Raw genomic sequence first — 56,277 nt, forward strand, 5'->3', positions numbered from 1 at the left:
GATTCGAACCTCCGACCGCTCGGTTCGTAGCCGAGTACTCTATCCAGCTGAGCTACGGATGCAAAATGGCGGTGAGGCGGGGATTCGAACCCCGGATGCAGCTTTTGACCGCATACTCCCTTAGCAGGGGAGCGCCTTCAGCCTCTCGGCCACCTCACCACACAACGCCTCTTTCGAGTGCTTCGAATAACTCGTTAAGAGCTTCTCGTCGCTGCGTGGCGCATATATTACTTTCTGGGACTTATAAGTCAAACAATTTTCCAAAAGCTTTTATCGTTTGCACAAATCACACGCAATTCGCATGCAAAAGCTGCAAAGAGGGTGTTTTATAAGCGGATTTTGCAGGCATCTTCTCAGAAAACTGATGACAGAATAGTGATGTTGAGGCGAGTTAAGGGTAAGAGTGTGGTTAAAAACAGAGCGATTGAAATTAAACGGTAACTTTAAGCAGGAAAAATGGCGGGAGAGGTTGCGTCTCGCCCGACAGCGAGACGCGACAATATCAGTAACTGGACTGCTGGGATTTTTCAGCCTGGATACGCTGGTAGATCTCTTCACGGTGGACAGATACTTCTTTAGGAGCGTTTACACCAATACGTACCTGGTTACCCTTTACCCCTAAAACTGTCACGGTGACCTCATCCCCAATCATGAGGGTCTCACCAACTCGACGAGTCAGAATCAGCATTCTTTGCTCCTTGAAAGATTAAAAGAGTCGGGTCTCTTGTATCCCGGCATTATCCATCATATAACGCCAAAAAGTAAGCGATGACAAACACGTAAAGTGTAAGCAGTCACGGCATCACATTCTGTTAAACGTAAGTTTAGCCGATATACACAAACTCAACCTGACTTTATCGTTATCGATAGCGCAGTGAACAAGACGCCATAACGTTACCGCTATGGCGTCTGCTTGTGCTTTGTAGTTATTACAGTTTCGCGCTCACCCAGCTTTCAACACTGGCCAATGCCACAGGAAGTGCCGCCGCATCCGTACCACCGGCTTGCGCCATGTCCGGACGACCGCCACCCTTACCGCCCACCTGCTGGGCGACCATACCAATCAGTTCCCCTGCTTTTACGCGGTCGGTCACATCCTTAGAGACGCCCGCAATCAGAGAAACCTTACCTTCTGCCACTGTCGCCAGCACGATAACTGTGGAACCGAGCTGGTTCTTCAGATCGTCGACCATAGTACGCAGCATCTTAGGCTCAACGCCCGCCAGATCGCTGACCAGCAGTTTGACACCCTTAATGTCTACAGCTTTGCTGGAGAGGTTTGCACTCTCCTGCGCCGCAGCCTGCTCTTTCAGCTGCTGCAGCTCTTTTTCCAGCTGACGCGTACGATCCAGCGCAACGCGCACTTTCTCGCCCAGGTTCTGGCTATCACCTTTCAACAACTGCGCGATGTCGTGCAGCTGATCGCTCTGCGCATGCAGGCTGGCAATCGCGCCTTCACCGGTAACCGCTTCAATACGACGCACGCCCGCCGCCGTTCCTGATTCGGAAACAATGCGGAACAGACCAATGTCGCCGGTACGGGAGGCATGCGTCCCGCCGCAGAGCTCAGTCGAGAAGTCGCCCATGCTCAGCACGCGAACGCGGTCGTCGTATTTCTCGCCGAACAGTGCCATCGCGCCTTTCTTCTTCGCCGCCTCGAGATCCATGATATGGGTTTCGATTGGCAGGTTACGACGGATCTGCGCATTCACCAGATCTTCCACCGCGCGGATTTCTGACGGCTTCATCGCTTCAAAATGAGAGAAGTCGAAGCGCAGAACTTTATCGTTAACCAGAGAACCTTTCTGTGCAACGTGCGTTCCCAGAACTTCACGCAGGGCAGCGTGCATCAGGTGCGTAGCTGAGTGGTTCAGACGAATGCGCGCACGACGAGCTTCATCAACGTTCGCCTGGACACCCTCGCCCACTTTCAGAGAACCGGCAATCAGTTTGCCCTGATGGCCAATCGCCTGACCGTATTTCTGCGTGTCGCTTACGCTGAAGCTGAAACCGTTGCCTTTCAGTTCGCCTTTATCGCCAACCTGGCCGCCGGATTCCGCGTAGAACGGCGTTTTGTCCAGAATGACAACCGCATCCTGACCCGCGTTGATGCTGTCTACGGCTTTACCGTCAACAAACAGGGCGGTCACTTTGCCAGTCAGTTCCAGATTTTCGTAGCCTTTGAATTCTGATGCGCCATCAACGCGGATCATCGCGTTATAGTCAGCACCAAAACCGCTGGACTCGCGCGCACGGCGGCGCTGCTCTTCCATTGCGGCTTCAAAGCCTGCTTCGTCCACTTTAATGTTGCGCTCACGGCAAACGTCCGCCGTCAGGTCAACCGGGAAACCGTAGGTGTCATACAGGCGGAAAGCGGTTTCGCCGTCCAGCGTATCGCCCTTAAGTTTCGCCAGCTCTTCATCCAGCAGCGCCAGTCCGCGCTCCAGAGTACGAGCAAACTGCTCTTCTTCCGTTTTCAGAACCTGCTCAACCTGCGCCTGCTGACGTTTCAGCTCATCACCGGCTTCGCCCATCACGCCAATCAGTGGCCCAACGAGTTTATAGAAGAAGGTGTCCTTCGCGCCCAGCATGTTGCCGTGACGGATAGCACGACGAATGATACGACGCAGCACATAGCCACGGTTTTCATTCGACGGGATCACGCCGTCGGCAATCAGGAACGCGCAGGAACGGATATGGTCTGCAATAACGCGCAGCGATTTGTTGTTCAGATCGGTTGCACCCGTCACTTGCGCAACGGCTTTAATCAGGGTGCTGAACAGGTCAATTTCGTAGTTGGAGTTAACGTGCTGCAGAACAGCCGCGATACGCTCCAGACCCATACCGGTATCAACGGACGGTTTCGGCAGCGGCTCCATCGTACCGTCAGCCTGACGGTTGAACTGCATGAAGACGATATTCCAGATCTCAATGTAGCGATCGCCGTCTTCTTCCGGGCTGCCTGGAGGACCACCCCAGATGTGGTCGCCGTGATCGTAGAAGATCTCGGTGCACGGACCGCAAGGACCGGTATCGCCCATCTGCCAGAAGTTGTCAGACGCATAAGGTGCGCCTTTGTTATCACCGATGCGAATAATACGCTCGCGCGGGATACCAACCTCTTTTTCCCAGATTTCGTAGGCTTCGTCATCGGTTTCATAGACGGTAACCCACAGACGATCTTTCGGCAGGTTGAACCAGTTTTCACCGGTCAGCAGTTCCCACGCATATTGAATGGCATCGTGTTTGAAATAGTCGCCGAAGCTGAAGTTACCCAGCATTTCGAAGAACGTGTGGTGACGCGCGGTGTAACCGACGTTTTCCAGGTCGTTGTGTTTACCGCCCGCACGCACGCAACGCTGTGAGGTTGTGGCGCGGGAATAATTACGTTTGTCGAGACCAAGGAACACATCCTTGAACTGGTTCATCCCGGCGTTGGTAAACAGCAGAGTCGGATCGTTGTTCGGTACCAGGGAGCTGCTGGCAACTACCTGATGTCCCTTACTATGGAAAAAATCGAGAAACGCCTGACGGATCTCAGCGGTGCTCTTGCTCATAATTATCCTGAAATCAAGCTAACGAAATGTCGTAGCAAGCCTGTATCGGTAAAACGTTGGACAGACCAGCTACTGGAAAAAGTGGGAATAAGATAAGTTTTCTTTAGTGGGAAGTAAAATCCCGCATGCGTTCAATCCGCAAAATTACGCCAGATATCCTGAATATCTTCCATCAGAAAGCCGCGGTAGAGCAAAAAGCGCTGGATTTTAACTTTTTCTGAAAATTCACGTGGCAAGGGTTCGCCGTACTTGCGAATGGCCTGTTCTTTTGCCAGCGCGCACCAGTCTGTGTCGCATTCGCGCATGGCCTTTTCAATGGTTTCACGGGCGACCCCTTTCTGGTTCAGCTCCTGGCGGATACGCGCGGGGCCATATCCTTTGCGGCCACGGCTGGCAAGAAACCGGGAAGCGAAACGCTCGTCATCCAGATAGCGGTGCTCATAGCACCAGGCAATGACGCGGTCGTAATCTTCCGCGGTCGCATCAATCTCTTCCGGCCCGTTTTTACTCATGACGGGGGCCGACAGTTTTCGCCGCAACTCCTGTTCGCTGTGGTCACGGACGGCAAGAATGCGCACCGCACGGTCCAGTAAGCGTGCATAGGCAGGGCGGCGTGAAGTCGATTCACTCATAAAAAACCTGCTGATTCAGAAATGCAAAAAGGGCCGCATTAGCAGCCCTTCATCTTTAAACGAGAGAATTAGAAATCTTCGTTGGTTTCTTCAGCACCCGCGTTATCCACCACGAAATCAGGCGTACCGTCCTGGTTGTTCAGCAGAAGCTCACGCACTTTCTTCTCAATTTCTTTCGCCGCAGCCGGGTTCTCTTTCAGCCAGGAGATTGCATTTGCTTTACCCTGACCAATCTTGTCGCCGTTGTAGCTGTACCATGCGCCCGCTTTTTCAATCAGCTTCTCTTTCACGCCCAGGTCAACCAGTTCGCCGTAGAAGTTGATACCTTCACCGTAGAGGATCTGGAATTCAGCTTGTTTGAACGGCGCTGCGATTTTGTTCTTCACAACCTTCACGCGGGTTTCGCTACCCACTACGTTTTCACCCTCTTTCACCGCGCCGATACGGCGGATATCCAGACGGACAGAAGCGTAGAATTTCAGCGCGTTACCACCGGTAGTGGTTTCCGGGTTACCGAACATCACACCAATTTTCATACGGATCTGGTTGATGAAGATCAGCAGCGTGTTGGACTGCTTCAAGTTACCGGCCAGCTTACGCATTGCCTGGCTCATCATACGTGCCGCGAGGCCCATGTGAGAGTCACCAATTTCGCCTTCGATTTCAGCTTTTGGCGTCAGAGCGGCAACGGAGTCGACCACGATAACGTCAACCGCACCGGAACGGGCCAGCGCGTCACAAATTTCCAGCGCCTGCTCACCGGTGTCCGGCTGAGAACACAGCAGGTTGTCAATATCAACGCCCAGCTTACGAGCATAAACAGGGTCCAGCGCGTGCTCGGCATCGATAAACGCACAGGTTTTACCTTCACGCTGTGCCGCAGCGATAACCTGCAGCGTCAGGGTTGTTTTACCTGAGGACTCAGGCCCGTAGATTTCTACGATACGGCCCATTGGCAGGCCGCCAGCGCCCAGCGCGATATCCAGAGAAAGCGAACCGGTGGAGATAGTTTCCACATCCATGGAACGGTCTTCACCCAGGCGCATGATGGAGCCTTTACCGAATTGCTTTTCGATCTGGCCCAGTGCTGCCGCCAACGCTTTCTGTTTGTTTTCGTCGATAGCCATTATTACTCCTGTCATGCCGGGAGAAGCGACTGTGCTTCACCGTGGATTTCTGTTCTGTTGGTGCAATTATACTGTATGGTCATACAGTATCAAGTATTTTGTAGAAATTGTTGCCAGAGCGTTTTTAACGCATAAACGGTTGCCTGACGACGCACGCTTTCGCGATCGCCGCTAAAGCACTCCCGGCGGGTGATCCCTTCTCCTCTGGCGGTAGCAAAACCAAACCAGACGGTGCCGACAGGCTTCACGTCACTGCCCCCGTCCGGGCCCGCGATGCCGCTAATCGATATTGCATAATCCGCGCGCGCCTCTTTGAGCGCACCAATAGCCATCTCAATCACCACCGGCTCGCTGACTGCGCCATGCTGTTCGAGCGTAGATTCCCGCACGCCGATCATTTGCGCTTTAGCTTCATTACTGTAGGTCACAAAACCACGTTCAAACCAGGCGGAACTGCCGGCAATATCGGTAATCGCTTTCGCCACCCAGCCGCCGGTGCAGGACTCCGCGGTGGTGAGGGTCGCCCCGCGTTGCTTAAGCGCCAGCCCTACCACCTCGCTAAGCTGCATCAATTCATGGTCAGTCATTCTCGCTCCAGGCCTTAGAAAAACATGCAGCACAAGATAGCACTTTCTCGTCAGATATGGGGATGCGCTGCAGGATTTACGAGGGGGCTTCAGAAAAAAGCCGATGCGAGCGCACCGGCGGTGGCGAAGATTATTTCATGCTGTCAGCGAGGGTATCCACATTGTGGCGGAACGCCTTAATGTAGGTCTCTGCCACGCCCCCTTTTGCCGAGAGCGCTTCCGGGTAAAGCTCGCCTCCTGGCTGCGCGCCGGTGGCTGTAGCAATCTGTTTAACCAGCCGCGGATCGAGCTGGTTTTCCATAAACCAGGTTTTCACGCCGTCCGCTTTAATCTGATTAATGATCTCAGCGACCTGTGCCGCGCTGGCCTCGCTCTCTGACGACAACCCCTGGGGCGCCATAAACGTCACCCCGTAGGCGCGGCTGAAATAGCCGAACGCGTCATGGCTGGTCAACACTTTACGTTTCACCAGCGGGATCTGGCTAAAACGCGTTTTGGCCCAGCTATCCAGCTGCTTAAGCTGCGCGATGTACGGTTTTCCGGTCGCTTCCAGCGCGGTTTTATCTTCTGGGTCGGCTTTCACCAGCCCGTTGAGAATATTTTGCGCGTACAGCGCCCCGTTCGCCGCGCTGTTCCAGGCGTGCGGGTCAGTGACGGTTTTGCCCTCTTCTTCGAGGGTATGCGTCTGCACACCACGCGACGCCACCACCAGCTGGCCTTTGAACCCGGAGGCTTTCACCAGGCGATCCAGCCACCCTTCCAGTCCCAGACCATTGACCACCACAACATCTGCCTTGCTTAGCGCCGCGCTATCTTTTGGCGAGGGCTCGAAGGTATGCGGATCGCCGTCCGGCCCCACCAGCGTCGTGACGTTCACATGGTCACCGCCCACCTCCCGGGTCATATCCCCCAGAATGGAAAAGCTGGTCACCACATTGAGCGTTTTCGCCATCACCGTTTGCGACATCATCCCCAGCGCGAGCGCCACTACGAATCCCGTACGTTTCATCGTTTCCCCTTGCGTTAAAAAAGCGCACGCAGGCTGCCAGCCAGCCTGCTGCGCGTGCCAAATAAAATGGAAATAAAGAACAGCGCGCTGGCGGTAAGCACGATGGACGGCCCCGCGGGCAGGCTGGCGGCCCAGGAGAGACTGAGTCCGAGCCACGCGCAGAAAATACCGCTGATACCCGCCATCAATAGCAGTCCGGGTAAGGTGCGTGCCCAGCAGCGTGCCGCTACCGCAGGGAGCATCATCAGCCCGACCGCCATCAACGTGCCAAGCACCTGAAAACCGGCAACGAGGTTAAGCACCAGCAGCGCCAGAAACAGACCGTGTAATAAGCCGGGAACATGGCGGGCGTTTACCTGCAGCCAGGCGGTGTCAAAGGCCTCGGTCACCAGCCCACGGTAGAAAATCGCCAGCGTGATAAGGGTGAACATGCAAACGCCTGCCACAAACAGCGCGGCATCGTTATCCACCGCCAGGATGGAGCCAAACAACAGGTGCAGAAGATCGACGTTCGAACCGCGCAGTGATACCAGCGTGACGCCCAGCGCCAGCGAGCCAAGATAGAACCCGGCAAAACTGGCGTCCTCTTTAAGCGGCGTTCGACGGCTGACCAGCCCGGCCACCAGCGCCACGGTAATACCGGCAATAAAGCCTCCCACGCTCATGGCCAGCAGCGACATACCGCTGAGCAAATACCCCACCGCGACGCCGGGCAAAATGGCGTGAGAGAGGGCATCGCCCATCAGACTCATCCGGCGCAGCTGAAGGAAAACGCCCAGAGCAGTGGTACTGACGGACAACGCCAGGCAAACCACCAGCGCGCGGCGCATAAAGCCATACTCAATAAAAGGCTGAAAAAAGATATGCCAGATCATGCCACCCTCACCCGCTCGGTTTTCCACTGGGGAATGTCAGCGTCCAGCCGTAACGTCTGCGGGAAGTGGCGCGATACACGCTCGCTGTCGTGCAGCACCGCAAGCACCGTTTGCCCCTGCATATACATTTCCAGCATCAGGTCCATCAGCACATTACAGGTAGCTTCATCAACGCCGGTAAAGGGCTCATCGAGCATGACCAGCGGCGCCTGCTGCACTAATACCCGCGCGAACAGCATGCGCTGAAACTGACCGCCGGAGAGTTCATCAATGGTCGTTAGCGCCATCGTTCCAAGCCCCACCCGCTCAAGCGCACCGGCAATGCGCAGCCGCATTTCACGGCGAAGGCCAGAAAAAAGCGATGCTTCAGGCCAGCAGCCCATGCTGACCACATCCTGCACGGTTAGCGGAAATTGCGCCTCCAGGGCATGACGCTGTGCCAGCCAGCCCATTACCGGGCGTTTTTTCTGCCAGTGAAAACTGCCGCTTACCGGCGGGATAAACCCGGCGAGGGTTTTCAGAAGCGTTGATTTACCGCAGCCGTTGGCCCCGAGGATGGCGGTCATGCTCCCGCATTCAATCACCCCGGACAGAGGGCGCGTGACCGGCTCGCGGTCGTAACCCGCCGTGAGTTGATTCATCACAATCATGGCAATGCCACCGCCCAGCACACGGCCAGTCCGATAAAGACAATCAGCGCCAGCGCCATCAGAAGCCGGACCGGCGCAGACAGAGAAAAAAAGGAAGTAGACATCTCATCACCACATCATATGTTATAACATAACAATAATGAAAGATAATGCGGATGTAAATGAGCGGAGATTAACGGGAGTGTGGCGAAATGTTTCTGGATATCAACCCAACCCTCTCCCGGCGGAAGAGGGTCGAACATCAAGCGTTACTGACTGAACGGCGACGCGGCAGGCACGCGCGCCTGTGACACCGCCAGCCCCAGCTGCCATACGGCCATCGCATAGTGGGTGCTGTGGTTATAGCGGGTGATGGTGTAGAAGTTAGGCAGCCCGTACCAGTACTGATAACCCGTACCGACATCCAGACGCAGCAGGCTCGCCTGTTGCGTATTTCCCAGCGGCTGCGTTGGCGTTAAGCCTGCAGCGGCCAGCTGCGAAACGCTGTAGTTGGTTTTAAAGCCGTTCTCAAGCCCTGGTGCCTGGCCGTTAGCCTGCACCGCCACCTGACCGCCCGGCACCCAGCCGTGCGCTTTAAAGTAGTTCGCCACGCTGCCGATGGCATCCACCGGATCCCACAGGTTGATATGACCATCTCCGTTAAAGTCGACGGCATATTGCTTATAGGAGGACGGCATAAACTGGCCGTAGCCCATCGCACCGGCAAACGAACCTTTGAGATCTAACGGGTCATCTTGTTCATTGCGCGCCATCAGCAGGAAGGTTTCCAGTTCAGACGAGAAATATTCAGCACGACGCGGGTAGTTAAAGGAGAGCGTCGCCAGCGCATCGAGGATACGGGTTTTGCCCATCACGCGGCCCCAGCGGGTTTCCACGCCGATAATCCCGACGATGATTTCAGGCGGTACGCCATACACCTGCCACGCACGGTTCAGCGCATCTTCATATTGGTTCCAGAAGACCACGCCATTTTGCACGTTATCCGGCGTAATGAACTGTTTGCGATAACGCAGCCATGCGCCATTTGGCCCGGTCGGTACCTGAGCCGTCGGTGCCTGGCGATCCATCAAACGCAGAACATAATCCAGTCGCTTCGCCTGCGACAGAATTTCATGCAGTTGCTGGCGGTCAAAACCGTGTTTGCTCACCATTTTATCGATGAACTGCTCGGCCGCCGGGTTATTCGCAAAGTCGCCGCCCATTTGCATCATATTATGCTGCGGCTCCAGCAGGAATCCTCCGGAAGGCGCGCCAGCCGTTTGCTGCACGGCTTCGGTCTTGGGTTTGCTACTACAGGCAGACAGCAGAATAAGCGCAGGTAACAACGCTGCATAACGACGCTTGAACATGTGACATCCATTTAACGGGTTCGATAAGAACCCAGTATGGTAAAGCATCCGCAACACCTCAAGGAAGTGGTACGCACCTCCCCCACCAAATCTTTACGCTCCCCATCGCAAATCTGTGCAATTTTCATCCACACAAGACTCTCATTGGCAATTAACTTTCAAAATAATCCATTTTTCTTTCATTGTGAGATCTAATTAACACTTTAAAACCTTTCAAAGTGATTATTATTAGCCTCAGTTATACAAAAACAAAAAAGCCCCACAGGAGAGAAGAATGATAGAAACCATCACCCACGGCGCCGAGTGGTTCATCGGGCTGTTTCAGAAAGGCGGAGAAGTGTTCACCGGCATGGTGACCGGGATCCTGCCCCTGCTGATTAGCCTGCTGGTCATCATGAACGCGCTGATTAACTTTATCGGCCAGCAACGCATTGAACGCTTTGCCCAGCGCTGCGCCGGCAATCCGCTGTCCCGTTACCTGGTTCTGCCCTTCATCGGCACGTTTGTTTTTTGCAACCCGATGACGCTGAGCCTCGGCCGCTTTATGCCTGAAAAATACAAACCCAGCTATTACGCCGCAGCCTCCTACAGCTGCCACTCCATGAATGGCCTGTTCCCGCATATCAACCCCGGCGAGCTGTTTGTCTATCTGGGCATTGCCAGCGGCCTGACCACGCTTGGCCTGCCGCTCGGTCCGCTGGCGGTGAGTTATCTGCTGGTCGGTCTGGTCACCAACTTTTTCCGCGGCTGGGTCACGGACCTCACCACCGCCATTTTCGAGAAGAAAATGGGTATCCAGCTTGAACAGAAAGTCCATCTTTCAGGAGCCGCAGCATGAGCCGTATTCGTATTGAAAAAGGAACGGGCGGCTGGGGCGGCCCGCTGGAATTCGACGCCACTGAAGGCAAAAAAATCGTCTATATCACCGCAGGCACACGTCCGGCCATTGTCGACAAACTGCGTGAGCTGACCGGCTGGGAAGCGGTCGACGGCTTCAAAGAGGGCGAACCGCCTGAAGCGGAAATTGGCGTGGCGGTGATTGACTGCGGCGGCACGCTGCGCTGCGGCATCTACCCCAAGCGGCGTATTCCTACCGTGAATATCCATTCCACCGGTAAATCAGGTCCGCTGGCGCAGTACATCCTGGAGGACATTTATGTCTCCGGCGTGAAAGAGGAAAACATTCACCTGGCACAGGGGTCTGCTGCCCCTCAGAAAGCGGCCCCGCGTGATTACGACACGAGTAAAAAAATCACCGAACAGAGTGACGGCCTGCTGGCAAAAGTCGGAATGGGGATGGGCTCTGCCGTGGCCGTGCTGTTCCAGTCCGGGCGCGACACCATCGACACGGTGCTGAAAACCATTCTGCCGTTTATGGCATTCGTTTCGGCGCTGATCGGCATCATCATGGCCTCGGGTCTTGGCGACTGGATTGCCCACGGCCTCGCCCCGCTGGCGAGCCACCCGCTCGGGCTGGTGACGCTGGCGCTGATCTGCTCCTTCCCGCTGCTGTCGCCGTTTCTCGGCCCGGGCGCGGTCATTGCGCAGGTTATCGGCGTGCTGATTGGCGTGCAGATTGGCCTTGGCAACATTCCCCCGCATCTGGCTCTGCCCGCCCTGTTTGCCATTAATGCCCAGGCGGCGTGTGATTTCATTCCTGTCGGGCTGTCGCTGGCGGAAGCGCGCCAGGACACCGTGCGCGTTGGCGTGCCCTCTGTACTGGTCAGCCGTTTCCTGACCGGCGCACCGACGGTGCTGATTGCCTGGTTTGTCTCCGGCTTTATTTACCAATAAGAGGTTCCTGTGATGACCGTAATTTACCAGACCACCATCACCCGCATTGGCCAGAGCGCGGCCGATGCGCTCAGCGACAAGATGCTGATTACCTTCCGCGAAGGTGCGCCCGCGGATATCGAAGAGTTTTGCTTTATCCACTGTCACGGCGAGATGAACGGTGAGCTGAAGGCCGGGAGCCAGCTGGAGTTGGGCGACGCGCGCTACGCCGTGACCGCCGTCGGCGACGTGGCCGAACAAAACCTGCGGGAGCTCGGCCATATCACCCTGCGTTTTGATGGCCAGCCGCAGGCGGAATATCCCGGTACGGTTCATGTGGATGGCCCGGTTCCGCAGGCTGTCACCCCAGGCTGCACGTTGAAGTTTGTTGCGTAATTTAAGGAGAAAGATATGAGTCAGGTTGCCGTTGTCATTGGTGGGGGACAAACCTTAGGCGAGTTCCTCTGCCGTGGGCTTGCTGCAGAGGGTTACCGCGTGGCGGTAGTGGATATTCAGAGTGAAAAAGCCGCACGCGTGGCGGACACCATCAACACCGAATTGGGTGAAGGGATGGCCTACGGATTTGGTGCTGATGCCACCAGCGAGCAGAGCGTGATGGCGCTGGCCCGCGGCGTGGACGAGATTTTTGGCCGTACCGACCTGCTGGTATACAGCGCAGGAATAGCCAAAGCGGCCTTTATCAGCGATTTCGAACTGGGGGACTTCGACCGCTCCCTGCAGGTTAACCTGGTGGGCTATTTCCTCTGCGCACGCGAGTTTTCCCGTCTGATGATCCGCGATGGCATTCAGGGGCGCATCATCCAGATCAACTCGAAATCGGGCAAAGTGGGCAGCAAACACAACTCCGGTTACAGCGCGGCGAAATTTGGCGGCGTAGGGCTGACGCAATCTCTGGCCCTCGATCTGGCCGAATATGGCATTACCGTTCACTCGCTGATGCTGGGCAACCTGCTGAAATCGCCGATGTTCCAGTCCCTGCTGCCGCAATATGCCACCAAGCTCGGGTTGAAAGAGGAGGAAGTGGAGCAGTATTACATCGACAAAGTGCCGCTGAAGCGCGGCTGCGATTATCAGGACGTGCTGAACATGCTGCTGTTTTATGCCAGCCCCAAAGCCTCTTACTGCACCGGGCAGTCCATTAATGTCACCGGCGGGCAGGTGATGTTCTGATCGAACACGCTGATGCCCGTATTCCCCTCTCCTTCGGGAGAGGGAACAACAAGGAGCTCGTATGGTTACCGCACTCATTACCGTTGCCGCCATCGCCTGGATGTGCCAGCTGATCTTTGGCGGCTGGCAAATCCGCCAGTTTAACCGCGCGTTTGATGCCCTGTGTCAGAAAGGGCGCGTGGGTGTCGGGCGTTCCGGCGGGCGTTTCAAACCGCGCGTGGTGGTTGCCATTGCGCTGGACGAACACAATAGGGTCTGCGATTCCCTCATCATGCGCGGGATGACCGTTTTTGCCCGCCCGGCGAAAATCCAGGCGATTAACGGGATATCGCTGCAGGAATTACAACCCGATGTGATCTTTCCCCATGATTCGCTCTGTCAGAATGCTCTATCATTAGCGCTTAATCTGAAACATGGATAATTTCGTTGTGAACGCGATAAGCTTGCGAAATTATCATTTCGCAACCTAAGGAATTGAGCGCCTATGAAACCACGTCAGCGTCAGGCGGCCATTCTGGAGCATCTGCAAAAGCAGGGAAAATGCTCGGTAGAAGAACTGGCCCACTACTTTGACACCACCGGCACGACAATACGAAAGGATCTGGTATTGCTCGAAAACTCTGGTGCAGTCATCCGAACCTACGGCGGCGTGATGCTCAACAAAGATGAAGCCGACCCGCCTATCGATCACAAAACGCTGATCAATACTCACCAGAAAGCGCTGATTGCCGAGGCCGCCGTAAAATTTATCCATGATGGCGACTCCATTATCCTTGATGCAGGCAGCACCGTGCTGCAAATGATCCCGATGCTCAGCCGCTTCAACAACATCACGGTGATGACCAACAGTCTGCATATCGTCAACGCCCTGTCGGAATTCGACAGCGAGCAAACCATTCTGATGCCCGGCGGGACGTTCCGTAAAAAATCTGCGTCGTTTCACGGTCAACTGGCGGAAAACGCCTTTGAACACTTCAGCTTTGATAAACTCTTTATGGGCACGGACGGTATCGATTTGAACGCCGGCGTGACGACCTTTAACGAGGTGTTCAGCGTCAGCAAAGCGATGTGCAACGCCGCGCGCGAAGTGATTTTGATGGCAGACTCGTCGAAGTTTGGCCGTAAAAGTCCCAACATTGTCTGCAGCCTTGAAAGCGTCGATAAGCTCATTACCGACGCAGGTATCGACCCGGCGTTCAAAAAAGCGCTGGAAGAGAAAGGGATCGACGTGATTGTAACCGGAGAGAGAGATGAGTGATTTTCTGTTAAACGCAGGCCGCCAGACCCTGATGCTGGAGCTGCAGGAAGCCAGCCGCCTGCCGGAACGTCTGGGCGAAGATTTTGTGCGCGCGGCAAACACCATTATCCAGTGCGAAGGTAAAGTGGTGGTCTCCGGGATCGGCAAGTCCGGTCATATCGGCAAAAAGATTGCCGCTACACTTGCCAGCACCGGCACACCGGCGTTCTTCGTGCATCCGGCCGAAGCGCTGCACGGCGATCTGGGGATGATTGAAAGCCGCGACGTGATGCTGTTTATCTCCTACTCCGGTTCGGCCAAAGAGCTGGATCTCATCATCCCGCGTCTGCAGGAAAAATCGGTCGCGCTGCTGGCGATGACCGGTAAATCCCGCTCACCGCTGGCACTGGCGGCCAAGGCCACGCTTGATATCTCCGTTGAGCGCGAAGCCTGCCCGATGCACCTCGCCCCCACCTCCAGCACCGTAAATACGCTGATGATGGGCGACGCGCTGGCAATGGCGGTAATGCAGGCACGCGGCTTTAACGAAGAAGATTTTGCCCGCTCGCACCCGGCGGGCGCGCTCGGTGCGCGACTGCTCAATAAAGTTCATCATCTGATGCGGACCGACGAGGCCATTCCGCAGGTCAAACTCAACACCAGCGTAATGGATGCGATGCTGGAACTGAGCCGCACCGGGCTGGGTCTGGTAGCGGTGTGCGATGAAACCGGTAGCGTTAAAGGCGTGTTTACCGACGGCGACCTGCGCCGCTGGCTGGTGGGTGGCGGCAAGCTGGAATCACAGGTTTCGCAAGCGATGACCCGGGGCGGGCTGACCCTGAACGCCGAGAGCCGCGCCATCGAAGCCAAAGAGGTGCTGATGAAACGCAAAATCACCGCCGCGCCGGTGGTGGATGAGCACGGCACGCTGTGCGGCGCCATCAACCTGCAGGATTTCTACCAGGCCGGGATTATTTAACCTTTGAGTCCCAGACGTTTCGCCAGCCGGTGCAGGTTGGCGACGTCCATTTCCAGCGCTCGCGCGCACGCCGCCCAGCTGCGGTTATTCTGCTCCAGCGCGCGGGCGATCGTCTGACGCTGAAACGCTTCTGTTGCTTCCCGCAGGTTCTCATGGGCCATTTCCGGCGCGGCAGGCGTAACGAACGAAGCGGTGTCATCGTGCAATGCGAAATGCCGCGCGTGGATCACCACCTCATCTCCCGAACGTGTCGCCCGCGCCAGCACCACGGCGCGGTGAATCGCATGTTCCAGTTCGCGTACGTTACCCGGCCAGCCGTAGCGCATCAGATGGGCTCGCGCGCCGGGGCTTAATACCACGCGGGAAAGGCCCATTCGTAACCGACATTGCTCGCAGAAAAACCCCGCCAGCAGCACCACATCGTCGCCGCGCTCGCGTAGCGGCGGCACGGTAAGCGGAAACACGCTCAGACGATGGTACAGGTCAGCGCGGAAATTCCCGGCCAACACCTCTTCGCGCAGGTCACGGTTGGTTGCCGCCAGCACACGCACGTTGACTCTTAGGCTGCGATCGTCGCCGACGCGCTGAATATCGCCGTACTGCAGGACGCGCAGCAGTTTGGCCTGAAGCGACAGCGACAGTTCGCCAATTTCATCGAGGAACAACGTGCCGTTATCCGCCATTTCGAATTTGCCGCTGCGGTTGCTGATCGCCCCGGTAAACGCCCCTTTGACGTGACCAAACAGTTCACTTTCCGCCACGCTTTCCGGCAGCGCGGCGCAATTGAGGTACACCAGCGGGTTGACCGCGCGCGGCGAGGCTTCGTGGATGCCCTTCGCCACCAGCTCTTTACCGGTGCCGGTTTCCCCGAAAATCAGCACGTTTAAATCCGAGGCCGCCACGATATCGATCTCTTTTTTTAGCTGCACCATCCCCGGTGACAGCCCAATCATCTCCGTGTGTGCCACCGGTTCAAACGCCGACGGGCTGCCGGGAAGGATGTTCTGGCTCTCCAGCTGTTCGATCAGCAGCGCGTTATTCAGCGCACCGGCGGCCAGCGCGGCAATCAGCCGCAGCTCTTCATCGCTAAAGGTGTCGAACTGATCCGGTGACAGGCCGTCGAGGGTTAATGCCCCAATCAGGTTTTGTCCGGCAAACAGCGGCAGACCGATACAGGCATGAACTTTCAGGCTCTCCTGCCCCGGGATCAGCCCGTCGTAAGGGTCGGGCAAATCACTGTCCGCCGGAAAGCGCACCACGTCACCGGCCCGCGCGATGGTTTCCAGACGCGGATGGCCTTCCAGGGAGAAGCGTCGCCCAAGAACGTCCTGCGCCAGCCCGTCGATAGCCAGCGGAATAAACTGCCGGGCGTCGTAGCGCAGCAGTGCCGACGCATCGCACGCCAGCACCTGGCGCAGCGTCGAAATCAGCCGCTGAAAACGGTCCTGATGACCGATACCGGTTTGCAGTTCAATGGCAATTTTTGCCAGTACGTCCACGGAAAAGCTCATCTGCGCCTCACTGTCATTTTGACCATTCATATTGTCACAATGACCATAAATCAGATAGTCATATTGACTACCCATTACGGATGATAAAATTAAAAAACCATAAAAAACAGCAATATGAAAACTGGCACGCAACTTGATAAAGGCTAGACATCTTATTTGAAAAACGCCGTATTAATTGAGGTTGCTATGTCTATTCTGGTTAAAAATAACATTCATTGGGTTGGTCAACGTGACTGGGAAGTGCGTGACTTCCACGGAACGGAGTACAAAACGCTGCGCGGCAGCAGCTACAACAGCTATCTCATCCGTGAAGGCAAAAACGTGCTCATCGATACCGTCGATCACAAATTCAGCCGGGAGTTCGTGCAAAATCTGCGCAGCGAAATCGATCTTGCGGATATCGACTACATCATCATTAACCATGCGGAAGAGGATCATGCCGGGGCGCTGACCGAGTTAATGTCCTGCATTCCCGACACCCCGATTTACTGCACCACCAACGCCATCGACTCGATTAACGGCCATCACCACCACCCGGAGTGGAATTTCCACACCGTCAAAACCGGCGACACGCTGGATATCGGCAACGGCAAACAGCTGATCTTCGTTGAAACCCCGATGCTGCACTGGCCCGACAGTATGATGACCTACATGACCGGCGATGCGGTGCTGTTCAGCAACGATGCCTTCGGCCAGCACTATTGTGACGAGCGCCTGTTCAACGATGAAGTGGATCAAACCGAGCTATTCGAACAATGTCAGCGCTACTACGCCAATATCCTGACGCCGTTCAGCCGTCTGGTGACGCCAAAAATCACCGAAATCCTCGGCTTTAACCTGCCCGTGGATATGATTGCCACCTCTCACGGCGTGGTGTGGCGCGAAAACCCCACCCAGATCGTGGAGCTGTACCTCAAATGGGCCGCGGATTATCAGGAAGACCGTATCACGCTTTTCTACGACACCATGTCTAATAACACCCGCATGATGGCGGACGCCATTGCGCAGGGTATTAACGAAGTCGATCCGAACGTGGCGGTGAAAATCTTCAACGTGGCGCGTAGCGATAAAAACGAGATCCTGACCAACGTCTTCCGCTCCAAGGGCGTGCTGGTGGGCACCTCCACGATGAACAACGTGATGATGCCGAAAATTGCGGGCCTTGTGGAAGAGATGACCGGCCTGCGCTTTCGTAATAAACGGGCCAGCGCATTTGGCTCCCACGGCTGGAGCGGCGGCGCAGTAGACCGGCTCTCCACGCGTTTGCAGGATGCCGGTTTTGAGATGTCCATGAGCCTGAAGGCGAAATGGCGTCCGGACATCGACGCGCTTGAATTGTGCCGCCAGCATGGCCGTGACATTGCGCGTCAGTGGGCGCTCGCGCCGCTCCCCGACATGAACGCCAAAAACCCCGTGCCGCAACAAGCCTGCGACGCAGCCGTCGCTGACGGTGGCCCTCGCATGCAGTGCAGCGTCTGCCAGTGGATTTACGACCCGGCACAGGGCGAGCCGCTGCAGGATGTTGCCCCCGGTACCCCCTGGTGCGACGTGCCGGACAATTTCCTCTGCCCGGAATGTTCCCTGGGAAAAGAGGTCTTTGACGAACTGGCGACGGAGGCACAATGAACCACGGTATCGTTATCATCGGCTCGGGCTTTGCCGCCCGCCAGCTGGTGAAAAACATTCGCAAGCAAGACGCCAGCGTGCCGTTGACGCTCATTGCCGCCGACAGCATGGACGAGTACAACAAGCCTGATTTAAGCCACGTTATCAGCCAGAATCAGCGAGCCGAAGACCTCACCCGCCAGACCGCGGGGGCGTTCGCGGAACAGTTTAGTCTGCGGTTATTTCCGCACACCTGGATAACCGACATCGACGCCGCCGGCCATGTGGTGAAAGCAAAAGACAAAACCTGGCAATACGACAAGCTGGTACTGGCGACAGGGGCGTCAGCTTTTGTACCTCCGGTGGAAGGCCGGGAACTGATGATCACCCTCAACAGCCAGCAGGCGTATCAGGCCAGTGAAACCCTGCTGCGTGACGCGAAGCGGGTGATGATTGTCGGCGCAGGGTTGATTGGCACAGAGCTGGCGATGGATTTTAGCCGGGCGGGTAAATCCGTCACTCTGGTCGACCATGCGGCAAGCATTTTGTCGGCGCTGATGCCCGCAGAAGTAAGTAGTCGCTTACAGCATCGTCTGACCGATATGGGCGTACATCTGCTGCTGAAATCCCAGCTGCAAAGCCTGAAGAAAACCGGGAGTGGGATTCATGCAACGCTCGACCGCAGCCGCAGCGTTGAGGTGGATGTGGTGGTTGCCGCCACGGGCCTGCGTCCGGAAACGGCGCTGGCGCATCGCGCCGGCGCGGAAACAGGCCGTGGCGTGAAGGTAGACAGCTACCTGCAAACCACGCAGCCCGATATTTACGCCCTGGGTGACTGCGCTGAAATTAACGGACAGGTCCTGCCCTTCCTGCAGCCCATTCAACTGAGCGCCATGTACCTGGCGAAAAACCTGTCGGGCGGCAGTGCGCCACTGAAATTACCCGCGATGCTGGTAAAAGTAAAAACGCCGGCGCTCCCGCTGCACCTGGCAGGCGAAACCGAGCGTCCGGATCTGCACTGGCAACTCACCATTGAACCTCAGGGAATGGTGGCTCGTGGGTGCGACAGCGAAGGGCAGATGCGTGCCTTTGTGGTGAGCGAAGACCGGATGAAAGAGGCTTTCGCTCTGCTGAAATCATTACCCGCTTAACGCTGATTCGCCTGCCACGCTAACGTAACCTTTGGATTTTATGGTCCACAGCCCCGATGTCCCGGGGCTTTTTTTTCAACGTCGTTTAGCCAGATAACGACAATGATGTTCAGACGCCGCGTCAGGAACGCACGACAAGCGTATCGTAGCCGCGCCAGCGATAGTTGATCATGGAAATCAGCCAGCAGGCAACGAACAGCCCGACCACCACGAACCCGGCGTTACCGAGGTTGTCATTAACTGCGCCAATGCGATCCCAGAGGCCTCCGCTGAGGGCAAATTTATCCATCAACAGACCCAGAGCTTCCAGCCCGCCGATAAACAGCGCCACCACCACGGAGGTGCCGGTGATGGTCATGTTGTAGTAAAGCTTGCGCTGCGGCTTGTTAAACGCCCAGCCGTAAGCGCCGACCATCAGCAGATTGTCGAGGGTATCGACCAGCGCCATACCGCTGGCAAACAGCGCCGGGAAGATCATGATGGACCAGACTGACATCCCGTTTGACGCGCTGGCGGCTGAAATCCCAAGCACACCGATTTCCGTCGCGGTATCAAACCCCAGACCAAACAGGAAACCGACCAGGTACATCTGCCAGCTCTTGTTCACCAGGCGGAACGTTGCGCCAAACAGCCAGTTCATGACTCCGCCTGATGCCGGAAGCGGGATGTCGTCACGCGTGACCTGACCGTTCTTCAGCGCCTGAAAATTACGCCACACGCCGCGCAAAATCACCAGATTGACCAGCGCCATCGCCAGCAGAAACGTTGCAGAAACGGCGGTGCCAATCAGGCTGCCGGTTTCATGAAACCATGCCATATTCTTCTGAAACGCCGTGGCGGTGGCCGCAATGGCAATGGAGGCCAGCACCACAATGGTGGAGTGTCCCAGAGAGAACCACGCCCCCACGCCGGAAGGGCGTTTACCCTGCTGCATCATCTTACGCGTGACGGTATCAATGGCCGCGATGTGGTCGGCATCCACCGCATGACGGAGTCCATAACACCAGGCCAGCAGGCTGGCGGCCATCAGCGCCGTACTGCCGCTGAAGGTTTGCCATGCCCAGCCCCATGCCAGAAGATTAGCCATTACCAGAGCCAGCAGCAGAAACGCCGCGCGGGGTTCATTGCGTAAGAGTCGTAACATTTTACATCCTTTGTGAACATGACCGGGCGGCAGCAACCACCGCCTGCCCGAAGGAGATAGCGCCGTCACCTGACGGCAGATGATGAGGAAAAAGCAGCGTGAAGTCTGAGAGGTAATGGCGCAGTCGCGCGCGCAGCAGACGGTTATGTAACACGCCGCCGCTGAAGCATACGGTGGAAAGCCCCAGTCGCCGGGCATGGGAGGTGACAAGCTCCGCCAGCCCTTTCGCCAGCGCATCGTGAAACGCCCATGCCCGCTCGCAGGGTTCCGCCTGCCAGTTCAGCCACTGTTGCCAGAAGCGCGTAAGGTTTTCGGCCTGAAGCGTAACCGGGTGTTGAACGTCGTGGCACTGCGCGGCCAGCGTTTCAAGCCGGCAGGCGGCCTCACCTTCATAGCTCTGGGTTTCTGACGTGATGCCGAGCGCGCAGGCCACCGCGTCGAACAGACGTCCGCAGGATGAGGCCAGCGGCGCGTTTAAACCGCGCTGAATGGCCGTAGCCAGCAGCGGCCAGTTTTGCCGCTGAACGTCACGCGTTTCCGGGTACTGCCGCCAGTCCGGCACAAACGCCAGGCAGTGGGCGAGTAAATTGCGCCACGGCTGCATGGCAGCCCTGTCCCCGCCCGGCAGCGCAACCGCAGGCAGACCGCCCAGACGTTCGCAGTCGAGATAGTTTACCCGCAGGCACTCTCCGCCCCACAGCGCGCCGTTTTCGCCCATGCCGATCCCATCCAGCGTCAGGGCAATGACATCTCCGCCCTCAAGCGGCCAGCCGTTTTCTGCCATGCATGCCGCCGCGTGAGCGTGGTGGTGAAGCACGGTGTCGATCGGCAAAGCCTGGGCTTGCGCCCACTGTCGGGCGTGATAGCCCGGATGGGCGTCGCATACCACGCGCTGCGGCTGAAACGCATAGATCTGCTGCATCATCGACAGCGCCGAACGCCACTGGGCCTCGACACCGTCGTCACTCAGATCGCCAAAGTGCTGACTCAGTACCGCCTGGTTACCGCGCACCAGACAGAAGGTATTTTTCATATCAGCACCGGTGCACACCATCGCCGGGACAGCGCTGAAACCGGCGGGCAGCGTGATGGCATCCGGCACAAAACCGCGCGCGCGACGCAGCATCATACCGTCCTGATCCATCACGGAATCATCCATACGCTGCAGGATGTCACGGTTGTGCAGCAGGAATCCGTCAGCGATGTCGCCCAGTTCATCCAGTGCCTGCTGGCAGGTGATGGCCGGCGGACGCCCGCTGAGGTTGCCGGAGGTCATCACCAGCGCGCGCTGACAGTCCATCATCAGCACATGCTGTAGCGGGTTAGCGGGCAGCATCAGTCCAACGGTGTCCAGCCCTGGCGCGATCGCGTCAGGAAGCGGAGGACACCATGCTTTTGGCGTGAGCACGATGGGCGCTGCAGGCGAGCGCAGCAGCGTTTGCACTGATTCCGGCACTCCCTCCGCCTGCGGGATCATGACCGCCAGTGGCTTCATCGGGCGCTGTTTGCGCGCCCGCAGGGTTGCCACCGCCTGCGCGTTGGACGCGTCACAGGCAAGGTGAAAACCGCCCAGCCCTTTGATGGCGACAATCCCGCCATTTTTGAGCATGTGGACCGCCGCACTCAGCGCAGACTCGCGGGTGGCAACGGTCTCGCCCGCGCGCCATTCCAGCTCGGGTCCACAATCCGGACAGGCTACCGGCTGCGCGTGAAAACGGCGGTCAGCGGGATTGCGGTACTCGGTTTCACACGGCTCACAGAGGGGAAAAGCCGCCATTGACGTGGCCGGGCGGTCATAGGGCATGGCGCGGATGATGGTAAAACGGGGACCGCAATGGGTACAGTTGATAAACGGATAGCGATAACGCCGCGCTCGGGGATCGCGCATTTCAGCCAGGCACGCCGGGCAGGTAGCGGCATCCGGCACAATCTGGGTGTCCATCGCTCCGCCCGCGCTATGGCGAATGGTGAACGCCTGCGGCACCGTTGCCCAGGTGAACGGCTGGCTGTCGACAGCATCGATACGTGCCAGCGGTGGGCAGTCCTGATGCAGCCTCGCGGTAAAGGCCCCCCCATTACCCGCGAGACGCACCAGCACGCCCTCTCCGTCATTACAAACGTCACCCGTCAGCTGTAGCTGATGCGCCAGTTGCCAGACGAAGGGACGAAACCCTACCCCCTGCACCTTGCCGCGTACCCGCAACTGTACGCCGTTATCGCCCATCGCGACTTAAAACAGCAGTGACGATGACGTGTCGAACGCGGCACGACGGCGTTTTTCCGCGCTCATCTGCTCGAGCTTGTCGCGATCCACGCAGACCAGGGCGTGCGTCGGGCAGGCTTCCATACAGGCCGGGCCGGCATCACGGTGGTAGCAGAGGTCGCATTTATTGGCTTCCGCTTTTTCCGCGCGCACGCTCAGCCCCATGCCGCTGTTGCGCACAACAGGACGCACCACGACTTCCATCGCACCGTACGGGCAGGCAACCACACAGGTTTTGCAGCCGATGCAGCGCTCTTGCATCACATGCACGAATCCTTTCTCACGTTTGATGGCCCCGTTTGGGCAGACGTTAGCGCACGGCGCATCCTCACACTGGCGACAAATAGCGGCCGTGGAGATATTCACGCCTTTAATGACGTGGATCCGCGGTAAAAAGGTATCAGGGGTGAGCGACGCGCAATCCTGCTCCGCCTGATGGGAAACCACACACGCCACTTCACAGGTACGGCAGCCAATGCATTTACTGGCATCGGCCATAATAAAACGGTTCATCTGCTTCTCCAGCATTACAGTCCTGCGCGGAGATATACATAAACCGTGCCAATTATTAACCTGTTGATTTTCTGCGGTTTATAAAATGACAGCAGGGCTGTCATCGTCACTTCTGACGATGACAGCTGTCGACATCAGCGGTGCGGCCCGTCAATAACCGAGTCACGCAGGATAAGCTCGCCGGAGAAGGTTTGCTGGTACTTAAACTCACCGCCATCCAGCAGGAAGATCAGGCGGCTAATGGTCTCTTTGATCATCTCCGTCACCGGAATGCGCACGCTGGAGAGCGAGGGGACGATGTAGGGGGCGATGGCCACATCGTCAAAGCCAATCACCGACACGGCATCCGGGGTGGCGATCCCGCGCTCATGCAGCTGTTTCATGGCCCCAATCGCCATATCGTCATTACTCGCCACCAGCGCCGAAAAGGTTTCACCGCGCGAAAGCAGCTCAGACACCGCTGCCGCACCGCTGGCCGGATTCCATTTCCCCTGCGCAATCAGCGACGGGCGCAGCGGGATCTGGTGTTGTGCCAGGGCGTCTTTGTAGCCCGAGAGACGCTCAACGCCCGTGGGAGAATCCAGTGAACCGGTGATAAACGCAATCTCCCGGTGCCCTTTCTGAATAAGCTGCGACACGGCGTCCTGGCAGGAGGCTTTATGATCTGACCAGACGCTGTGACTGCTGTTTTTCCGTAAGCGGCGGTTGAGGACCATAATCGGCTGTTCGCATTTCTCAACGATATCGTCCATCTCATCCACGCTCAGGAAACGCGGGTAAATGATCACCGCGTCACAGCGCATATCGAGCAAATACTGAATGGCCTCGCGCTCTTCATCCGCACTGTGCTTACCGTCCGCCAGGATCAGCTGCCGCCCTTTCTCTTCCGTCATGCGGGCGGCGTGAAAGAGCAGTTCGCTAAAATAGACGCCGTGATAAAGGGTGTTGGTGACCACCAGACCCAGCGTCTGGGTACGTTTGGTCGCCAGATTTCGTGCCAGCAAATTCGGGCGATAGCCGCTCTCTTCAATCGCCTGAAACACCCGGTCTTTGGTCTCCTGGCTGACGTAGCCATTGCCCGACAATACCCTGGAAACCGTCGCTTTCGAAACGCCTGCCCGCTTCGCGACTTCAAGCATCGTGGTCATCGTAATCTTCCGTTTGAAACTACCAGGGCGCAGTGTACTGCACTGCAGAAAAATTGTCGCAGCGGCGATATCACGCTTTTTACCCCTCCAGGTGATCATCATCACGAAATGAAAAAATGTACAAAATGTGATCTTGTTTCATTCAAAGAAACTATTGATGATTATGTGGAACCGGTTTCCTACATTTCTCACAACGATAACAGGATTACATCCGATGGCCAAAAATTACGCTGCGCTGGCGAATGACGTTGTCAGCGCGCTCGGCGGCAGAGACAACATCGTCGCCGTCACCCACTGCATGACGCGACTGCGTTTCGTCCTCAAAGACGAAAGCCTCACCGATGCCCCGCGCCTGAAAAGCATTAACGGCGTGCTCGGCGTGGTCCGCAACGACAACCAGTGCCAGGTGATCATTGGCAACACCGTGTCTCAGGCCTACCGCGAAGTGGTAAGCCTGCTGCCCACCGACCTGCAGCCTGCCGTACCGGAAGGCCCGCAAAAAATGACCCTGCGCCGCATCGGTGCCGGGATCCTCGATGCGCTGATCGGCACCATGTCACCGCTGATCCCGGCGATCATCGGCGGTTCAATGGTCAAACTGCTGGCAATGATCCTGGAGATGACCGGCGCGCTGGAAAAAGGGGCACCGACGCTCACCCTTCTGACGCTGATTGGCGATGGCGCGTTCTTCTTCCTGCCGCTGATGGTCGCCGCCTCTGCCGCAGTGAAATTCAAAACCAACATGTCGCTGGCGATTGCCATCGCGGGCGTGCTGGTACACCCAGGCTTTATCGAACTGATGGCGAAAGCCGCACAGGGCGAGCACGTTGAATTCGCCTTTATTCCGGTGACGGCAGTGAAATACACCTACACGGTCATCCCGGCGCTGGTGATGACCTGGTGCCTGTCGTACATCGAACGCTGGGTTGATCGTATTACGCCGGCGGTCACGAAAAACTTCCTTAAACCGATGCTGATCGTTCTGATTGCCGCCCCGCTCGCCATTGTGCTGATAGGGCCGCTCGGGATCTGGATCGGGAGCGCGATTTCAGCGCTGGTCTACACTATTCACGGCTATCTGGGCTGGCTCTCCGTGGCCATTATGGGCGCCCTCTGGCCGCTGCTGGTGATGACCGGGATGCACCGCGTATTTACGCCGACGATCATTCAGACCATTGCCGAGACGGGCAAAGAGGGAATGGTTATGCCGTCGGAAATCGGAGCCAACCTGTCGCTCGGCGGTTCATCGCTGGCGGTGGCGTGGAAAACGAAAAACCCGGAACTGCGCCAGACGGCGCTGGCGGCAGCGGCTTCTGCCATCATGGCAGGCATTTCAGAACCTGCCCTCTATGGTGTGGCGGTACGTCTGAAACGCCCGCTGATTGCGAGCCTTATCAGCGGCTTCATCTGCGGGGCAGTGGCTGGCATAGCCGGTCTTGCCAGCCATTCAATGGCGGCGCCGGGGCTGTTTACCAGCGTACAGTTCTTCGATCCGGCCAACCCGATGACCATCGTCTGGGTATTCGGAGTCATGGCGCTGGCGGTTGTGCTCTCGTTTGTTCTGACCCTGATTTTAGGTTTTGAAGATATCCCGGTCGAAGACGAGGCTGAGAAAGCACGCGCCCTGCAGAGCACCCCGGTTCAGGCCAACGCAGCACAAGTCTAAATTTATAGCGAGGTAAAGATGTCTGTTTTTCCACAAGGATTTTTATGGGGCGGCGCGCTTGCCGCCAACCAGAGTGAAGGGGCTTACCGTGAAGGCGGCAAAGGACTGACGACGGTCGATATGATCCCCCACGGCGCGAATCGTCTGGCGGTGAAGGTCGGTAAGGAAAAACGTTTTACGTTGCGTGACGACGAGTTTTACCCGAGCCACGAGGCGATTGATTTTTACCATCGCTACAAAGAAGACATCGCCCTGATGGCGGAGATGGGCTTTACGGTATTTCGTACCTCGATTGCCTGGAGCCGCCTCTACCCGAAAGGCGATGAGCCACTGCCCAATAAAGAGGGGATTGCCTTCTACCGCGCAGTGTTCGAAGAGTGCAAAAAATACAACATCGAACCGTTGGTCACCCTGTGCCATTTCGACGTACCAATGCATCTGGTCACGGAGTATGGATCCTGGCGCAACCGCAAGATGGTCGATTTCTTTGCCCGCTATGCCCGTACCTGTTTCGAAGAATTTAACGGTCTGGTGAAGTACTGGCTCACCTTCAACGAAATCAACATCATGCTGCACAGCCCGTTCTCCGGCGCGGGGCTGGTGTTTGAAGAGGGTGAGAACGAAGATCAGGTGAAATATCAGGCCGCGCATCACGAACTGGTGGCAAGCGCGCTGGCGACCAAAATCGCCCATGAGGTGAACCCGGAAAACCAGGTCGGCTGTATGCTGGCCGGCGGCAACTTCTACCCCTACTCCTGCAAACCGGAAGACGTGTGGATGGCGCTGGAGAAAGACCGCGAAAACCTGTTCTTTATCGACGTGCAGGCGCGCGGCAGCTACCCGGCCTATTCTGCCCGCGTGTTCCGCGAAAAAGGGGTGGTGATTGTCAAAGACCCTGGCGACGATGAACTGCTGAAAAACACCGTCGATTTTGTGTCGTTCAGCTATTACGCCTCGCGCTGCGCGTCGGCGGACATGAACGCCAGTAATACCAATGCGGCGAATATCGTGAAATCCCTGCGCAACCCGCACATCCAGGTCAGCGAATGGGGCTGGGGTATCGACCCACTGGGGCTGCGCATCACCATGAACATGATGTACGACCGCTATCAGAAACCGCTGTTCCTGGTGGAAAACGGCCTCGGTGCGAAAGACGTCATGGATGAACACGGTGAGATTAATGACGACTACCGTATCAGCTACCTGCGCGAACATATTCGTGCGATGGGCGATGCCATAGAAGACGGTGTGCCGCTGATGGGCTACACCACCTGGGGCTGCATTGACCTGGTGGCCGCATCCACGGGCGAGATGAGCAAACGTTACGGGTTTGTCTATGTTGACCGCGATGACGCGGGCAACGGTACGCTGGACAGAACGCGTAAGAAATCGTTCTGGTGGTATAAGAAGGTCATTGCAAGTAACGGCGCGGATCTGGCGTAGCCTGTTGCTCTCTCCCCCGCCCTCTCCCACAGGGCGAGGGAGTGTCCAGGCCGGGTGGAAGCTACCACCACCCGGCACTGCTCACAGTCGGGAAAAACCGCCGTCCCCACGCCATCCGGCAAGCCGGGAGTAAACCTCTTCGACGGCCTCTTTCACAGGCGGCGTCATCGGATAATAAAACCCAACGATGTCCGGCTGAATGCCCAGAAACAATACCTCACCCACGTCGTCTTTAATCTGATCGACCAGATAGTTCAGCGGCATATTGTGGGTGGTCATCATAAACATCTCGGCGATGTCATCCGGATCAATCAGGAGGGTTTCCCCCGGATTAAGTCCCATATCGGTTGCATCCACAATCAGCAGCCTGTCCGGGTGCAGCTCACGGATCGCCACCACATCGTTTTCCGGCGCGCTGCCGCCGTCAATAACCACCCATTCACCCTGCGGATGCGCGGCACACATTTGTGCAAGCAGCGGGCCCGCGCCGTCGTCGCCCATCATGCTGTTGCCGACACACAGTAAAACATCAGTCACGTAATCTCCTCACCATCAGGTAAATGGCACTCTCCTGATGAATATCATGCAGCATGCTGAGCAAAATTTTGCTCCAGGCCTGCTGCTGTGGGGTTTGCACGCTCAGCGCGGCGTCGAAAGCACTGGCGAGCATCGCAATGTGGTTGGCGTCGATAACGATCTCACCGTACTTCGGCACGCCTTCCATTTTGCGGCGCGCCGTACTGCCCTCCTCCAGCGTGGCGATCCACGCCAGATAGTCAGGCCACGGGCAGCTTAATGCCGTTTCGAGACAATCTATCACCCCGAGGTGATGCCCAATGGCCAGGCTGTAATAGACCACTTGCTGCGCCGCATCCGGCGTGGCATCATTCTCATCAATAAACTTACGGCTCAGCTGACTGAACACCACCGTTTCACTCATCGGATACGCGCCTCTTCCACCACCTGATTCAGGTTCGCGACGATCTCATTAAGACGAGGATCGTTTTCCGCCTCCAGCCAGCGCGTGACCTGATGATCGCCCTGGCTCAGCAGACGCAGATAATCGTCGGCAATCTGGCGACCATAGCGATACCCCGCGAGCCGGCGCGCCGTGCGATCGACCTTCACGCGCAGCGGCTGCACCATATCCGGGTGCAGAATTGCGGCAGCCTGGTTGTCGCGTTCACCCGGTTCACGGGCATGTATTTTCTGCTCCAGCAGCCCGAGCGCCATGGCAAAACCGTACAGCGTGGCCGCAGGCGTTGGCGGACAACCGGGAATGTAGACATCCACCGGAACAATTTTATCGGTGCCACCCCAGACGCAGTACAGGTCATGGAAGATGCCGCCACTGTTGCCGCAGGCACCGTAAGAGATACAAATTTTTGGATCCGGTGCGGACTGCCAGGCACGCAATGCTGGCGATCTCATGGCACGGGTAACGGCACCGGTAAACAGCAAAATGTCCGCATGACGCGGCGAAGGCACCACTTTAATACCGAAGCGTTCGGCGTCGAACAGGGGCGACAGCGTGGCAAAGATCTCAATCTCACAGCCGTTGCAGCCGCCGCAGTCCACGCGGTACACATAGGCCGAACGTTTAATGTTTTTCAGCAGCGAGGCCTTCATGCTGGCGATGGATTCCTCCACCGTCATCGGCACCGGAATGCCGTTAGCGTCGCGTGGGCCGATCAGGTTTTCCATCAGCTGGCCTCTCTCATATGACGGGTAATATCGATGCGGTCCGACGGCAGCAGGCATTTCTGCCGTTTGCAGTCCGGGCAGGTTTCAAAGCTTTCGCGATGATGCTCCGCGCGGGCATCACCGTTGTGCTGCAACAGCGCGATGGCGTAGTCGATCTCTTTTTGTACGGCAAACGGGCGTTTGCAGACACGGCAGTTGCAGAGCGCGAAACGCGACTGCTGCAGAAAATCCTCTTTCTTCCAGACCGCCAGCTCGTACTCCTGCGAAAGACGGATCGCCACCGTCGGGCAAACCTCCTCGCAGCGGCCGCAGAAAATGCAGCGCCCGAGGTTGAACTGCCAGGCCAGCTCGCCCGTTTTCAGATCGGTTTCCACCGTCAGGGCATTTGACGGGCAGGCGTTAACGCAGGCAGCACAGCCGATGCACTGTTGCGGGTTGTGCTCCGGCTTGCCGCGAAAGTTTTTATCGACCGGCATCGGCTCCAGCGGATAGCGGCTGGTCACCGTCCCGGTTTTGATCACTTTTTTGATGAAGGTAAACATGTTGACTCCTGCTTATGTGCTGCCTGTGCTCCGCACCCCGGATCTCTCATCAAAAGAGGGTCAGGGTGAGGGCATCAGCCAGCACAAAATCCCCTATTTCAGCGGCGAGTTCTTACGCTCGATGCTGTAGCGCTCCAGCTCTTTGTACGGCACCACCTGGCTTTTCTTCTTGCGCACATCCACCACCGTCATGCGGTCGGTGCAGGAGTAGCACGGATCGAGGCTGCCAATGATCAGCGGCGCATCGGATACCGTATTGCCGCGCAGCATGTAGCGCAGGGTTGGCCAGTTGGCGTAGGTTGCCGCACGGCAGCGCCAGCGGTAGAGCTTCTGGTTGTCACCGGTCATGCTCCAGTGGATATCGTCTCCACGCGGGGCTTCGGCAAACCCCAGCGCGAAGCGGTTTGGAATGTAGGTGAAGCCCTCGACCATCAGCGGACCGCCCGGCAGATTATCCAGACCGAAGTCGATCATGTTCAGCGCGGTGAAGACCTCGTTGATACGCACCTTCAGACGCGAAATAACGTCGCAGCCCTGCTCGCTGTGCACGGTCATAGGCAGCAGGCCGTAGCCGACGAACGGATGATCGGCGCGGGTATCGCGGGCGTGGCCGCTGGCACGAACCATGGGGCCAACGTTACTGAAATCGCGGGCGATTTGCGGATCCAGCCGGCCAATACCGACGGTACGCTGCTCAATGTTCGGCGTGCTGAGCAGCATATCCACCAGCTCCTGAACGTCGCGACGCATCTGCTGCGCCAGCTGGCGGGTCTGGATCATGTCATCTTTCAGCAGATCGCGACGAATCCCGCCGATCAGGTTCAGACCGTACGTTTTACGCGCCCCGGTCAGGATCTCCGCCATCTTCATGGAGGCTTCACGTACGCGGAAAAACTGCATAAAGCCGGAGTCAAAACCGACAAAGTGACAGGCCAGACCGAGGTTCAGCAGGTGCGAGTGCAGACGCTCCACCTCCAGCAGGATGGCGCGGATCATCTGCGCGCGTTCCGGCACCACAATCCCCATGCCGTTCTCCACCGAGGTGGTGTAGGCGGTACTGTGGGCAAACCCGCAGATGCCGCACACGCGGTCAGAGAGGAACGTCACTTCGTTATATCCCATCCGGGTTTCCGCCAGCTTTTCCATCCCGCGATGGACGTAGAACAGGCGGTAGTCGGCATCAATAATATTCTCGCCGTCGACAAACAGGCGGAAGTGGCCCGGCTCGTCAGACGTGACGTGCAGCGGGCCTATCGGCACCACGTTATTCTTTTTGCTGCCAAGCTCATTGATGAACGCGTAAGTCTCGCTGTCGGTGGTCGGGGCCGGACGCTGACGGTAATCCATGCTGTCTTTGCGCAGGGGATAGAGTTCGTCTGGCCAGTCGTCCGGCAGCACCAGACGGCGCTCATCCGGAAGCCCAACCGGGACCAGACCATACATATCGCGCACTTCACGCTCGCCCCAGACGGCGGCGGGCACGCGCGGGGTGACAGACGGGTATTCCGGTTTGTTGGGATCCACTTCGACACGCACGGTGAGCCAGCACTTCTCGCCCTGCTCCATCGACATCACGTAGTAAACCGCATAGTTTCCGCACAGCTGACGCTCGTCGTTGCCGAACAACACTGACAGCCAGCCACCCTGCTGGTAGTAGAGAAACTCCACCACTTCCGGCAGGTAGTTCACTTTCACGGTCACCGTTATCTGGTCTTTGGTTTGCCAGGACTCCTCCAGCACCACGCCCGGGAAGGCCTGGTGCAACGCGGCGAGATACTGCTGACCTTTCTTTTCTTCAGACATAAAAACTCTCTTTAATCACGCCACCAGCAAGGAGACGAACGCTAAAAATGCAAAACCAAAACCGGCCCAGGTGATGCGCGACGTCGCCACAAAACGCAGACGCGCCATGCTGTTCTCAAACAGGGCAATCACCAGCACGCCGACAAGTAGCTTGAGCACGGCAACGACCACCGCCAGCACCAGACCGGCCGCGGAAAAGTGCGTCATCTGCCCCCACGGGAAGAAGACACCGACAAACATCTGCAGCACCACCAGCTGTTTGAGGCTGATGCCCCATTTCAGCACCGCAAAGCCGTAACCGCTGTACTCGGTCAACGGACCTTCCTGCAGCTCCTGCTCCGCTTCCGCGAGGTCGAACGGCAGTTTGCCCATCTCGATAAACGTCGCGAAAGCGCAGGCGCAGAGCGCCAAAAGCAACGGAAGGGAACGGTCCACGGGCCAGTGATACACGGTATGAGTGATAAAGCTGATATGGGTTGACCCCGCGACCTGCGCAGCGACCCACAGGCCGAGCAGCAGGATCGGCTCAACCAGCACGCCGAGCATGGCCTCGCGGCTGGCACCAATCCCGGTAAACGGGCTGCCGGTATCGAGGCCGGCAATCGCGAAGAAGAAACGCGCGATAGCGAAGAGGTAGATAAGCGTAATGAGATCGCCCAGCACCGGCAGCGGCGATCCGACGGTGACGACCGGTAACGCCGTGGCGATGGTGAGCATGACGCCAGCCAGTACAAACGGTGTCAGGCGAAAGACCCATCCTGCCGCGTCCGGGGAAACGCTCTGACGTCCCATCAGCTTGAACAAATCACGGTACTCCTGGAGTACACCAGGCCCGCGACGGTTATGCATCCGGGCACGCGCCACGCGGCTCACCCCGGAGAGCAACGGCGCCATGGCAAATAGCACCAGCGCCTGAAGTATTGCCAGTAACAGACTCATGTCAGGCTCCTCGTGAAATCACAATCACAACCAGTACCGCCAGCTCGATCAACGCCAGTCGGCGGAACAGCACGGGCACGGCAGCGCTCTGCCAGCCCGGCACCCACCCCACCGGGTTAAGCCAGTCCCGCAGTTTCAGCACCGCGGCAAAGTTCTCTTTGACCGGCATGGCAAAGCCGTGCGCTGTGATCACCATGGATTGCTCGTGTGCGTAACCGCAAGCCCAGGCGGTACCGCGTGCTCGAGAGGAGAGGCGGTCGCGTCTGAAGAACAGCATCAGCACGAACGGCAGCAGCGGCGCGGCAATCAGCAGCAGCGCAATCATCGGCTGGGACACCGTGGTATGCGCCGTGGTGAGCGGCAGAGGAATGGCGTTACCCAACAGCGGCAGAAGCCACGGGGCAGCTACCCCGCCCGCGATGCAGCACAGCGCCAGCGCGACAACGCTCGCCCCCATCAATGCCGGCGCACAGCAGGCGTTTTCGGCCTCACGCGTGCGCGGCGCACCCAGGAAGGTCACGCCGTAGACTTTAGCCATACACATCACCGCCAGCGCACCGGTTATCGCCAGCCCAACCGCCAGCAGCGGGCCGAGCAACCGGGCGATAAACACCTCGCTCTGACCGAGTGCGAAGAAGGACTGATAGATAACCCACTCGCCGGCAAAGCCGTTCAGCGGCGGCAGCGCAGCCATTGCCATCAGCCCCACCAGCATGCACAGAGAGATAACGGGCATTTTTTTGCCGATGCCGCCGAGTTTTTCGATATCGCGATGACCGGTGCGGAACCAGACGCTACCGGCCCCGAGGAACAGGGTGCTTTTAAACAGGCTGTGGTTGATCAGGTGATACAGGCCGCCGATAAAGCCGGCCGCAATCAGCGCCGGTTGATTGAGCGCCAGCCCGGTAACGCCTGCGCCAATACCCAGCAGGATAATGCCGATGTTCTCAAGAGTGTGGTACGCCAGCAGACGCTGGATATTGTGCTCCATCAGGGCGTACAGGCCGCCGACGAAGGCGGTGATCATCCCGGCGACCAGCAGCACAACGCCCCACCATAGCGGTGGCTGCCCACCGGTGAGCGTTATCGTCAGAATGCCGAACAGACCCACCTTCATGACAACCGTCGAGAAGAGCGCTGCGGCAGGCGCGGAGGCATGTGCATGTGCCTGTGGCACCCAGCCGTGCAGCGGGATAATCCCGGCCAGCAGGCCAAAGCCGATCACGCCAAGGAGCCAGACATCATTCCCCAGCGACTGACCGTTAAGGGCGGAGAAGTCCAGCGTGCCGAAGCGCTGCCACACCAGCCAGCAGGCCAGTGCCAGCAGCAACGTGCCAAGACGCCCCAGCGCAAACCACAGTTTGCCGGAGGTGCTACAGCCCGTAAGGAATACGCCGCACAGCGCCATGATCTCGGCCATCACCACCAGCGCGCCGAGGTTGCTGGCAGTCACGGTACAGACCGCCGCGGCCATCAGCAGATTGACCAGCAGACCGTTGGGCTGAGTGTGCTGATGGCGGTGCCAGTCAATATTAAACAGGCTGATAAACACGCCGCACAGACCAAAGGTCACCAGCCAGATGGCATTCAGCGGCGTAATTTCAACGGTGTGCCGTATCAGCGGCATCACCGCTTCGACAGATTGTCCGCCTGTTAACACGAGGCCACCGGCCACCAGCGTCATCACGCTGCCAACCGCCCCGCCGATACCGGCTATCCAGCCGCTCAGGGTTTTATGGAAAGAGAAGATCAAGGCCAACACAGCGGCGGCGGCAAAATAGGCCACCGCGCTGGTAATTATCATCACCGCGTTCATTTCGCCCCCTCGTTCAGCGCCTGAAGCAGAGAAAGATCGCCGAAATCACTGTTAATGGTCAGCTCACGCTTACGTTTACTGGTGCGAACGATGTCGCGAATATTGACCAGAATCAGCGCCTTCGTCGGGCAGGTACGCACACAGGCTGGCCCTTGTTCATCAAAGCTGCACAGGTCGCATTTGACCGCAACGGCACGCACGCCGGGAACCCAGTCAAGCAGCGTGCTCACCTTCGCCGGCGCAGGTGGCGCTGGCGGCGCTTTCGGGGAGTTGGCATTCGCCGGGATATGCAGCGGACGGCTGCCGGAAAATTCAATCGCGCCGAACGGGCAGGCAATGCCGCACAGTTTGCAGCTCACGCACAGACTTTCATTCAGCTGCACCGCCCCCTCGACACGGGTGATGGCATTAACAGGACAGACTCCCGCGCAGGGGGCATCTTCACAGTGGTGGCAGAGCTGCGGCGCAGACTCTTTTTCATTACGCATGACGCGCAGGCGCGGCATGGACTGTAGCCCGTGCTGACGGTGCGTTTCCGAACAGGCCGCCTCACAGGTTCGACAGCCAATACAGACCGTCGAGTCAGCAATTACAAAACGGTTCACCGGGTCATCCTCTGGTGATAGTCATTTTTGACGAAAAACTGTCTTGTCGACACTTCTCGACACGCAATGGTCAGGCCACGTTCGCTGAGGTATTTCCATCCATCAGCTGTTTCAGGTTGACCGGGAGATCGTGTTCAACAGCGGCGTACAGGCCGTTATAAACCGGCGCGATTTTTTCCAGATAGTGCTCCAGCACCTGCTGGCGATCGCGGTTACTGACGTGACCATCGACCATCCCGTCGGCCATCAGCTGCGCCTTCGCAATACACTGTTTTTCACCTTCTTTTGTTTCGACGTAGTACTCGATGGTGTGGCTGTTGAAGGTGTCTGCCAGGGTGACGTTTATCGTGAAATGGCCGAAGAGCACAAAGCGCATATCCCCCTGCGCTGCACAGCTCATGGCGTGGTGAAGACGGGCTTTTGACAGGGTGATGCCCTGAACCAGAGAGTTGCAGTAAAGGTGCCACTGCTCCTGTAACTGCTGATGGCGCTGCGCAATGTAATCCGCTTTTTCGCTAATTTCCCAAATAGTCATAAAAGGTATCCGGTTAATGGAGATAGCGGCTGTTAAGCAGATTCCATGCCAGTTTTTAACAGATTGATTTTTAACTCTTTTAATCAAAAGAAGCGTGTCAATCGCGCCGTGTCGACGTGTCATTTCGACAGCATTGACATCGTCACGCCTTAACAAAAATCAAGCTGGCACCGTTATTGCATTATCGGGGCAATTCATTGAGGAGGCGTCATGCACGAAATCACCCTCTGCCAGCGGGCCGTCGAGTTAATTGAACAGCAGGCGCGGGCAAACAATGCGAAACGCGTCACCGGCATCTGGCTACAGGTCGGGGCCTTTTCCTGCGTTGAAACCAGCGCCCTGACCTTCTGCTTTGAGCTGGTGTGCCGCGGCACGCTGGCGGAAGGCTGTGAACTTCATATTGAAGAACAGCAGGCGGAGTGCTGGTGCGCGCAGTGTCAGCAATACGTCACTCTGCTTTCATCGAAGGTTCAGCGCTGTCCACAGTGCCAGAGCAGCGAGCTTCGCATCGTGGCGGATGACGGCATGCAGATCCAACGTCTCGAAATCGAAAAGGAGTAAAATATGTGTAGTACCTGCGGTTGCGCTGAAGGCAACCTGTATATAGAAGGGGATGAACACCGTCCTCACGCCGCGTTTCGCTCCGCACCCTTTTCACCTGCCCCTCGTCCTGCAGCGGCATTAACCGGTATCACCTTCGCCCCCCAACACTCCGCTGCGGGCGACCTGCATTACGGGCATGGCGTCGCCGGTACCCACGCGCCGGGGCTCAGCCAGCGTCAGATGCTGGAGGTGGAAATCAACGTTCTGGATAAAAACAACCAGATTGCAGCACGCAACCGCGCCCGCTTTGCCACGCGTAAACAGCTGGTCCTGAACCTGGTCTCCAGCCCCGGCTCCGGCAAAACCACGCTGCTGACACAAACGCTCCACTGCCTGAACGGGCGCATCTCCTGCGCGGTGATCGAAGGCGATCAGCAGACGGTGAACGACGCCGCGCGTATACGCGAAACCGGCACGCCCGCCATTCAGGTTAATACGGGTAAAGGCTGCCATCTGGATGCACAAATGATTGCCGACGCCACGCCGCGCTTGCCGCTGGCGGACAACGGCATCCTGTTTATTGAGAACGTGGGCAACCTGGTCTGTCCGGCCAGCTTCGATCTCGGTGAGCGACATAAGGTCGCGGTGCTCTCGGTGACCGAAGGTGAAGACAAGCCGCTTAAATATCCGCATATGTTTGCCGCCGCTTCGCTGATGTTGCTGAACAAAGTTGACCTGCTGCCGTACCTGAATTTCGACGTGGATAAATGCATGGCCTATGCCCGTGAAGTGAACCCGGAGATTGACATCATGCTGGTATCCGCGACCCGCGGCGACGGGATGGATGCCTGGCTGAACTGGCTGGAGAGCGAACGATGTGCATAGGCGTCCCCGGACAAATTCACGCCATTGACGGGAATCAGGCCCGCGTTGAGGTGTGTGGCATATTGCGCGACGTCGACCTGACGCTCGTCGGCAGCACCGACGAAACCGGCGCCTCACGCCTCGGTCAGTGGGTGCTGGTGCACGTGGGGTTTGCCATGAGCATCATCAACGAAGCGGAGGCCCGCGACACGCTCGATGCCCTTCAGAATATGTTCGACGTGGAGCCGGACGTCGGGGCATTGCTGTACGGCGAGGAGCGGTAAACCATGCGCTACGTTGATGAATATCGCGCGCCTGAGCAGGTGATGCAGCTGATTGAACATCTGAAAACACGGGCGGCACGGCTGAGCTATACCGCCGAAAAGCCGCTGCGTATTATGGAAGTCTGCGGCGGGCATACGCATGCCATCTTTAAATTTGGCCTCGACCAGCTTCTGCCGGAAAACATCGAGTTTATCCATGGCCCCGGCTGCCCGGTGTGCGTCCTGCCGATGGGACGCATCGACGCCTGCCTTGAGATAGCCCACCAGCCTGACGTGATTTTCTGTACCTTTGGCGATGCGATGCGCGTGCCGGGCAAAAACGGCTCGCTGCTGCAGGCAAAAGCCCAGGACGCGGATATCAGGATCGTGTACTCGCCGATGGACGCCCTGACGCTGGCCACCCATAACCCCGGTCGCAAGGTCGTCTTTTTCGGGCTTGGTTTTGAAACCACTATGCCCGCCACGGCCATCACGCTGCAGCAGGCCAAAGCCCGCGACATTGATAACTTTTTCTTTTTTTGCCAGCACATTACGCTCATCCCGACGTTACGCAGCCTGCTTGAAGAGCCGGACAACGGAATTGACGCTTTTCTGGCGCCGGGCCATGTCAGCATGGTTATCGGGACGGCGGCCTACGGCTTTATCGCTGAACAGTTCGAACGGCCTTTAGTGGTGGCTGGTTTCGAACCTCTTGATCTACTGCAAGGCGTGACCATGCTGGTTGAGCAGAAAATAGCAGCCCAGAGTGCAGTAGAAAATCAGTACCGCCGTGTCGTCCCCGACAGTGGAAATGTGGTGGCCCAGCAGGCGATAGCCGAGGTATTTAGCGTCGAGGGCGACAGCGAATGGCGTGGACTGGGGCTGATTGCAGAGTCCGGCGTGCGCCTGACGCCAGCCTACCGGTCGTTCGACGCCGAAGCCCACTTCCGCCCGCAGCCGCAACAGGTGTGTGACGACCCGCGGGCCCGCTGTGGCGAAGTGCTCACCGGCAAATGCAAACCCCATCACTGCCCGTTATTTGGCAACACCTGTAACCCGCAAACGGCTTTTGGCGCGCTGATGGTCTCTTCCGAAGGGGCGTGTGCCGCGTGGTATCAGTATCGCAATCAGGAGTCTGAAGCATGAATACGGTTGAAATGGCACACGGCAGCGGCGGCCTGGCGATGCAGCAGCTGATTAACCGTCTGTTTATGGACGCGTTTGATAACCCCTGGCTGGCGGAGCAGGAGGATCAGGCCCGCATTGACCTCTCCACCCTGACCGCGCAGGGCGACAGGCTGGCCTTTTCCACCGACAGCTACGTGATTGACCCGCTGTTCTTCCCGGGCGGCGATATCGGCAAGCTCGCGGTCTGCGGTACGGCAAACGACGTGGCCGTCAGCGGTGCTGTTCCGCGCTTTCTATCCTGCGGCTTTATCCTTGAAGAGGGGCTGCCGATGGAGACGCTCTCTGCGGTCGTCAGCAGCATGGCGCACACGGCACGCGAGGCGGGTATCGCCATCGTCACCGGCGACACCAAAGTGGTCCAGCGTGGCGCAGCCGACAAACTGTTCATCAATACCGCCGGCATGGGGGCGATCCCTGCCGACATTCACTGGGGCGCGCAGCAGCTTGCCGTCGGCGACGTGCTGATCGTCAGCGGATCGCTGGGCTGCCACGGGGCGACGATCCTGAACCTGCGTGAAGGCCTGGGGCTGGACGGAGAATTACGCAGTGATTGCGCGGTACTGACCCCGCTTATCCAGACCCTGCGTTCCCTTCCAGGCGTGAAAGCCCTGCGCGATGCGACCCGCGGCGGGGTTAACGCCGTGGTACATGAGTTCGCGGCGCGCTGCGGTCTGGGTATCGAACTCACTGAACGCGCGCTGCCCGTTAAGCCTGCCGTTCGCGGCTTGTGCGAACTCCTCGGGCTCGACCCGCTAAACTTTGCAAATGAAGGCAAGCTGGTCATTGGCGTGGAGCGCGCGGCGGCCGAATCCGTACTTGAACAGCTGCGGGCACATCCTTTCGGGAAAGAGGCCGCGCTGATTGGTGAAGTGGTTGAGCGCAAAGGGGTGCGCCTGACCGGGTTGTATGGCGTCAAGCGGACGCTGGATCTGCCGCACGCGGAACCTTTACCCCGCATTTGCTAGAACCGCGCCAAAAGCGGTCAGCACTGACTTTCTCTTTTTTGCCAGTTTCTATTGGAAAGCAATATGCCGTATACACCGATGAGCGATCTTGGACAGCAGGGCCTGTTTGACATTACGCGCACACTTTTACAGCAGCCCGATCTTGGCGCGCTGAGCGATGCCCTGACGCGGCTGGTCAGGCAATCAGCGCTGGCAGACAGCGCCGCAATTGTGCTCTGGCATAGCGCAAGCCATCGCGCGAGCTACTATTCAACGCGCGACAATGGCAAAGCGTTTGAGTACGAGGATGAAACCTACCTCGCTCATGGTCCTGTCCGGCGTATTCTTTCCCGCCCGGAGGCGCTGCACTGCAATTTTGAGGAATTCCGCGAAGCGTGGCCGATGCTGGCGCAGAGTCAGTTATACCCGCCTTTCGGCCACTACAGCCTGCTGCCACTGGCGGTGGAAGGGCATATCTTCGGCGGCTGCGAGTTTATTCGTCACACCGACCAGCCGTGGAGCGAGGCGGAATACGAGCGTCTGCACACCTTCACCCAGATTGTGGCCGTGGTCGCAGAGCAAATTCAAAGCCGCGTCACCAATAATGTGGATTACGACCTGCTGAGCCGCGAACGTGACAATTTCCGGATCCTGGTGGCCATCACCAACGCGGTGCTTTCGCGCCTCGATATGGATGAGCTGGTCAGCGAAGTCTCAAAAGAGATCCACCACTATTTCAAAATCGACGCCATCAGTATTGCGCTCCGGGGCCACCGGAAAGGCAAGCTGAACATCTACTCCACCCACTATCTTGATGAGGCAAACCCCGCCCACGAACAGAGTGAAGTGGATGAGGCGGGCACGCTCTCTGAGCGGGTATTTAAAAGCAAAGAGATCCTGCTGCTCAACCTCAACGAACAGGATGCGCTCGCGCCTTATGAGCGGATGCTGTTTAACACCTGGGGGAATAAAATCCAGACGCTGTGCCTGCTGCCGCTGATGTCCGGCAATACTATGCTTGGTGTCCTGAAGCTGGCGCAGTGTGAAGAGGGCGTCTTTACCACCGCCAACCTGAAACTGTTGCGCCAGATTGCCGAGCGTATCTCCATCGCACTGGATAACGCGCTGGCTTATCAGGAGATCCACCGTCTGAAAGAACGGCTGGTGGATGAAAACCTGGCGCTGACGGAACAGCTCAACAACGTGGACAGCGAGTTTGGCGAAATCATCGGCCGCAGCGATGCCATGTACAGCGTGCTGAAACAGGTGGAGATGGTGGCGCAAAGTGACAGTACGGTGCTGATCCTCGGTGAAACCGGCACCGGTAAAGAGCTGATTGCCCGTGCGATCCACAACCTCAGCAACCGTAACAGCCGCCGCATGGTGAAGATGAACTGCGCCGCTATGCCCGCAGGCCTGCTGGAAAGCGATCTCTTTGGCCACGAACGCGGCGCGTTTACCGGTGCCAGCAGCCAGCGCCTGGGCCGTTTCGAGCTGGCGGACAAAAGCTCGTTGTTCCTTGATGAAGTGGGTGACATGCCTCTGGAGTTGCAGCCCAAACTGCTTCGCGTCCTGCAGGAGCAGGAGTTTGAACGTCTTGGCAGTAACAAACTTATCCAGACTGACGTGCGGCTCATTGCCGCCACCAACCGCGATCTGAAAAAAATGGTCGCCGACCGCGAGTTTCGAAGCGACCTCTATTATCGCCTGAACGTCTTCCCAATCTGCCTGCCGCCCCTGCGTGAACGGCCGGAAGATATCCCTCTGCTGGTCAAAGCGTTTACCGCCAAAATAGCCCGCCGGATGGGCCGCAACATCGACAGTATCCCCGCCGAGACGCTACGTACCCTCTCCTCGATGGAGTGGCCGGGTAACGTCCGTGAACTGGAAAACGTCATTGAACGTGCGGTATTGCTGACGCGCGGTAACGTACTGCAACTCTCCCTGCCCGAAGTTTCCCTGCCCGAAACCCCGGTTACAGCCACCGACGTGGCGCAGGAAGGTGAAGACGAATATCAGCTGATCATGCGCGTGCTGAAAGAGACTAACGGTGTCGTGGCCGGACCGAAAGGTGCCGCCCAGCGACTGGGGCTAAAACGCACCACGCTGCTCTCAAGGATGAAGCGTCTGGGGATTGATAAAGAGAGCCTGGTGTAGCGTCATTCTGGCTGAGATCCCGCATGCAGGCGTTGGGATACGGTTGTCAGCGAAGCGCCTGAACGGTTACTTTTTCGGGCGATACTTTTCCGGTAATTCCGGTACCGGGCGACGGTCATCCATCAGGTGGCGTACCGTCAGGATGGGATGACGCCATAACATACGTGGGCCAGCCCAGCGCATCACCTGCTTCATCTCTTCGCGCCTGGCAGGCTGATAGCAGTGAACGGGGCACTGTTTACAGGCGGGTTTTTCCTCACCAAAAACGCATTTATCCAGGCGCTTATTGGCATACGCTTTCAGCGCCTGATAATGCCCCTCTTCCTGCGAAGCCTGGGGACACTGTGTTTCATACAGCGCGATCATTTTCGCGATCGTCTCTTTCTCACGTGTAATGCGTTTTCCGGACATAACGGCTCACCAGATAATAAAGTGCATTTATAATACGCCTTTCAGATACTGATTTCAGGTGTTGCATTCTGTTTTCTGAAGGCTGATTCCAGTATTAAGCCCACGCCTGCAGTAAATCACTGGTATTTTATACAGCATCAGGAATGACCCTTGTCCACGTTGTCCGGAGGCCGTATGCACGAGATCGCTATCACCAAATCCTATCGTCATTTGAAAGTGGGGTATTTCAGAAAGCGTCATGAAGACCGTAACACCAAGATACCCAAACGCTACAGCGTGCATGCGGCGCTGAGCTTAAAGGGCGACTGGCTTGAAAAAGCGGGGTTTACCACCCATTCGCAGGTCAGAGTGGGGGTTGAGCATGGAAAAATTGTCATTGAGTTAGTGCAGGAAGGCACCTCGTAATGCCGCGACATTTTTCTGCGCCGTACCTTTTTTTCATGCGACAATAGAAGGAACTAACGGCCACTGAGCCGCCCAAAGCGTATTATTTTCAAAGAAATGGACATCATAACTCCATGAGCACAATCGACAATTTCGACGCACATACGCCGATGATGCAGCAGTACCTGAAGCTGAAAGCACAGCATCCGGAAATCTTGCTGTTCTACCGTATGGGCGATTTTTACGAGCTATTTTATGACGATGCCAGACGTGCGTCGCAGCTGCTCGACATCTCGCTGACCCGGCGTGGCGCATCTGCAGGCGAGCCCATTCCCATGGCCGGTATTCCGCATCACGCGGTAGAAAACTACCTTGCGAAACTGGTGAATCAGGGTGAGTCAGTCGCCATCTGCGAACAGATCGGCGATCCGGCAACATCAAAAGGGCCGGTTGAGCGCAAAGTCGTGCGCATCGTCACGCCTGGTACGATCAGCGACGAAGCCCTGCTGCAGGAGCGTCAGGATAACCTGCTGGCAGCACTGTGGCAGGACGGCAAAGGTTTCGGTTATGCGACGCTGGATATCAGCTCCGGACGTTTTCGTCTGAGCGAACCGGCAGATCGTGAAACGATGGCGGCTGAATTGCAGCGCACGAACCCGGCAGAACTGCTCTATGCCGAAGATTTTGCCGAGATGGCGCTGATTGAAGGCCGCCGTGGTCTGCGCCGTCGTCCGCTGTGGGAGTTCGAAATTGATACCGCGCGCCAGCAGTTGAATCTGCAGTTTGGCACCCGCGATCTGATTGGCTTTGGTGTGGAAAATGCCCCGCGCGGACTGTGTGCCGCGGGTTGCCTGCTGCAGTACGTCAAAGATACCCAGCGCACCACCCTGCCGCATATCCGCTCGATCACGATGGAGCGTCAGCAGGACAGCATCATTATGGATGCCGCGACGCGGCGAAATCTGGAGATCACCCAGAATCTGGCCGGAGGCGTGGAAAACACCCTCGCTTCCGTCCTCGACAGCACGGTGACACCGATGGGCAGCCGTATGTTAAAACGCTGGCTGCATATGCCCATTCGCGATACCGGCACGCTTACCTGTCGTCAGCAGACGATTGCCGCGTTGCAGGATCGCTACAGTGAACTGCAGCCCGTGCTGCGTCAGGTCGGCGATCTGGAGCGTATTCTTGCGCGTCTGGCGCTGCGTACGGCACGTCCGCGCGACCTCGCCCGCATGCGTCATGCCTTCCAGCAGTTGCCAGAATTGCGCAGCCTGCTCGCCGATGTGGATAGCGCGCCGGTGCAGAAACTGCGTGAAACCATGGGTGAATTTAGCGAGCTGCGCGAGCTGCTCGAACGCGCCATTATTGACGCCCCTCCGGTTCTGGTGCGTGACGGCGGCGTAATTGCCCCGGGCTACAACGAAGAGCTGGATGAATGGCGTGCGCTGGCCGACGGTGCCACGGACTACCTGGATAAGCTGGAAATTCGCGAGCGCGAACGCCTTGGGCTCGATACCCTCAAAGTGGGCTATAACGCGGTTCACGGTTACTACATTCAGATCAGCCGTGGACAAAGCCATCTGGCCCCCATCCACTACGTGCGCCGCCAGACGCTGAAAAACGCAGAGCGTTACATTATCCCTGAACTGAAAGAGTATGAGGACAAAGTTCTCACCTCGAAAGGCAAGGCGCTGGCGCTGGAGAAACAGCTGTATGAAGAGCTGTTCGACATGCTGATGCCGCACCTTGCAGACCTGCAGTCAAGCGCCAGCGCGCTGGCAGAGCTGGACGTGCTGGTCAACCTGGCAGAACGCGCTGAAACGCTGAACTACACCTGCCCGACCTTTACCGATAAACCCGGTATTCGCATCACCGAAGGCCGTCATCCGGTTGTGGAACGGGTGCTGAACGAGCCGTTCATCGCCAACCCGCTAAGCCTGTCGCCGCAGAGAAGAATGCTGATCATTACCGGTCCAAACATGGGCGGTAAAAGTACCTATATGCGCCAGACGGCGCTTATCGCCCTCCTCGCCTATATCGGCAGCTACGTTCCTGCGCAAAAAGTGGAGATTGGCCCTATCGACCGTATCTTTACCCGTGTCGGGGCAGCGGACGATCTGGCCAGCGGTCGCTCAACCTTTATGGTGGAGATGACCGAAACCGCCAATATTCTGCATAATGCGACCGAATACAGCCTGGTGTTAATGGATGAAGTCGGGCGCGGAACATCAACCTATGATGGTCTGTCACTGGCATGGGCCTGCGCTGAAAACCTTGCCAATAAGATCAAGGCAATGACGCTGTTCGCAACCCACTATTTCGAGCTGACACAGTTGCCAGAAAAGATGGAAGGCGTGGCAAACGTCCACCTCGATGCGCTGGAACACGGCGATACCATCGCCTTTATGCACACCGTACAGGATGGTGCCGCAAGCAAGAGCTATGGCCTGGCCGTGGCCGCGCTGGCGGGGGTTCCCAAAGAGGTGATCAAACGTGCGCGCCAGAAATTGCGTGAGCTGGAGAGCCTGTCACCGAATGCCGCGGCCACGCAGATTGATGGCACGCAAATGTCGTTGCTAGCCCCGGCAGAAGAGACGTCACCGGCCGTTGAGGCACTGGAAAATCTCGATCCGGACTCGCTCACGCCGCGTCAGGCGCTGGAGTGGATTTATCGCCTGAAAAGCCTGGTGTAGTCTGCACCCGGTGGCGCAATGCTTACCGGGCCTGCCGGGAAGTAGCGGTATCTGAAACAAACAGGCCGGGTAAGGCGAAACCGCCACCCGGCTTTTTTTTAGCGCTTATCGTCGGCCAGTAACGGCGGGATCGTCGGCACCTGTGGTGCGTCATCGATATCCTTCTGCGTCATGCGAAACGCTTGCGGATAATGATCGCGGTGGGTCCGGCGTAGCGGCTCCGTGTCTCGCCAGGTATACAGACAATGCTGGCACTGATAGACAGTCCAGACCCCTTTCACCGGTGATGTTGCCATCACCTCAATATGCTCATCAGCACAACGTGGACATATCATCTTTTCCTCCTTATTGGCGTGCAGCCAGCATCGCAGTCAGTTTTTCGGCCCAGGCTTTGGTTTCAGGTAAATCCTGTACCGGCTGGCTGAAGTGGCCCCGGTTGTCGGGTGCAACAGGCGTGGTGGCATCAATAATCAGTTTGTCGGTAATGCCTGCCGGGCTGGAGCCCGGGTCCAGTTCAAGTACCGACATATTCGACAACTGCACCAGATCGCCCGCCGGGTTCACCTTCGAGGACAGCGCCCACATCACCTGCGGCAGGTTGAACGGGTCAACGTCTTCATCCACCATAATCACCATCTTCACGTAGCCCAGGCCGTGCGGCGTGGTCATAGCACGTAAGCCGACTGCGCGGGCAAAGCCACCGTAGCGTTTTTTGGTGGAGATAATCGCCAGCAAACCGTGGGTATACATGGCATTGACCGCCTGCACTTCCGGAAATTCTGCTTTCAGCTGCTGGTAGAGCGGTACACAGGTAGCCGGGCCCATCAGGTAGTCAATTTCGGTCCACGGCATGCCGAGGTAGAGGGATTCAAAAATAGGTTTTGTGCGGTAAGACACTTTATCAATACGCACCACCGTCATGTTACGGCCACCAGAGTAGTGCCCGGTAAACTCACCAAAGGGTCCTTCGATTTCGCGCTTGCGGCCTTCAATCACCCCTTCCAGAATGACTTCAGATCCCCACGGTACATCAAAGCCGGTCAGCGGTGCCGTCGCAATGGGATAGGGGCTTTCGCGCAGCGCACCGGCCATCTCATACTCAGATTGATCGTATTTCAGCGGCGTCGCGCCCATAAGTGTAATAATCGGATCATTGCCAAGCGTAATCGCGACCGGCAGATCTTCACCGCGCTCTTCCGCTTTATGCAGATGCAGGGCGATATCGTGCATCGGAACCGGTTGCAGACCCAGCTTGCGTTTTCCCTTCACTTCCATGCGATAGATACCGACGTTCTGCTTGCCGAAGTTATCCGCATCAAGCGGATCGCGCGAAACGACGCACGCTTTGTCGAGGTAAAAACCGCCGTCACCGTCGTTCAGACGGAACAGCGGCAGGATGTCGAAAAGGTTAATGTCTTCACCCTCCACCGTATTTTGAGCCCAGGCGGGATCTGCACGGCGCTCTGGCGTGACGGGGAATTTATCCCAGCGGCGAATAAACTCATCAATCTGTTTTTTGACGGGGGTGTTCGCGGGCAGTCCCATAGAAATGGCGTGATTCTGCCAGGAACCAATGGTGTTCATTACCACCCTGGCATCGGTAAACCCGCGAATATTATCGAACCACAGCGCCGGTGCGCCGTCGCCAATACGGCCTGTGGCATTGGCTGCCGCGGCCAGGTCCGGTTCTGCATTCACCTCTTCTTCAATTTTTAGCAGTTGCCCTTGCTCATCGAGCGCCTGCAGGAAGCTTCTCAAATCATCAAATGCCATCTTTATTCTCCTGTGAAAAATGTTTTGCTTCCCGCAACCCGTTCCAGCGGCGCGCTTTTTTGTGCTCCAGACCAAACTGGTCGAGCACGCGGGTCACAATGTGATGGGTGATATCGTCGGCGGTCTGCGGGTGGTTGTAATACGCGGGCATCGGCGGCACCATTGCCACGCCCATACGGGACAGTGCGAGCATATTCTCGAGATGAATGGTGCTGAGCGGGGTTTCACGAGGAACCAGCACCAGTTTGCGCCCCTCTTTCAGCACCACATCTGCCGCACGGCCCACCAGTCCTTCGGCGTAGCCTGCGCGAATGCCTGCCAGGGTTTTCATACTGCAGGGAATGACGATCATGCCGTCGGTGCGAAACGAGCCGGATGAGATAGTGGCAGCCTGATCGGCCGGGCTATGGACAACATCGGCCAGCGCAGCCACATCCTGTGCGGTGTAGGGTGTCTCCAGCTCAATGGTGGTTTTTGCCCATTTCGACATGACCAGATGGGTCTCCACCTCCGGCATGTCACGTAATGCCTGCAGCAACGCTACGCCCAGCGGCGCGCCCGTTGCGCCCGTCATTCCAACTATCAATCTCATTCAGCACCTCAATTAATTCGTTCGCATACGAACATGTTAGGTACGTTACTCCCGGATCCTGTTTCTGACAATATTGTTCGTACACGATCACATTAATTGCTAAAAATTGCCGCGTTAAAATCCTGGGCAAGAGCGGCTATCATAGGGAGAGAATTTTTCGTCGGAGTGTTCATGGAACTGAGACAAGAGGCGTTTCACCTGTTACGCCAGCTTTTTCAACAGCATACTGCCCGTTGGCAACATGCATTGCCGGAACTGACCAAACCGCAGTACGCGGTATTGCGGTCTATTGCCGAAAATCCGGGGATTGAGCAAGTTGCGCTGACAGAAGTGGCGGTCAGCACAAAGGCGACGCTCGCGGAGATGCTGAGCCGCATGGAGGCGCGTGGACTGGTAAAACGCGAGCACGATCCGGCGGACAAGCGCCGTCGTTTCGTCTTTCTGACGCCGGAAGGTGAAGCGCTGCTTGCCAGCTGTAAACCGCTCGGCAATGACGTGGATGAGGCGTTTTTAGGGCGGCTGAGCAACGACGAGCGGGCGCAATTCTCCGCACTCGTCAAAAAAATGATGCGCGACTAGTTAACCCGGGTGCGCATAAAGTCGATAAAGGTGCGCACTTTCGCAGGCACATGCGGGGCATCGGGATAAACCGCATAGATGCCCTGCCGCGCAAAGGTATATTCCGGTAAAACCGACACCAGCTTGCCGTCATCAAGCGTATGGCGCACCAGCCACTCCGGCAACAGCGCCACACCGCATCCCGCGAGCGCAAAGGCCATCAGCGCCTGAGCACTGTCCGCAAACAAACGCGGTGCTTTTTTAATTTCCAGCGTGGCAGGCTCACCGCTGGCATCGTTCACCTGCCAGCGCAGCGGCGAGGCTAAGCGCTCATGAATAATCCAGTCAGCTTTCGCCAGCTGTTCAAGCGATTCTACAGGATGGTTACGCAGCCAGCCGGGCGTCGCTACGGGGAAAATAGTGAACTGCGTTATCAATGCCGCGTGGTAGCGTGAATCTGCAAGGGTTCCCAGCCGGATGGCGACATCAAAGCGCTCTGAAATCAAATCGGCATGCAGTGAAGACGAAACGTGACGCACGCGAAGGTCCGGGTGTTGCTGGCTAAACTCAGCCAGTAACGGGACCACAACCTGCGAGCCGTACTCCGGTGTGGTGGTGATCCGCAACTCCCCCGTGAGACCTGCATGGTTTGCACGGACGTCGTCCTTCAGGCGTTCCGCGTCCTTTAAAAGCGCGACGCTCCGTTGATGGAAAAGCCTCCCTGCCTCGGTTAACGTCAGTCGACGGGTGGAACGCAGCAACAGGGTGACACCCAGTTCATCTTCCAGCTGGCGGATATTGAAGCTGACCACCGCTTTTGTCAGCCCCATTGCCTCTGCTGCGGCGGTGAAACTGCCGGTATCTGCGACGGCGACAAACATCGCGGTACGCTGCAAATTAATCATGGTCAGCCCTATTACTGTCAAAAATTTTTTGACAGTATATCGCGCTTTATAACGTTTATCCGTACCTCCCTGCCCGATACGATACGCCCCTCACTGGAGGTGCCGCCATGTCGTATCGCAGCAAAGTCGCCGTTGTCTATCTGCTGGGCTTTTTTCTTGATTTAATTAATATGTTTATCGCCAGCGTCGCTTTCCCGGCAATGGCTCAGGCGTTCAGCGCCACGCCCTCATCGCTTGCCTGGGTCAGTAACGGCTATATTGCCGGTCTGACGCTCGTCATCCCCTTCAGCACCCTGCTGACGCGCAGGCTCGGGCCGAAGCATGTCATTCTGCTTTCGCTTTTTCTCTTTAGCGCCGCCTCCGTTGCGGCAGGTTTGTCATCCTCACTTGAGAGCCTGATTGCCTGGCGAGTGCTGCAGGGCATGGGAGGCGGTTTACTGATCCCGGTCGGACAAGCGCTGACCTGGCAACAGTTTAAACCCCATGAGCGTGCCAGGCTCTCCTCAGCGGTCATGCTGGTTGCATTGCTTGCGCCTGCATGCTCACCCACCGTGGGGGGAGTGCTGGTTCAGGCACTCAGCTGGCGATGGATATTTTTTGCCACAACGCCTGTCGCCGCCGTAACGTTTTTCCTGGCCTGCGTGTGGCTTAAGAATGAGAGGGCCCCCGTGAAAGCGAGCAGGCTCTTAAACCTGCCCCTGCTGGCCGACCCGCTGCTGCGTTTTTCCATGCTTGTCTATTTGTGCGTACCCGGCATGTTTATTGGGGTGAACGTCACGGGGATGTATTATCTTCAGAGCGAGGCGCACATGACACCTGCCGCAACGGGGATGCTGATGCTGCCATGGTCTCTGGCCTCGTTTATGGCGATCACCGCGACCGGACGTTATTTTAACCGCGTGGGTCCCCGGCCTCTCATTGTCGTGGGTTGCCTGTTACAGGCGCTGGGCGTTTTACTGCTGCTTAACGTCAGCCCGACTACCACAGTGTTGTTACCTGGCGTCGCGTTTACGTTAATGGGCGCGGGCGGCAGTCTTTGCAGCAGTACGGCGCAAAGCAGCGCATTTTTAACGACGGCGCGCGACGATATGCCTGACGCCAGCGCGCTATGGAATCTTAATCGTCAGATCAGTTTTTTTGCAGGGGCATTCCTGCTCTCGCAGGTGCTGAACCTGACACTGGCGTTTTTCACGCCGCTCGCCGCATGGCACTGGATGTTTAGTGTTGCTGCGGCCATCACATTACTGCCCGTCGTGTACGTCTTTCGTCTTAACAACACGCAGGTGCTTTCAGAGGTGCAACAGGAGAAACCATGAACCATTTCGAACAGGACATTATCGACGTTCACGTTATGCTGGAGAACTGGTTGGGTAAGGGCGAAGGGGATGTTGACGCCCTGCTTGCCCACTTTCAGCCGGATTTTATGATGCTCACCCCAGGTGGCGTCCATTTCGACTATAACGCGCTGGTCGGTTTCCTGGACCTTCAGCGCGGCAGCCGTCCTGGTCTGGAGATTGTTCTTGATGAGATAACGACGCTACAGACGTGGGCCAACGGCGCAGTGCTTCACTACCGGGAAACGCAAACTCGCCCGGATCAGCCCGTCAATGTGCGCTGGTCAACCGCCGTGCTCAATCAGAAGGAAGGCAAGATAACGTGGCGTTTGCTGCACGAAACGGCACAACCGTAACGCAAAAGAAAAAGGCCCGTCTCACGACGGGCCTTTTTTGATGAAAGATTGCTTATTCGCGGAACAGCGCTTCGATATTCAGACCTTGCCCCTGCAGGATTTCACGCAGGCGACGCAGACCTTCAACCTGAATCTGACGAACACGTTCACGAGTCAGGCCAATTTCGCGGCCGACGTCTTCCAGTGTTGCAGCTTCATACCCCAGTAAACCGAAACGACGTGCCAGCACTTCACGCTGTTTGGCGTTCAGTTCGAACAGCCATTTGACGATGCTCTGTTTCATGTCATCGTCCTGCGTGGTGTCTTCCGGACCGTTGTCTTTTTCATCGGCCAGGATGTCCAGCAGCGCTTTTTCGGAGTCGCCACCCAACGGGGTGTCAACGGAGGTAATGCGCTCGTTGAGACGCAGCATACGGCTTACGTCATCAACCGGTTTATCAAGTTGTTCGGCGATCTCTTCCGCGCTTGGCTCGTGGTCCAGTTTATGGGACAACTCGCGCGCAGTACGCAGATAGACGTTCAACTCTTTGACGATGTGAATCGGCAGGCGAATCGTACGGGTTTGGTTCATAATCGCCCGTTCGATGGTCTGACGAATCCACCAGGTCGCGTAGGTTGAGAAACGGAACCCGCGTTCCGGGTCAAACTTCTCAACTGCGCGGATGAGACCTAAGTTGCCCTCTTCAATCAGGTCCAGCAGAGCCAGACCTCGATTGCCGTAACGACGGGCAATTTTCACGACCAGACGCAAGTTACTTTCAATCATGCGACGGCGCGAGGCAACATCACCACGCAAAGCACGACGTGCGAAATAGACTTCTTCTTCGGCCGTTAACAGTGGGGAGTAACCAATCTCCCCAAGGTAAAGCTGAGTCGCGTCCAGTACACGCTGTGTGGCGCCCTGCGATAACAGCTCTTCTTCAGCCAAATCGTTATCACTGGGTTCCTCTTCTACTAAGGCTTTTTCATCAAAAGCCTCTGCTCCGTTCTCATCAAATTCCGCATCTTCATTTAAATCATGAACTTTCAGCGTATTCTGACTCATAAGGTGGCTCCTACCCGTGATCCCTGAACGAGACACCCTGGCTGGCATGCCCCGTCAACTTATCGCTGCGGCAAATACTGCAGCGGGTTTACGGATTTCCCCTTGTAACGAATTTCAAAATGCAAGCGTGTAGAACTGGTGCCGGTGCTACCCATGGTAGCGATTTTTTGCCCCGCCTTAACTTCTTGTTGTTCCCGGACCAGCATTGTGTCGTTATGGGCGTAGGCACTCAGGTAATCATCGTTATGTTTGATGATAATAAGATTACCGTAACCGCGCAGAGCGTTACCGGCATATACAACACGACCGTCTGCGGTCGCGATAATAGCCTGTCCCTTATTCCCTGCGATATCGATCCCTTTATTTCCTCCCTCGGAGGAAGAGAAGTTTTCGATAACCTTGCCGTCAGTTGGCCAGCGCCATGCAGAAATTGGCGAACTGGAGGTCATACTGCTGGCAGTCGGTTCAGTAGAGCTAACCACAGGTGCCGTAGTCGGTGCTGTGACAACAGTCGCAGTCCCTTTATTATTCGGCAACATTTTGTTAGCAGTCTGATCACCTGAATCCTCAGAATACGTAATTACCGGTTGTGAAGCAACCACCGTGGTGGATTTTTGTGCAGGCTTAACGCTGTTATTTTGCGCAGTGACATCGGCCGCTGAAACGGTGTTGCCAGGCGTGAGCGGCGTACCCGTCGCATTGCCCACCTGGAGCGTCTGGCCGACTTCCAGACCATACGGGGCCTGGACGTTATTACGCTGCGCCAGGTCACGGAAATCGTTCCCGGTGATCCACGCAATATAGAACAGCGTGTCGCCGCGTTTTACGGTATAGGTGCTCCCACCGGTATAGCTACCTTTCGGAATGTTCCCATACTGGCGGTTATACACTATGCGGCCATTTTGAGTCTGCACAGGGTGTTCCACTGGCTGAACTTGTGTTGGCTGCGTAACAGGAGGCTGCATTGGCTGAATGGGCGGATTTTGTTGTGCCGCAGCAGTGCCCATTTTAGGCGGAGGCGTGATCAACATTCCGCTGGACGTGTTACCCGAGCTGCTGGATCCCCCCACGGAACTGACGGGCGCAGGTGCATTATTAGAACTTGTACAGCCTGCCAGCCAGAGCGAAACCAGTGATAATGCCGCAACACGGCTGATGGTGAATTTAGGGCTTCCCGCGCTCATTTATCCCCCAGGAATGTGTTAACTACCAGTGACTTAAAATTTACCGTGATGACACGAATCTTTCGCGCCACACCATACGCTGAATTTGCCTTAATAACCCTGGATAATTCTGAGTCTCAGGCCAACTCCCCCTTTACCAGAGGAACAAAGCGCACGGCTTCCACGGTATCGATAATAAACTCGCCGCCACGCCGACGAACGCGCTTCAGGAGTTGTTGCTCGTCCCCGACAGGCAGAACAAGAATGCCGCCTTCATCCAGCTGCGATAACAGAGCAGCGGGAATTTCAGGTGGAGCAGCCGTCACGATGATCGCGTCAAACGGGGCGCGTGCCTGCCAACCCTGCCATCCATCACCGTGTCGTGTCGAAACGTTATGTAAATCAAGTTGTTTCAGGCGACGACGCGCCTGCCACTGCAAACCTTTAATACGCTCAACGGAGCAAACATGATGCACCAGATGCGCCAGGATCGCGGTTTGGTACCCCGACCCGGTGCCAATTTCCAGCACGCGCGAATGGGGCGTGAGCTCCAGCAGCTCCGTCATACGCGCCACCATGTAAGGCTGTGAAATCGTCTGACCCTGCCCGATAGGCAGCGCCACGTTTTCCCACGCTTTGTGTTCAAACGCCTCGTCTACAAATTTCTCACGCGGCACCTGGGCGAGCGCGTCGAGCACATGCTCGTCGCGGATCCCCTGAGCGCGTAGCTGTTCCAGAAGAGTTTGTACACGTTTGCTTACCATTGCGCGTTCACTCCTGCGCGATCCAGCCAACCCGACACCACATCATGCGCACTATACGCGGTTAAATCTACATGCAGCGGCGTAACCGAGACATATCCTTCATCAACGGCGGCAAAGTCGGTATCCGGTCCGGCGTCACACTTGTCGCCAGGAGGACCAATCCAGTAAAGCGTATTGCCACGCGGATCCTGCTGCGGGATCACCTGGTCAGCCGGGTGTCGGCTTCCGCAACGCGTTACGCGAATGCCTTTGATTTCACTCAGCGGCAGATCCGGCACGTTAATATTGAGGATGCGCCCGGTACGCAGCGGCTCGCGATTGAGCGCCCGCAGGAGAGAACAGGTCACCGCTGCCGCCGTGTCGTAGTGCGTGTGGCCGTTTAACGAAACGGCCAGTGCAGGGAACCCCAGATGGCGCCCTTCCATGGCGGCGGCCACGGTTCCGGAGTAAATCACATCGTCGCCAAGATTGGGCCCGGCGTTAATACCGGAGACGACGATGTCCGGGCGCGGGCGCATCAGCGCGTTCACGCCCAGAAAAACGCAGTCGGTCGGCGTGCCCATCTGGACGGCGATATCACCATTTTCAAAGGTAAAGGTGCGAAGCGACGACTCCAGCGTCAGAGAGTTAGACGCTCCACTGCGGTTACGATCGGGTGCCACGACCTGCACTTCCGCAAATTCGCGAAGGTGTTTCGCCAGGGTCTGTATACCCGGCGCATGGATCCCGTCATCGTTACTCAGCAATATTCGCATAATCACCCGACGTGTTGATAAGTTCCCTGACAACACTGGTGGCAAAGCTACCTGCCGGCAGCCAGAAGCGTAACTCGACGGTTACGTCGTCCCACCAGTTCCAGCTCAACTGTTGCGGATAGAGCAGCATCGCACGGCGTGCCGCCTCGACTTTTTCCCGCACCAGCAGTGTTTGTAATGCCTGCATATCAGCGACGGCAGACTGCTCAGCAGCCAGCGCATCGCCCTGCGTACCCCAGTCGCCCGTGCCGGGCAAGGCTGCGGTAATCATCAGCGTTTGAGTATCCACGCGCGACTGCACATCGGCCATTTCTTCAGCCGTTGCCACAAACCAGCTCCCGCGTCCCGCTAATTGTAGCGCATCGCCGACAACAACTTGATTCGCGTCCGGTTTTTTCAGCCGTTCGCTCACAATCTGATTAAACAACGCACTGCGGGCCGCCGACAACCAAAAACTGCGTTTATTCCTGTCGCGAACCGGGGCATCGCTTTGCGCCCAGCGCAGTGCGCCGAGCAGGTTGCTGCCGCCGATACCAAAGCGCTGTGCGCCAAAATAGTTTGGTACGCCGCACGCATTGATAGCGTTCAGGCGTTTTTCCACATCGTCACGGTCCGAAATCTCACGCAGTACCAGCGTAAAATGGTTGCCCTTCAACGCGCCCAGACGCAGTTTGCGCTTATGGCGTGCGTATTCCAGTACCTTACAGCCCTCAAGCTCAAATTTGCTTAAATCAGGCATCGTATTACCCGGCACGCGTGCGCAGAGCCACTGTTCGGTGACGGCGTGTTTATCTTTCTGCCCGGCAAAGCTCACTTCGCGGGCATGAATTTTGAGGAATTTTGCCAGCGCATCGGCCACAAAACGGGTATTGCAGCCATTTTTCAGAATGCGTACCAGGATATGTTCGCCTTCGCCATCCGGCGCGAATCCCAGGTCTTCCACCACAACAAAATCTTCAGGGCTGGCTTTCAGCAGCCCGTTCCCCTGCGGTTTACCGTGCAGCCAGGTCAGGTTGTCGAAGTCCGTCATTGGCTTGCCTTCACCAGCAGCGCCACGGCCTCACAGGCAATCCCTTCACCACGACCGGTAAAGCCCAGTTTCTCTGTCGTCGTCGCTTTGACGTTAACATCATCCATGTGGCAACCCAGATCTTCTGCAATGAACACGCGCATCTGCGGGATATGCGGCAGCATTTTGGGGGCCTGGGCAATGATCGTCACATCCACGTTGCCGAGGGTGTAGCCTTTCGCCTGAATACGACGCCAGGCTTCACGCAGCAGCGCACGGCTGTCCGCGCCTTTGAAGGCCGGGTCAGTGTCCGGGAACAGCTTACCGATATCGCCCAGTGCCGCAGCACCCAGCAATGCATCGGTCAGGGCATGTAATGCTACGTCGCCATCAGAATGCGCAAGCAGCCCTTTTTCATAAGGAATGCGTACGCCGCCAATGATAATTGGGCCTTCTCCGCCAAAGGCGTGTACATCAAAACCGTGTCCAATTCGCATTATGCCTTCTCCTGATGGGTCGAACGGGTAAGATAAAATTCCGCGAGCTGTAAATCTTCCGGACGCGTCACTTTTATATTATCAGCGCGTCCTTCAACCAGCTCAGGATGGAAACCGCAATACTCCAGCGCCGAGGCTTCGTCCGTGATGGTCGCACCTTCTTTAAGCGCACGCGTTAAGCAGTCGTGAAGTAATTCGCGGGGGAAAAATTGGGGGGTCAGCGCGTGCCATAAATCGACGCGCTCAACGGTGTGCGCGATAGCCTGCTTGCCCGGCTCAGCGCGCTTCATGGTGTCGCGTACAGGGGCGGCAAGAATACCGCCTACCCGGCTGGTTTCGCTAAGCGCCAGCAGGCGCGCAAGGTCATCCTGATGCAGGCACGGACGGGCAGCGTCATGGACCAGAACCCATGGTGCCTCACCGGCGGCCTGAATGCCCGCCAGCACGGAATCGGCACGCTCGGCGCCGCCGTCAACAACGGTAATCTGCGGATGATTTGCCAGCGGTAACTGCGCGAAACGCGCATCACCCGGGCTGATAGCGATAATCACGCGCGTCACCCGCGGATGCGCCAGCAGCGCCGCCACGGAATGTTCGAGGATCGTTTTATCGCCAATAGAGAGGTATTGCTTGGGACATTCTGTCTGCATGCGCCGGCCAAAACCCGCAGCCGGCACCACGGCGCATACGTCCGAAAAAGTTACTGCCATGTCGTAATCCTG

The 56,277-nt window shown here is 57.1% G+C and carries 57 protein-coding genes and 1 tRNA gene; 22 read left to right on the forward strand and 36 right to left on the reverse strand.

Features of this window, described 5'->3' with window-relative positions; translation table 11 throughout:
* Window positions 1–66 precede the first annotated feature (66 nt).
* The 10 genes from F8561_RS03005 to mltB all read right to left on the reverse strand — a co-directional run bounded on the left by F8561_RS03005 (window position 67) and on the right by mltB (window position 9,786).
* A tRNA-Ser gene (locus tag F8561_RS03005) sits at window positions 67–159 on the reverse strand.
* Between the two features lie 343 nt (window positions 160–502).
* Window positions 503–688 carry a carbon storage regulator CsrA gene (gene csrA / locus F8561_RS03010; protein WP_000906486.1) on the reverse strand — a complete coding sequence of 62 codons (186 nt, stop codon included), beginning with the start codon at window positions 686–688 and terminating at the stop codon, window positions 503–505.
* A 241-nt stretch (window positions 689–929) separates the two neighbouring features.
* Entirely contained in the window at window positions 930–3,557 is a 2,628-nt protein-coding gene (gene alaS, locus F8561_RS03015) for an alanine--tRNA ligase (protein ID WP_151887132.1), read from the reverse strand.
* Window positions 3,558–3,688: 131 nt separating this feature from the next.
* A complete protein-coding gene (gene recX / locus F8561_RS03020; protein ID WP_014171334.1) occupies window positions 3,689–4,189 on the reverse strand; it encodes a recombination regulator RecX in 501 nt (166 codons plus the stop codon).
* A gap of 68 nt (window positions 4,190–4,257) precedes the next feature.
* Entirely contained in the window at window positions 4,258–5,316 is a 1,059-nt protein-coding gene (gene recA / locus F8561_RS03025) for a recombinase RecA (protein WP_020883855.1), read from the reverse strand.
* 89 nt (window positions 5,317–5,405) lie between these two features.
* Window positions 5,406–5,903, reverse strand: a complete 498-nt coding sequence (gene pncC / locus F8561_RS03030) for a nicotinamide-nucleotide amidase (RefSeq protein WP_020883854.1) — start codon at window positions 5,901–5,903, stop codon at window positions 5,406–5,408.
* A gap of 130 nt (window positions 5,904–6,033) precedes the next feature.
* Window positions 6,034–6,912, reverse strand: a complete 879-nt coding sequence (locus F8561_RS03035; RefSeq protein WP_025203391.1) for a metal ABC transporter substrate-binding protein — start codon at window positions 6,910–6,912, stop codon at window positions 6,034–6,036.
* 14 nt (window positions 6,913–6,926) lie between these two features.
* Window positions 6,927–7,787, reverse strand: a complete 861-nt coding sequence (locus F8561_RS03040) for a metal ABC transporter permease (RefSeq protein WP_025203390.1) — start codon at window positions 7,785–7,787, stop codon at window positions 6,927–6,929.
* Window positions 7,784–8,437, reverse strand: a complete 654-nt coding sequence (locus F8561_RS03045; protein WP_032678836.1) for a metal ABC transporter ATP-binding protein — start codon at window positions 8,435–8,437, stop codon at window positions 7,784–7,786. The genes F8561_RS03040 and F8561_RS03045 overlap by 4 nt, the downstream gene beginning before the upstream one ends.
* Before the next feature lie 248 nt (window positions 8,438–8,685).
* Window positions 8,686–9,786 (reverse strand): lytic murein transglycosylase B, encoded by a 1,101-nt coding sequence (gene mltB, locus F8561_RS03050; RefSeq protein WP_025203388.1) that lies wholly within the window; start codon window positions 9,784–9,786, stop codon window positions 8,686–8,688.
* A 274-nt stretch (window positions 9,787–10,060) separates the two neighbouring features.
* On the opposite strand from mltB, the gene srlA reads away from it, so the two are divergent.
* The 7 genes from srlA (at window position 10,061) to gutQ (ending at window position 14,966) form a co-directional block, all read left to right on the forward strand.
* Entirely contained in the window at window positions 10,061–10,624 is a 564-nt protein-coding gene (srlA, locus tag F8561_RS03055; protein ID WP_014171343.1) for a PTS glucitol/sorbitol transporter subunit IIC, read from the forward strand.
* A complete protein-coding gene (locus F8561_RS03060) occupies window positions 10,621–11,580 on the forward strand; it encodes a PTS glucitol/sorbitol transporter subunit IIB (protein WP_014171344.1) in 960 nt (319 codons plus the stop codon). Before srlA ends, F8561_RS03060 begins: the two co-directional genes overlap by 4 nt.
* A 12-nt stretch (window positions 11,581–11,592) precedes the next feature.
* Entirely contained in the window at window positions 11,593–11,955 is a 363-nt protein-coding gene (gene srlB / locus F8561_RS03065; protein ID WP_032678837.1) for a PTS glucitol/sorbitol transporter subunit IIA, read from the forward strand.
* A gap of 15 nt (window positions 11,956–11,970) precedes the next feature.
* On the forward strand, window positions 11,971–12,750 hold the full coding sequence (srlD, locus tag F8561_RS03070; protein ID WP_014171346.1) for a sorbitol-6-phosphate dehydrogenase: 780 nt from the start codon (window positions 11,971–11,973) through the stop codon (window positions 12,748–12,750).
* Between the two features lie 61 nt (window positions 12,751–12,811).
* Window positions 12,812–13,171 (forward strand): transcriptional regulator GutM, encoded by a 360-nt coding sequence (gutM, locus tag F8561_RS03075; RefSeq protein WP_020883847.1) that lies wholly within the window; start codon window positions 12,812–12,814, stop codon window positions 13,169–13,171.
* Window positions 13,172–13,234: 63 nt separating this feature from the next.
* A complete protein-coding gene (srlR, locus tag F8561_RS03080; protein WP_014171348.1) occupies window positions 13,235–14,008 on the forward strand; it encodes a glucitol operon DNA-binding transcriptional repressor SrlR in 774 nt (257 codons plus the stop codon).
* Entirely contained in the window at window positions 14,001–14,966 is a 966-nt protein-coding gene (gene gutQ / locus F8561_RS03085) for an arabinose-5-phosphate isomerase GutQ (RefSeq protein ID WP_151887133.1), read from the forward strand. Before srlR ends, gutQ begins: the two co-directional genes overlap by 8 nt.
* Here gutQ and norR read toward each other — a convergent pair.
* Entirely contained in the window at window positions 14,963–16,477 is a 1,515-nt protein-coding gene (gene norR, locus F8561_RS03090) for a nitric oxide reductase transcriptional regulator NorR (RefSeq protein WP_020883845.1), read from the reverse strand. The genes gutQ and norR overlap by 4 nt on opposite strands.
* A gap of 186 nt (window positions 16,478–16,663) precedes the next feature.
* Here norR and norV point away from each other — a divergent pair, with 186 nt between their 5' ends.
* Window positions 16,664–18,103 (forward strand): anaerobic nitric oxide reductase flavorubredoxin, encoded by a 1,440-nt coding sequence (gene norV, locus F8561_RS03095; protein ID WP_151887134.1) that lies wholly within the window; start codon window positions 16,664–16,666, stop codon window positions 18,101–18,103.
* Complete coding sequence (gene norW / locus F8561_RS03100; protein ID WP_151887135.1) at window positions 18,100–19,233, forward strand: NADH:flavorubredoxin reductase NorW; 1,134 nt, start codon at window positions 18,100–18,102, stop codon at window positions 19,231–19,233. Before norV ends, norW begins: the two co-directional genes overlap by 4 nt.
* 121 nt (window positions 19,234–19,354) lie before the next feature.
* Here the strand turns inward: norW and F8561_RS03105 are convergent, their stop codons facing one another.
* From F8561_RS03105 to F8561_RS03120, 4 genes are all read right to left on the reverse strand, one after another.
* Entirely contained in the window at window positions 19,355–20,377 is a 1,023-nt protein-coding gene (locus tag F8561_RS03105) for a HoxN/HupN/NixA family nickel/cobalt transporter (RefSeq protein WP_047356666.1), read from the reverse strand.
* Window position 20,378: 1 nt separating this feature from the next.
* Complete coding sequence (hypF, locus tag F8561_RS03110; RefSeq protein WP_151887136.1) at window positions 20,379–22,601, reverse strand: carbamoyltransferase HypF; 2,223 nt, start codon at window positions 22,599–22,601, stop codon at window positions 20,379–20,381.
* A 6-nt stretch (window positions 22,602–22,607) separates the two neighbouring features.
* Window positions 22,608–23,153 (reverse strand): electron transport protein HydN, encoded by a 546-nt coding sequence (hydN, locus tag F8561_RS03115; protein ID WP_023308960.1) that lies wholly within the window; start codon window positions 23,151–23,153, stop codon window positions 22,608–22,610.
* A 134-nt stretch (window positions 23,154–23,287) separates the two neighbouring features.
* Window positions 23,288–24,301 (reverse strand): LacI family DNA-binding transcriptional regulator, encoded by a 1,014-nt coding sequence (locus F8561_RS03120; protein WP_049022820.1) that lies wholly within the window; start codon window positions 24,299–24,301, stop codon window positions 23,288–23,290.
* Window positions 24,302–24,515: 214 nt separating this feature from the next.
* Between F8561_RS03120 and ascF the strand changes: the two genes are divergently transcribed.
* Window positions 24,516–25,967, forward strand: coding sequence for a PTS cellobiose/arbutin/salicin transporter subunit IIBC (gene ascF, locus F8561_RS03125; RefSeq protein ID WP_151887137.1), 1,452 nt, complete (start codon window positions 24,516–24,518; stop codon window positions 25,965–25,967).
* An 18-nt stretch (window positions 25,968–25,985) separates the two neighbouring features.
* Window positions 25,986–27,410, forward strand: coding sequence for a 6-phospho-beta-glucosidase (locus F8561_RS03130; RefSeq protein WP_151887138.1), 1,425 nt, complete (start codon window positions 25,986–25,988; stop codon window positions 27,408–27,410).
* 81 nt (window positions 27,411–27,491) lie between these two features.
* On the opposite strand, the gene hycI is transcribed toward F8561_RS03130, so the two are convergent.
* The 9 genes from hycI to hycA form a co-directional block, all read right to left on the reverse strand.
* A complete protein-coding gene (gene hycI / locus F8561_RS03135) occupies window positions 27,492–27,947 on the reverse strand; it encodes a hydrogenase maturation peptidase HycI (RefSeq protein WP_151887139.1) in 456 nt (151 codons plus the stop codon).
* Window positions 27,940–28,350 (reverse strand): formate hydrogenlyase maturation HycH family protein, encoded by a 411-nt coding sequence (locus F8561_RS03140; protein WP_020883837.1) that lies wholly within the window; start codon window positions 28,348–28,350, stop codon window positions 27,940–27,942. Before F8561_RS03140 ends, hycI begins: the two co-directional genes overlap by 8 nt.
* A complete protein-coding gene (locus F8561_RS03145; RefSeq protein ID WP_014171362.1) occupies window positions 28,347–29,114 on the reverse strand; it encodes an NADH-quinone oxidoreductase subunit B family protein in 768 nt (255 codons plus the stop codon). The genes F8561_RS03140 and F8561_RS03145 overlap by 4 nt, the downstream gene beginning before the upstream one ends.
* The gene (locus tag F8561_RS03150) at window positions 29,114–29,656 is read right to left on the reverse strand and encodes a formate hydrogenlyase complex iron-sulfur subunit (RefSeq protein ID WP_014171363.1); all 543 of its coding nucleotides are present in this window, start codon (window positions 29,654–29,656) and stop codon (window positions 29,114–29,116) included. The genes F8561_RS03145 and F8561_RS03150 overlap by 1 nt, the downstream gene beginning before the upstream one ends.
* A gap of 93 nt (window positions 29,657–29,749) precedes the next feature.
* A complete protein-coding gene (gene hycE / locus F8561_RS03155) occupies window positions 29,750–31,459 on the reverse strand; it encodes a formate hydrogenlyase subunit HycE (protein ID WP_020883834.1) in 1,710 nt (569 codons plus the stop codon).
* Window positions 31,460–31,474: 15 nt separating this feature from the next.
* A complete protein-coding gene (locus F8561_RS03160; RefSeq protein WP_025203376.1) occupies window positions 31,475–32,398 on the reverse strand; it encodes a respiratory chain complex I subunit 1 family protein in 924 nt (307 codons plus the stop codon).
* Between the two features lies 1 nt (window position 32,399).
* Entirely contained in the window at window positions 32,400–34,214 is a 1,815-nt protein-coding gene (gene hycC, locus F8561_RS03165; protein WP_151887140.1) for a formate hydrogenlyase subunit 3, read from the reverse strand.
* On the reverse strand, window positions 34,211–34,819 hold the full coding sequence (locus F8561_RS03170; RefSeq protein WP_014171368.1) for a 4Fe-4S dicluster domain-containing protein: 609 nt from the start codon (window positions 34,817–34,819) through the stop codon (window positions 34,211–34,213). The genes hycC and F8561_RS03170 overlap by 4 nt, the downstream gene beginning before the upstream one ends.
* Before the next feature lie 70 nt (window positions 34,820–34,889).
* On the reverse strand, window positions 34,890–35,354 hold the full coding sequence (gene hycA / locus F8561_RS03175; protein WP_020883831.1) for a formate hydrogenlyase regulator HycA: 465 nt from the start codon (window positions 35,352–35,354) through the stop codon (window positions 34,890–34,892).
* A gap of 210 nt (window positions 35,355–35,564) precedes the next feature.
* On the opposite strand from hycA, the gene hypA reads away from it, so the two are divergent.
* From hypA to flhA, 6 genes are all read left to right on the forward strand, one after another.
* Window positions 35,565–35,915 carry a hydrogenase maturation nickel metallochaperone HypA gene (hypA, locus tag F8561_RS03180; RefSeq protein ID WP_151887141.1) on the forward strand — a complete coding sequence of 117 codons (351 nt, stop codon included), beginning with the start codon at window positions 35,565–35,567 and terminating at the stop codon, window positions 35,913–35,915.
* Window positions 35,916–35,918: 3 nt separating this feature from the next.
* Entirely contained in the window at window positions 35,919–36,782 is an 864-nt protein-coding gene (gene hypB / locus F8561_RS03185) for a hydrogenase nickel incorporation protein HypB (protein ID WP_151887142.1), read from the forward strand.
* Window positions 36,773–37,045 (forward strand): HypC/HybG/HupF family hydrogenase formation chaperone, encoded by a 273-nt coding sequence (locus F8561_RS03190; RefSeq protein ID WP_014171373.1) that lies wholly within the window; start codon window positions 36,773–36,775, stop codon window positions 37,043–37,045. Before hypB ends, F8561_RS03190 begins: the two co-directional genes overlap by 10 nt.
* 3 nt (window positions 37,046–37,048) lie before the next feature.
* The gene (gene hypD, locus F8561_RS03195) at window positions 37,049–38,170 is read left to right on the forward strand and encodes a hydrogenase formation protein HypD (RefSeq protein ID WP_151887143.1); all 1,122 of its coding nucleotides are present in this window, start codon (window positions 37,049–37,051) and stop codon (window positions 38,168–38,170) included.
* Window positions 38,167–39,177, forward strand: coding sequence for a hydrogenase expression/formation protein HypE (gene hypE, locus F8561_RS03200; RefSeq protein WP_044865615.1), 1,011 nt, complete (start codon window positions 38,167–38,169; stop codon window positions 39,175–39,177). Before hypD ends, hypE begins: the two co-directional genes overlap by 4 nt.
* Before the next feature lie 63 nt (window positions 39,178–39,240).
* On the forward strand, window positions 39,241–41,313 hold the full coding sequence (gene flhA / locus F8561_RS03205) for a formate hydrogenlyase transcriptional activator FlhA (protein WP_020883827.1): 2,073 nt from the start codon (window positions 39,241–39,243) through the stop codon (window positions 41,311–41,313).
* Window positions 41,314–41,379: 66 nt separating this feature from the next.
* Here the strand turns inward: flhA and F8561_RS03210 are convergent, their stop codons facing one another.
* Complete coding sequence (locus tag F8561_RS03210; protein WP_040018915.1) at window positions 41,380–41,724, reverse strand: nitrous oxide-stimulated promoter family protein; 345 nt, start codon at window positions 41,722–41,724, stop codon at window positions 41,380–41,382.
* A gap of 174 nt (window positions 41,725–41,898) precedes the next feature.
* Between F8561_RS03210 and F8561_RS03215 the strand changes: the two genes are divergently transcribed.
* The gene (locus F8561_RS03215; RefSeq protein ID WP_020883826.1) at window positions 41,899–42,129 is read left to right on the forward strand and encodes a SymE family type I addiction module toxin; all 231 of its coding nucleotides are present in this window, start codon (window positions 41,899–41,901) and stop codon (window positions 42,127–42,129) included.
* A gap of 113 nt (window positions 42,130–42,242) precedes the next feature.
* The gene (gene mutS, locus F8561_RS03220; protein ID WP_121339778.1) at window positions 42,243–44,804 is read left to right on the forward strand and encodes a DNA mismatch repair protein MutS; all 2,562 of its coding nucleotides are present in this window, start codon (window positions 42,243–42,245) and stop codon (window positions 44,802–44,804) included.
* A gap of 98 nt (window positions 44,805–44,902) precedes the next feature.
* Here the strand turns inward: mutS and F8561_RS03225 are convergent, their stop codons facing one another.
* From F8561_RS03225 to F8561_RS03235, 3 genes are read right to left on the reverse strand one after another with little or no spacing between them, the layout of a single operon-like run.
* A complete protein-coding gene (locus F8561_RS03225) occupies window positions 44,903–45,139 on the reverse strand; it encodes a non-oxidative hydroxyarylic acid decarboxylases subunit D (protein WP_014171381.1) in 237 nt (78 codons plus the stop codon).
* Window positions 45,140–45,149: 10 nt separating this feature from the next.
* Window positions 45,150–46,577, reverse strand: coding sequence for a non-oxidative hydroxyarylic acid decarboxylases subunit C (locus F8561_RS03230; protein ID WP_025203369.1), 1,428 nt, complete (start codon window positions 46,575–46,577; stop codon window positions 45,150–45,152).
* On the reverse strand, window positions 46,567–47,169 hold the full coding sequence (locus tag F8561_RS03235; protein WP_014171383.1) for a non-oxidative hydroxyarylic acid decarboxylases subunit B: 603 nt from the start codon (window positions 47,167–47,169) through the stop codon (window positions 46,567–46,569). The genes F8561_RS03230 and F8561_RS03235 overlap by 11 nt, the downstream gene beginning before the upstream one ends.
* Before the next feature lie 171 nt (window positions 47,170–47,340).
* Between F8561_RS03235 and F8561_RS03240 the strand changes: the two genes are divergently transcribed.
* Window positions 47,341–47,748 (forward strand): MarR family winged helix-turn-helix transcriptional regulator, encoded by a 408-nt coding sequence (locus tag F8561_RS03240; protein WP_020883824.1) that lies wholly within the window; start codon window positions 47,341–47,343, stop codon window positions 47,746–47,748.
* Here F8561_RS03240 and F8561_RS03245 read toward each other — a convergent pair.
* Window positions 47,745–48,632 (reverse strand): LysR family transcriptional regulator, encoded by an 888-nt coding sequence (locus tag F8561_RS03245; protein WP_151887144.1) that lies wholly within the window; start codon window positions 48,630–48,632, stop codon window positions 47,745–47,747. The genes F8561_RS03240 and F8561_RS03245 overlap by 4 nt on opposite strands.
* A 107-nt stretch (window positions 48,633–48,739) precedes the next feature.
* Between F8561_RS03245 and F8561_RS03250 the strand changes: the two genes are divergently transcribed.
* Window positions 48,740–49,948 (forward strand): MFS transporter, encoded by a 1,209-nt coding sequence (locus F8561_RS03250; protein ID WP_151887145.1) that lies wholly within the window; start codon window positions 48,740–48,742, stop codon window positions 49,946–49,948.
* On the forward strand, window positions 49,945–50,322 hold the full coding sequence (locus tag F8561_RS03255; RefSeq protein WP_151887146.1) for a DUF4440 domain-containing protein: 378 nt from the start codon (window positions 49,945–49,947) through the stop codon (window positions 50,320–50,322). The genes F8561_RS03250 and F8561_RS03255 overlap by 4 nt, the downstream gene beginning before the upstream one ends.
* A 52-nt stretch (window positions 50,323–50,374) precedes the next feature.
* Here F8561_RS03255 and rpoS read toward each other — a convergent pair whose 3' ends face one another.
* From rpoS to ispD, 7 genes are all read right to left on the reverse strand, one after another.
* On the reverse strand, window positions 50,375–51,367 hold the full coding sequence (gene rpoS / locus F8561_RS03260) for an RNA polymerase sigma factor RpoS (RefSeq protein WP_013098493.1): 993 nt from the start codon (window positions 51,365–51,367) through the stop codon (window positions 50,375–50,377).
* A 59-nt stretch (window positions 51,368–51,426) separates the two neighbouring features.
* Window positions 51,427–52,551 (reverse strand): murein hydrolase activator NlpD, encoded by a 1,125-nt coding sequence (gene nlpD, locus F8561_RS03265; RefSeq protein WP_020883821.1) that lies wholly within the window; start codon window positions 52,549–52,551, stop codon window positions 51,427–51,429.
* 116 nt (window positions 52,552–52,667) lie between these two features.
* Window positions 52,668–53,294, reverse strand: a complete 627-nt coding sequence (locus F8561_RS03270; protein WP_020883820.1) for a protein-L-isoaspartate(D-aspartate) O-methyltransferase — start codon at window positions 53,292–53,294, stop codon at window positions 52,668–52,670.
* Window positions 53,288–54,049: a 5'/3'-nucleotidase SurE gene (surE, locus tag F8561_RS03275; RefSeq protein ID WP_020883819.1), complete on the reverse strand. Its 762-nt coding sequence runs from the start codon at window positions 54,047–54,049 to the stop codon at window positions 53,288–53,290. The genes F8561_RS03270 and surE overlap by 7 nt, the downstream gene beginning before the upstream one ends.
* Window positions 54,030–55,079, reverse strand: a complete 1,050-nt coding sequence (gene truD / locus F8561_RS03280; RefSeq protein ID WP_014171393.1) for a tRNA pseudouridine(13) synthase TruD — start codon at window positions 55,077–55,079, stop codon at window positions 54,030–54,032. The genes surE and truD overlap by 20 nt, the downstream gene beginning before the upstream one ends.
* Window positions 55,076–55,555 carry a 2-C-methyl-D-erythritol 2,4-cyclodiphosphate synthase gene (ispF, locus tag F8561_RS03285; protein WP_014171394.1) on the reverse strand — a complete coding sequence of 160 codons (480 nt, stop codon included), beginning with the start codon at window positions 55,553–55,555 and terminating at the stop codon, window positions 55,076–55,078. Before ispF ends, truD begins: the two co-directional genes overlap by 4 nt.
* On the reverse strand, window positions 55,555–56,265 hold the full coding sequence (gene ispD, locus F8561_RS03290) for a 2-C-methyl-D-erythritol 4-phosphate cytidylyltransferase (RefSeq protein ID WP_040018909.1): 711 nt from the start codon (window positions 56,263–56,265) through the stop codon (window positions 55,555–55,557). Before ispD ends, ispF begins: the two co-directional genes overlap by 1 nt.
* Between the last annotated feature and the right edge of the window lie 12 nt (window positions 56,266–56,277).

Origin of the sequence: Enterobacter sp. 198, assembly GCF_009025585.1 — a bacterium.
Classification (GTDB): Bacteria; Pseudomonadota; Gammaproteobacteria; order Enterobacterales; family Enterobacteriaceae; genus Enterobacter; species Enterobacter ludwigii.

Bases quoted from the DNA above. Each gene is read 5' to 3' on its own strand.
- norR (WP_020883845.1), bottom strand. From the start codon at position 16,477: ATGAGCTTTTCCGTGGACGTACTGGCAAAAATTGCCATTGAACTGCAA.
- alaS (WP_151887132.1), bottom strand. From the start codon at position 3,557: ATGAGCAAGAGCACCGCTGAGATCCGTCAGGCGTTTCTCGATTTTTTC.
- srlR (WP_014171348.1), top strand. From the start codon at position 13,235: ATGAAACCACGTCAGCGTCAGGCGGCCATTCTGGAGCATCTGCAAAAG.
- hycE (WP_020883834.1), bottom strand. From the start codon at position 31,459: ATGTCTGAAGAAAAGAAAGGTCAGCAGTATCTCGCCGCGTTGCACCAG.
- mltB (WP_025203388.1), bottom strand. From the start codon at position 9,786: ATGTTCAAGCGTCGTTATGCAGCGTTGTTACCTGCGCTTATTCTGCTG.
- F8561_RS03270 (WP_020883820.1), bottom strand. From the start codon at position 53,294: ATGGTAAGCAAACGTGTACAAACTCTTCTGGAACAGCTACGCGCTCAG.
- gutQ (WP_151887133.1), top strand. From the start codon at position 14,001: ATGAGTGATTTTCTGTTAAACGCAGGCCGCCAGACCCTGATGCTGGAG.
- F8561_RS03140 (WP_020883837.1), bottom strand. From the start codon at position 28,350: ATGAGTGAAACGGTGGTGTTCAGTCAGCTGAGCCGTAAGTTTATTGAT.
- F8561_RS03215 (WP_020883826.1), top strand. From the start codon at position 41,899: ATGCACGAGATCGCTATCACCAAATCCTATCGTCATTTGAAAGTGGGG.
- srlD (WP_014171346.1), top strand. From the start codon at position 11,971: ATGAGTCAGGTTGCCGTTGTCATTGGTGGGGGACAAACCTTAGGCGAG.
- F8561_RS03210 (WP_040018915.1), bottom strand. From the start codon at position 41,724: ATGTCCGGAAAACGCATTACACGTGAGAAAGAGACGATCGCGAAAATG.
- srlA (WP_014171343.1), top strand. From the start codon at position 10,061: ATGATAGAAACCATCACCCACGGCGCCGAGTGGTTCATCGGGCTGTTT.
- F8561_RS03150 (WP_014171363.1), bottom strand. From the start codon at position 29,656: ATGTTTACCTTCATCAAAAAAGTGATCAAAACCGGGACGGTGACCAGC.
- F8561_RS03145 (WP_014171362.1), bottom strand. From the start codon at position 29,114: ATGGAAAACCTGATCGGCCCACGCGACGCTAACGGCATTCCGGTGCCG.
- F8561_RS03190 (WP_014171373.1), top strand. From the start codon at position 36,773: ATGTGCATAGGCGTCCCCGGACAAATTCACGCCATTGACGGGAATCAG.
- hypB (WP_151887142.1), top strand. From the start codon at position 35,919: ATGTGTAGTACCTGCGGTTGCGCTGAAGGCAACCTGTATATAGAAGGG.
- F8561_RS03045 (WP_032678836.1), bottom strand. From the start codon at position 8,437: ATGATTGTGATGAATCAACTCACGGCGGGTTACGACCGCGAGCCGGTC.
- ispF (WP_014171394.1), bottom strand. From the start codon at position 55,555: ATGCGAATTGGACACGGTTTTGATGTACACGCCTTTGGCGGAGAAGGC.
- hypD (WP_151887143.1), top strand. From the start codon at position 37,049: ATGCGCTACGTTGATGAATATCGCGCGCCTGAGCAGGTGATGCAGCTG.
- norV (WP_151887134.1), top strand. From the start codon at position 16,664: ATGTCTATTCTGGTTAAAAATAACATTCATTGGGTTGGTCAACGTGAC.
- mutS (WP_121339778.1), top strand. From the start codon at position 42,243: ATGAGCACAATCGACAATTTCGACGCACATACGCCGATGATGCAGCAG.
- nlpD (WP_020883821.1), bottom strand. From the start codon at position 52,551: ATGAGCGCGGGAAGCCCTAAATTCACCATCAGCCGTGTTGCGGCATTA.
- ascF (WP_151887137.1), top strand. From the start codon at position 24,516: ATGGCCAAAAATTACGCTGCGCTGGCGAATGACGTTGTCAGCGCGCTC.
- F8561_RS03040 (WP_025203390.1), bottom strand. From the start codon at position 7,787: ATGATCTGGCATATCTTTTTTCAGCCTTTTATTGAGTATGGCTTTATG.
- F8561_RS03230 (WP_025203369.1), bottom strand. From the start codon at position 46,577: ATGGCATTTGATGATTTGAGAAGCTTCCTGCAGGCGCTCGATGAGCAA.
- flhA (WP_020883827.1), top strand. From the start codon at position 39,241: ATGCCGTATACACCGATGAGCGATCTTGGACAGCAGGGCCTGTTTGAC.
- F8561_RS03160 (WP_025203376.1), bottom strand. From the start codon at position 32,398: ATGAGTCTGTTACTGGCAATACTTCAGGCGCTGGTGCTATTTGCCATG.
- gutM (WP_020883847.1), top strand. From the start codon at position 12,812: ATGGTTACCGCACTCATTACCGTTGCCGCCATCGCCTGGATGTGCCAG.
- surE (WP_020883819.1), bottom strand. From the start codon at position 54,049: ATGCGAATATTGCTGAGTAACGATGACGGGATCCATGCGCCGGGTATA.
- recA (WP_020883855.1), bottom strand. From the start codon at position 5,316: ATGGCTATCGACGAAAACAAACAGAAAGCGTTGGCGGCAGCACTGGGC.
- srlB (WP_032678837.1), top strand. From the start codon at position 11,593: ATGACCGTAATTTACCAGACCACCATCACCCGCATTGGCCAGAGCGCG.
- norW (WP_151887135.1), top strand. From the start codon at position 18,100: ATGAACCACGGTATCGTTATCATCGGCTCGGGCTTTGCCGCCCGCCAG.
- F8561_RS03105 (WP_047356666.1), bottom strand. From the start codon at position 20,377: ATGTTACGACTCTTACGCAATGAACCCCGCGCGGCGTTTCTGCTGCTG.
- F8561_RS03130 (WP_151887138.1), top strand. From the start codon at position 25,986: ATGTCTGTTTTTCCACAAGGATTTTTATGGGGCGGCGCGCTTGCCGCC.
- hypA (WP_151887141.1), top strand. From the start codon at position 35,565: ATGCACGAAATCACCCTCTGCCAGCGGGCCGTCGAGTTAATTGAACAG.
- csrA (WP_000906486.1), bottom strand. From the start codon at position 688: ATGCTGATTCTGACTCGTCGAGTTGGTGAGACCCTCATGATTGGGGAT.
- hycC (WP_151887140.1), bottom strand. From the start codon at position 34,214: ATGAACGCGGTGATGATAATTACCAGCGCGGTGGCCTATTTTGCCGCC.
- truD (WP_014171393.1), bottom strand. From the start codon at position 55,079: ATGACGGACTTCGACAACCTGACCTGGCTGCACGGTAAACCGCAGGGG.
- rpoS (WP_013098493.1), bottom strand. From the start codon at position 51,367: ATGAGTCAGAATACGCTGAAAGTTCATGATTTAAATGAAGATGCGGAA.
- pncC (WP_020883854.1), bottom strand. From the start codon at position 5,903: ATGACTGACCATGAATTGATGCAGCTTAGCGAGGTGGTAGGGCTGGCG.
- hycA (WP_020883831.1), bottom strand. From the start codon at position 35,354: ATGACTATTTGGGAAATTAGCGAAAAAGCGGATTACATTGCGCAGCGC.
- hypF (WP_151887136.1), bottom strand. From the start codon at position 22,601: ATGGGCGATAACGGCGTACAGTTGCGGGTACGCGGCAAGGTGCAGGGG.
- hypE (WP_044865615.1), top strand. From the start codon at position 38,167: ATGAATACGGTTGAAATGGCACACGGCAGCGGCGGCCTGGCGATGCAG.
- F8561_RS03240 (WP_020883824.1), top strand. From the start codon at position 47,341: ATGGAACTGAGACAAGAGGCGTTTCACCTGTTACGCCAGCTTTTTCAA.
- F8561_RS03035 (WP_025203391.1), bottom strand. From the start codon at position 6,912: ATGAAACGTACGGGATTCGTAGTGGCGCTCGCGCTGGGGATGATGTCG.
- F8561_RS03245 (WP_151887144.1), bottom strand. From the start codon at position 48,632: ATGATTAATTTGCAGCGTACCGCGATGTTTGTCGCCGTCGCAGATACC.
- F8561_RS03255 (WP_151887146.1), top strand. From the start codon at position 49,945: ATGAACCATTTCGAACAGGACATTATCGACGTTCACGTTATGCTGGAG.
- F8561_RS03225 (WP_014171381.1), bottom strand. From the start codon at position 45,139: ATGATATGTCCACGTTGTGCTGATGAGCATATTGAGGTGATGGCAACA.
- F8561_RS03120 (WP_049022820.1), bottom strand. From the start codon at position 24,301: ATGACCACGATGCTTGAAGTCGCGAAGCGGGCAGGCGTTTCGAAAGCG.
- hydN (WP_023308960.1), bottom strand. From the start codon at position 23,153: ATGAACCGTTTTATTATGGCCGATGCCAGTAAATGCATTGGCTGCCGT.
- F8561_RS03060 (WP_014171344.1), top strand. From the start codon at position 10,621: ATGAGCCGTATTCGTATTGAAAAAGGAACGGGCGGCTGGGGCGGCCCG.
- F8561_RS03250 (WP_151887145.1), top strand. From the start codon at position 48,740: ATGTCGTATCGCAGCAAAGTCGCCGTTGTCTATCTGCTGGGCTTTTTT.
- recX (WP_014171334.1), bottom strand. From the start codon at position 4,189: ATGAGTGAATCGACTTCACGCCGCCCTGCCTATGCACGCTTACTGGAC.
- F8561_RS03235 (WP_014171383.1), bottom strand. From the start codon at position 47,169: ATGAGATTGATAGTTGGAATGACGGGCGCAACGGGCGCGCCGCTGGGC.
- ispD (WP_040018909.1), bottom strand. From the start codon at position 56,265: ATGGCAGTAACTTTTTCGGACGTATGCGCCGTGGTGCCGGCTGCGGGT.